Genomic DNA, 55,846 nt, shown 5'->3' on the forward strand with positions numbered 1-55,846 from the left:
ACGAGCCTGCCGTCGAGGAACGCGGGCCAGAACTTCCGGAAGTCCGGCGCGGAGCTGTAGATCCCGCCGTTGCCGAAGCCGACGACCGGCAGGCTGAACACGTTGGTGCGGCCGTCTTCCAGGTACCCGGTGGCCGTCCGGGCGGGCAGCGCGTCCGAGCGGAGGAACGCCGTGTCCGCCATCCCGGCGGGCTCGGTCACGCGGGTCCGGACGAGGTCGGCGAAAGGTACGCCCGCGACCCGTTCGGCGATCAGGGCCAGGACCGCGAAAGCGCAGTTGTGGTAGTGGAAGCGTTCGCCCGGCGGGAACTGCTGCGGGTAGCCGTCGAGAGCGGCGAGGTAGTCGGCCGACGTGACGAGTCCCGGCGGTGTCTCGGGCGGGTTTTCGTCATTGCAGTAGTCGCCGATGCCCGGAGTGTGCGTCAGGAGGTGCTCGACGGTGTTCTCGTCGCCGCGGTTGACCAGCACCACACCGGAAAAGGGCGCTTCCACGGACTCAGCGTCCACGGAAGCGCCCTTCGCGGCAACGCGATTACCGGCCCAGGAAGGCGTGCAGCGACTCGAGCGCGGTGTCCGGCTGGTCGGCGAAGAAGCCGTCGACACCGGCCTGGAGGAACGCCGCCTCCTCGGTGAAGACGTCACCGTAGGCGTCCGGCTCGGCCGAGGAGCGCAGGTTCGCCGGCAGGAACGGGTTCTCGTTCCGGAACGTGTACGGCTGCACCTTCAGGCCCGCCTTGTGCGCGTCGGCGACGAGCGCGGTCGGCTTGGTCAGGTTCCCGGCGGCGTCCAGCGGGATGATCTGCCCCTTCTCCGGCCCGAGGTACTTCGCGTACTTCGAGATGTCACGCAGACCCTGCGGCGTCACGAGGTCCGCGTACGTCCGCTTGTCGCCCTTCGCGACGAAGTCCGCCGGAGCGCCGGTGGCCGAGGTCAGCTGCAGCAGCGGCGTGCGGACCTGCTTGTGCAGCGCGATCAGGTTCGACACCTCGAACGACTGGATGATCGCCGGCGCGTCCGGCCGGTCGAGGCCGTTGCGCTTGAGGATCGACACCAGCTTCGGCTCGGTCGGGTTGCCGATGGACTGGAAGAACGTCGAGTGCTTGACCTCGGGGTAGGTGCCCAGCGTCCGGTGCAGTTCCCGGCCGAGCCGCTTGGTCAGGTCGAGCACCTCCTGGAAGGTGGCGATCTGGTAGCGGCCGTTGTACAGCGTGTTGTGCGGGCGGTTCGCCGGGATCCGCTCGACCGCGCGCAGCGTCTTCAGCTCGGCGAGGGTGAAGTCCTGGGTGAACCACCCGGTCGTGCTGACCCCGTCGAGCACGACGGTCTTCTTCCGGTTCGCGAACTCGGGGTGCTTCGCGACGTCGGTGGTCCCGCCGATCTCGGGCTCGTGCCGCGCGACGAGCTGGCCGTCCTTGGTGGGCACGAGGTCGACGTCGACCCAGTCGACGCCCATCCGGTAGGCGAGCTCGTACGAGGCGAGCGTGTGCTCCGGCCGGTACCCGGGCGCGCCGCGGTGTCCGATGATCACGGGGTCATCGTGGCCCCGCCCGTGCGCGGCCGCATCGGCGGACCCGGCTTCGGATGCGTTGGCCGACCCGACGGCCAGTCCGGTGACGCTCAGCAACGCCAGTCCGGCGAGCGTCAGCACACCGACACGTTTGCGCTTCATCTGGTGACCTCTTTTCACACAGGGTTGACCCTGACTACTCGCGCCACCCTCGATGCCGCAAGCGTCGCGCGGGGGTATCCGGGCAAAAGCGACGGTGAACTACGCGTGGACTCCTGCGCGCGAAGGTGTGGTCCGCGGCACGGCTGGGGACGCTCGACCCCGCGGCGGGTGGCCGGACCACTGCCGGGCTCCGGCCGGCGCGGGCCCACGTCAACCGGTCGTCGCGGCCTGCCCGCCACCTCCGGTTCCCGCGGCCGGAGCGCCTCCCGCCCGTGGTGCCCGGCGGCCGGAGCGCCGCCCCCGCTTCCTTTGCAGCGGTCACCTCGATTCAGCAGCACCCTCCGCACCTCCCGTCACCCAGGGCGGCACGGCCCTCACCCGCGGTGCCCGGGGGCGGCGAAATGTCCGGCGCGAACCCGGCCGGATACGCTGTGCCGCGTGCGCGTACTGGTAATCGGCTCCGGCGCTCGTGAGCACGCTCTCGTCCTCGCGGCTTCCGGCGACCCCACCGTCACGGCGCTGGCCTGCGCTCCCGGCAACGCCGGGACCGCCGCGGTCGCCGAGCAGCTCGGCGTCGAAGCGGCCGATCCCGAGGCGGTCGCGAGCCTCGCGAAGAGCTGGCAGGCCGACCTCGTCGTGGTCGGGCCCGAGGTCCCGCTCGTCGCCGGCGTCGCCGACGCCGTCCGGAAGGTGGGCATCGCCTGCTTCGGCCCGTCGGCCGCGGCGGCTCGCATCGAAGGCTCGAAGGCGTTCGCGAAGGACGTCATGGCCGCGGCGAACGTGCCGACCGCGCGCAGCGAGGTGGTCGACAACCCGGCCCGCCTCGACGCCGCGCTCGCCCGCTTCGGCCCGACCTGGGTGGTCAAGGACGACGGGCTCGCCGCCGGCAAGGGCGTCGTCGTCACGACCGACTACGACGTCGCGCGCAAGCACGCGATCATGCTCCTCGACGGCGGCCACCCGGTGCTCCTGGAGTCCTTTTTGGACGGTCCGGAAGCGTCGCTGTTCTGCTTCGTCGACGGCACCACCGTCGTGCCGCTGCTGCCCGCGCAGGACTTCAAGCGCGTCGGCGACGACGACGCGGGCCCGAACACCGGCGGTATGGGTGCGTACGCGCCGCTGCCCTGGGCCCCCGAGAACCTGGTCGACGACCTGGTCGAGAAGGTCGTCCAGCCGGTCGCGGACGAGCTGGTGAACCGCGGCGCGCCGTTCTCCGGCCTGCTCTACGCCGGGCTCGCGCTGACCTCCGACGGTCCGCAGGTCATCGAGTTCAACTGCCGCTTCGGCGACCCCGAAACGCAGGTCGTGCTGGCGCTGCTGCGCACCCCGATCGCCGGGCTGATGCACGCCACCGCCACCGGCAAGCTCGCCGAGCACCCGCCGCTGGAGTGGGCGGGCGGCACCGCGGTCACCGTCGTGGTCGCCGCCGACGGCTACCCCGGCAAGCCGCGCACCGGCGACGTCATCACCGGCGCCGAGCTGGAAGGCGTGCTGCACGCCGGCACGCGCCGCCGTGACGACGGCGCCGTCGTCTCCTCCGGTGGCCGGGTGCTGTCGGTCGTCGGCACCGGCAAGACGCTCAAGTCGGCCCGCAAGCACGCGTACGAAACCGTCGAAAAGGTGCACCTCGCCGGGTCGCACCACCGCACGGACATCGCGCTGAAGGCGGCGAACGGCGAGATCGGCGCTCCGGCCGCGAAGCAGCGCGCCTGATTTCACGGGACCGGGGAACCGGCCGGGCACGAACTTCGTCCAAACCCGGGCTGCTGCCACACTTGCGTTGGTAGCCTCGACGAGGAGCCGGCCGGTCACTGTCCGTATGACGTCAGGGGAGAGCATGTCAGGACCCTCGTACGACCTGAGCCCGGCCGTCCCGGTGGCGCCGGCCGTGGCGGACGTCCTGGTCCGCCCGGACAAGCTGCTCGACGTCGCCCGGATCGTCGAAGAGCAGGCCAACGCGCTCGAAGACCAGCTGATCACCCGCCTGGACCAGCTGCGGGTCGACGCGCCCTCGGCGGACGTCGTCAGCACCCAGTCGATCGAAGCGTGGAACCACCTGATCGCCGACGGCGACCGGTCCTACGCCGGCCAGGTCCGCGAGTACGTCGCGGGCCTCAAGCGCCTGGTGTCGCAGCTGCGCGCCGCCGCGAAGGACTACAAGGTCAGCGACGAGGAAAAGGCGGCGGTGTTCGGTGACCGCGGCAAGCACGGTGCGTAACAGCGCGGTGCTGATCACCGGCGGCGTGCTCGCGACAGCGGCGCTCGCCGGCTGCTCCGCGGACAAGGACGGCACCCCGTACCCGATCGAGACGGCCGCCACCGCGGCGTCGCAGAGCGCGAAGGCCGCCCAGCTGCCCCAGCGCCCGGCCGACCTGCCGATGCAGGGCGTCGACCTCTGCGACCTCTTCCCGCAGGTGCAGCTCGACGCGATGAAGATCAGCAGCACGCCCCGGCAGGCCGACAGCGCCGACGGGCCGGTCTGCGTGCTCGACGCCGACCGCGAGGAGCCGTTCCACGGCTACCAGGTGGGCTCGGTGACCGCGGACCTCGACGAGTGGATCACCGGGGCCCGCCGCAAGAACAGCATGACCACCGAACCGAAGGCCATCGCCGGCTACCCGGCGCTGACGAGCTACCGCGCGGCCGCCGACCCGGCCGACTGCAGCACCCTCGTCGGCGTCGCGAAGGGCCGGACGCTGACCATCCGGACGTTCCCCATCACCCGCGGCAAGCTCACCCAGCCGCAGCTGTGCGAGATGTCGGCGCACGCCGCCGACCTGGCGCTGCAGTCCTTGAAGTCACGCAACTAGGGAGGGCGCGTGGAATTCTCCGAGCTCGCGGCCGGGATCCGGAACCACCGGTTCGACGGCTGGACCAACACCGCGATCGCCGACCAGATCACGCGGATGGTCAACGGCGACGGCACCGGCAGCATCGGCACCGCCGTCGACGCGCTGAAAGCCGTCGCGACCGCGCTCGCCCACACCGACCAGACGTTGCGCGCGCAGCTGTTGAAGCTCGGCGTCGAGTGGCAGAGCCAGGCCGGGGGCGCGGCCGGCCAGGTGCTGACCGAGCAGGCCGGGTTCTCCCAGGACGCCACCACGAAGGTCGCGCACGCCGCGGAAATGGTCTTCGCGCAGGGCGAGTCCTTCAACCGCACCAAGTACAAGCTCCCGGACGCCGAGACGGTCCGGAAGGGCGCGGGCGGCTACACGCTGACCGACGGGCTGCTGCTGTCCCTCATCGGCTTCGAGACCGACCACGCCCGGCAGGTCGAGGCGGCGAACAACGCCAAGGAGCAGGCGCAGCAGGCGCTGAACGAGTACGCGCAGGAGAGCGGCACGAACCTGCTCTCGACGCAGTCGCTGTCCGACCCCGAGTCGCTGAAGCTGGCCGCGCCGGGGGTCACGCCCGGTGTGCTCGACGTCGCCGGCGCGGCGGTCGCGGTGACGCCGGACGGCGGCGTGCGGCCCGCGTCGGACAAGGTCCGGTCGGTGCACGTCGACCCGCCGGTGGTGCAGCCGGTGGCGCACCAGGTGCACGCCGACGCGCCGACCCCGGTCTACGGCGTCGCGGCGCAGCAGCAACAGCCGTCCCGGCCCGTCGGGTCGTCGCGGCAGACCGGCTCGGTGACCGCGCCCGCCGCGCAGCACACGACGCCGAGTTCGACGACGACGCCGTCGGGCGTGAAGCCCCCGACGTCGACGCCCGGGCCCGGCTGGGTCACCACCCCGGGCCGCGGCACGTCCGGCGGCGACTCCACCCACTTCTCGCCCGGCCTGGCCGTCGGCGGCGCGGGCGAGCAGTTCGTCCCGCCGGGCGCACCCGGCTCCCTGCCGCCCGGCTCGAACCCGGCGACGGCGCCGATCAAGTCCCTCGGGGGCGGCGGTGGCACGTCCACCGGCTCCGGCTCCGGCTCCGGCTCCGGCGCCGTCGACAGCTCGCTCAGCCGCGGCCCCGACGGCCTGCTGGCCAAGGGCCGCACGGTCGGCTCGATGCCGCAGGCCCCGCTGGCGCCGGGCCAGTACACGGCCGAACGCGGCTTCGTGGCGAAGCCGGGCGCGACCCCGGGCGAAATCGGCGCGGGCGCGGCGGCGGTCGGCGCGGGCGCCGCCGGTGGCGCGCTCAGCGGCGACAAGGAACGCCAGCGGCGCGAGAAGGGCCAGCCGAAGGGCCCGGTGCGGCCGCTGCCGGTCGGCGAACTGCCCGAGGAGGAAGCCGTCGCGCTGCGGAAGTCCGAGCAGATCAGCCCGAAGCAGCAGCGCGGCGAGGCGCGGTTCCTGTCGGAGGCGGCCCCGCAGGAGGAGGACGCCGAGCACGTCCGCCGCTTCGGCGTCGACGACCAGGACCTGTTCGCCGACCAGCGGATGGTTTCCCCCGACGTGATCGGCGACCACGGCTCGGACGGTCGCTGACCGTGTCCTTGGTGCTGTCCGCGTCGGAGTTCGACGTGCTCTGGGAGTCGTTCGAACTGCCTCGGCGGCACGTCGCGATCGACGTGCCGAGCGGGGGAACCACCCGCACCGAGCGGTCGGCGCTGGTGGAGTCGGCGTGGGCGTCGCTGAGCGAGCGGCGCCTGGCCCGCAACCGCCGGGCGTCCGGCGAGCTGGCCGACCTGCTCCACCTGCTGGCCCGACCCCAGTTCGGCGTCGACGTCTGGGTGTGGGCCGAACGCGAGATCCGCGGCCGCGCGGTCAGCCACCGCAGTCAGGCGGTGCTGGCGGTGGTGGACAACGCGGAGGTGTGGCTGATCCCGGCCACGGAGGACGCCCTCGCGGAGGCGGCGGTCTCGGTGGCGGGCGACCTGGCCCCGGGCATCGGCCAGACGGTGAGCATCCCGTACCCGACGCTGAAGGCCGCGGACGCGGCCGCCAAGGGCGACCCGAAGGCACTGGTGACGGCGCTGGAGGACCGCGGCGTGCCGCTGTTCCAGGCCCAGGAACTCTCGGGCATGCTGCTCGGCCAGGAGGCCAGGGGCCAGTTCGGCGCGGAGCGCGTGGGCCGTGACGGCGTGGTCCACCGCGCGAACCGGGTGGTGGCGTTCTTCGACACGGACTCCGGCCGCTACCTGTTCCAGGTGGAGACCGACCGCGAAGGCCGCGAGTGGGCGACGGTGACCCCGGCGGACAACGCGCTGCTCGCGACGAGGATCCGGGAACTGGTGGCGGAGGCCTGAGCTAGCTGCCCGGCGGGAGCTTCGCCAGTACTCGACGCGCGTACTGCTCGGCATTGGCGCACAGTTCTTCGTTGCTCAGCTTCTTGTCGAAGTCGTTGTAGGTGAGCTGTACATCCTCGGTGCTCGTGTCGTCGATCCGGTGGTGCGCCCAGGTGATCTCGCAGGCCGGCCCGTAGTCCTGGCTGGGCAAGATCGCTTCGGAGACCGTGACTCCGTCCAGGTCGCGCTGCTCGGCTTTGCCCGGCTCGCTCGGCGCGGACAGCAAGCTGACGGAATACACCCCGAGATCCTTCTGCCCGATCCACAAGCACCGGTGCAGGCCTTGGATGGTGAAGCTGAATTTGTTCGGGTTTCCCGGCGGAACCGGTGGTGAATCGGTCATGGCGCACAGGTCGGAGGAAAGCGCGGAGCCGGCGGACAGCGGATAGCGCGCGTCGGTGCCGTACTGGATCTGCGGGACCAGGAAGTTCATCGCTTCGGTCGGGGTGGCGCAGGGATCACCGGTCTCCCGACCCGACGAGGCGGTCATCGCGAAGCCCTGGCTGTACGGGTTCTCGATCGACACGACGCAGTAGATGCCGTCGACCTTCGCGAAACCGCTGAGCCCACCGATCGATATCGGCGTGCCTTTTGACTCCGAGAGCGTTTCGTACAGGTTGACGACCAGCGTGCTGCTGGCGGTTTTGTCCGGCCTGTCTTTGAACGAGAAATCGCATCGTTCGAAGTAGATGCGCTTGCCGTCCGATTGCTCCATCGGCCCGGTCGCGGGTAGGGAGTCGCGTTTGAAAAGCTTGCAGGGATCGATTTCGCGAAGATCTTCCACGGTGAACGCGGCGGGGTGCGGGCGACCGGTGTTGGGACCCGCGTCGCGGCCGGCGCGCTGATCCGCTGAGCTCAGCTTCACCGCGACCACGGCCGCCGTTCCCAGCACGAGCGCCAACGCCAGTGCCACCGCGGTCCGTGCCCGCGTTCGCCGTTTGCCGGGTGTCGCCGGAGCCTCGGCCACCGGCGGCTGAGGCAGCGCCAGGAGGCGGCCGACCTGCTCTTTCTGGACACAGATCAGCGCGTGTACCGCCGGTGGCCACGGAGTGCTGCCCGGTGGGACCGGACCCAGGTGGTCGAGGATCTGGGCCGGCGTTGGCCGCTGCGCCGGATCCTTCGCGAGGCACGGCTCCACCAGTCGTCGCAGCACCGGGGGGAGTGAACCGAGGTCCGGCCGCCCGTGAACGACGTTGTAGAGCACCTGCGGGGTCGACCAGCCGCCGAACGGGGCCCGGCCGGTGGCCGCCATGACCAAGAGGCCGCCCAATGAGAAAACGTCACTCGCCGGGGTGACAGTCCGCCCGTCGGCCTGCTCCGGGGACATGAAGCCGGGCGAGCCGATGATCGAGCCGGTGTGCGTCAGCTCGGAGTCGCCCTCGGCGGCGCGGGCGATGCCGAAGTCGATGACCCGGGCGCCGTCGTCGGTGAGCAGCACGTTGCTCGGTTTGAGGTCGCGGTGGACCAAGCCGGCCCGGTGGATTTCGGTGAGTGCCGACGCCAGCCCGACCGCGAGGATCCGGATGGCCCCCGGTGGGAGGGGCCCCGCCGCCTCGACGGCTTCCTTCAGCGATGGCCCGGCGACGAACACCGAGGCCAGCCACGGTGTCGACGCGTCCGGGTCCGCGTCCATGACCGCCGCCGTGTAAGCGCCTGAGACCATCCGTGACGCTTGGACCTCGTGGCGGAACCTGGACCGGAACCCGTCGTCGTGCGCGAAGCCCGGGTGCACCTGTTTGACCGCCACGAGCCTGCCGTCCGGTGACACCCCGAGCAGTACTCGTCCCATTCCGCCTTCGCCGAGCGCCGCGACCAGGCGGTACCGCCCGACATGTCGGGATTCGCCCGGGTTCAGTGGTTTCATGATCGCTTCCCTCCCCGCCGGACATGCTACAAAGCGTGTCCGGCGGCCCGCTGGGGTGGAAGTTGACGGAGATCCGTACGCGCGGCCCGAGTGAAGTCATAAAGTAAGCGGCGGGAACCGTCCTGGTCATGGTGACGTCTGATCGGGCGGAGACAAGTTTCCGAAGGGGATGACGAACCGTGCCTGTCTACGACCCGGACTCGATGGCCATCGCGGCCCGCAACGTGGAGAAGCTGAAGGACGAGTTCGAGAAGTCGAAGAAGCATCTCACCGGGGTCGACGACGAGAAGGAAAGCCCCTTCGGCACGATGGGTGGTTCCCAGGACGTGCACGGCGCGGTCGGCGAGTTCAAACACGGCGTGCACTCCGAATTCGACGCGGCCGGGAAGCTGATGGAGGCGACCAGTTTCGTCTTGAAGAAGGCCGCCGGGCTGATCGCCGAAGCCGATCAGGTCGGGGCGAGCGACCTCAAGCTGCACGAACACGGGAACCAGTGAGCGCGTGGACGGCCTTGTGGGGCCTGGATGACAAGGGGGCGGCACTGTGGCTGGGCTGATCGACTTTCCGCCGAACTGGCCGGACATCGAGGCCAAGAAGAAGCAGGTCGACGGCATCAAGCCGGAGTCGATCGAAAAGGCGGCCCAGCAGTTCAAGACCGCCGCCACGCAGGCCGGTGACCACGGCGCTGCCCTGAAGTCGGCTACGGACTCGCTGTCCGCCGGCGTCTGGAAAGGCCCGGCCGCGGACGCGTTCGTCGGCTACGTGAAGCAGATCACCACCGCGGGTGACAAGGTGCAGACGCACCTCACCGACGTCGGCAACGACCTCAGTGCGCTGTCGTCGCAGTTGAGCGACATCAAGGGCAAGGTCAACGACGCCTACGAAACCGCGAAGACGGCGATCCAGAACCGCATCAACGCGGAGACCCCCAAGGCGCAGGCCGCGATGAACGCCGAGGCCGAACACGCGAGGGACGAGCAAAAGCCCGCGCCGAGCCCGTCGTCGAAGGAAATCGTCGACAACGCCAACAAGGCGAACCTGAACGACGCCACCACCGCGCTCGGGAAGATCGACCCGCTGCTCTCGAGCGCGGACGACCTGGTCAAGAAGTCCCAGGCGCTGATGAAGACCCAGATCGAGGGCGGTTATTCGAAGGTTCCGCTGCCCAACAGCGACGGCACCGTTCCGCAGAGCACCGGCGGCATCCACAGCAACGGCTCCTCCCACCACGGCGGTGGTGGCGGAGGCGGCGGTGGTGGCGGCGGAGGCGGTGGCGGTGGTGGCCTCGGCCCCAGCGGTGGCCCGCCCTCCTCGCCGCCCCCGGGCAACGTCCAGCAGTGGATCCAGGAAGCCATCAAGGCCCTGCAGGCCGCCGGGGTGCCGGTCACCGACGCGGACATCCCCAACATCTGGGCGATCATCCAGCACGAGTCGGGCGGGAATCCCAATGCCATCAACAACTGGGACTGCGTACCGCTGGACACGCAGATCCTGACCAGGCGCGGTGTCCTGAAGCACAACGCGGTCGAAGTCGGCGACGAGACGATCGGCTTCAACCCGGCCACCGGGCGGAGCGAGTGGACGCGGATCACCCGGGTCGTCCACCACGAAGACGCCGCGCTGGTGCGGATGAGCAACTCCCGGTGGCAGGCGACCACCACGCCGAACCACCGCTGGCTCACCCTGCCGCGCGTCCACGTTCGGCGCACCGACCTGCCGGTGATCTGCCCGGAGTGCGGCTGGGCGCCGGGTGCGGCACAGCAGCCGGAGAACGGTGTGGCGGTACACCGGCGCAAGAAGCACGGTTTCGTCTCGCCGAAGCAGGAGAACCGGCACGCGGCCGAGGCGCGCTTCGTCACGACCGAAGACGTCGGGTCACGCGACCGGATCCTCCTGGCGGCGCCCGCGGCGACCGGATCGGCGCTCGAGATCAGCGTGGCGGAAGCCGCCATCCTCGGCTGGATCGCCGGTGACGGGCACGTCGAGACCAGGCGGCACCGCCCGACCATGTCCATCGCGCAGTCGAAGCCCGAAATGGTGGAGAAGCTCCGCGACCTCCTCGACGGTGTACCGCACGCGGTCTACGTCGATGACCGTGGTGGGTGCGGGCCCCGGCACCAGTTCCGGCTGGACCACGACTACGCCCAGGACCTGCTGGCCAGGGCGGGCCACCCCAAGTCCGATGCGGTCGCTCAGATCCTGTCGATGTCCGCCGAGCAGCGTGCGGCGTGGCTCGAAGCGATCGTCGACGCCGAGGGCACCCAGTACACGCGGCCCGGCTACTCGAAGCCGCAGGTGGTCGTCTACCAGGCGCCGGGCGCGGTCCTCGAGGCGATCGCACTGGCCGGTTACCTGTCCGGGACGCGGCCTCGGGTGCTCCCGGTCAACCGGACGAACCAGCCGGAGACCTGGCGCCAGGAAGCCGTCGTGCACTTCAACAACCCGATCGTCACGGGAGCTTTCCTGCGGAAGGAAGCCGCCGGGCGGGCAGACGTGTGGTGCGTGACGACCGAACTGGGCACGTGGACGGCTCAGGAGGGTGATCACCTCTTCCTGACCGGCAACTCCAATGCCGCCGCCGGGCACCCGTCCAAGGGGCTCATGCAGTGCATCGACTCGACGTTCAACGCGCACAAGCTGCCCGGGCACGACAACATCTACAACCCGGTCGACAACATCATCGCGGGTGTCCGGTACTCCTACGACCGCTACGGCGGCCTCGGGAACGTGCCCGGCATCAAGGCCATGGCCCACGGCGGTGCCTACCAGGGCTACTAGAACTAGCCTGGCCGCATGGTCGACCTCGGAGCCTTCGCCGGTCCCGCGCTGCGGGCCGGTGTGCCGCCCTTCCACGTCATGGACGTCCTCTCCGCGGCCGGTGCGCGGCAGCGGAGTCACGGTGATCTCGTGTCGCTCGCGGCCGGGCAGCCGTCCGCGCCCGCGCCGCGACCCGTGCTGGAGGCCGCGGCGAAAGCGCTGCAGGACAGCACCCTCGGCTACACCGAACAGCTCGGCATCCCCGAGCTGCGCGAGGCTGTGGCCGGGCACTACCGGCAGCGGTACGACGTCGACGTCCAGGCGCACGACGTCGTCCTGACCACCGGGTCCTCCGGGGGCTTCCTGCTCGCTTTCCTCAGCGCCTTCGACTCCGGCGCCAAGGTCGCGATGGCGCGGCCCGGCTACCCGGCCTACCGCAACCTGCTCTCCGTCCTGGGCTGCGAGGTCGTCGAGTTCGCCACCACCGCGGAGACGAACTTCCAGCCCACCGTCGGCCTGCTCGACGAGCTCGGTCCGATCGACGGCCTGATCGTCGCCAGCCCGAGCAACCCGACCGGGACCGTGCTGCCGCCCGGGGAGCTCGCCGCCATCACCGGGTGGTGCGCGTCGCACGGCGTGCAGCTGATCAGCGACGAGATCTACCACGGCATCTCCTACGGCGCCGAGCTCGACTGCGCGTGGCAGTACGGGCGCGAGCCGATCGTGCTCGGCAGCTTCTCCAAGTACTTCGCGATGACCGGCTGGCGGCTCGGGTGGCTGCTCGCGCCGCAGCGCCTCCACCGCGCGATCGACGTCCTGACCGGCAACTTCACCATCTGCCCGCCCGCCGTCTCGCAGTACGCGGCGCTGGCCGCCTTCACGCCCGAGGCGTACGCGGAGGCCGACGCGCACGTCGAGCGGTACCGCGCCAACCGCGACCGGCTCTTCGCCGGCCTGCGGCGCATCGGCCTGACCGAGCTCGCGCCCGCGGACGGCGCCTTCTACGCGTACGCCGACGTCAGCGCGTACACCGGGGACAGCCTGAGCTGGTGCCAGCGGTTGCTCGCCGACACCGGCCTCGCGATCACCCCCGGCGTCGACTTCGACCCGGTCGACGGCGGCAAGTACGTGCGGTTCTCCTTCGCCGGCAGCGCCGAGGACATCGACGAAGGCGTCCGGCGGCTCGGCGCGTGGCTCGGCCAGGGGGAACCCTGATTTAACCCCGAACGTTGGGCGATGAGAGGGAGTTTCCCCGCCGGGGATGGCACATTGGAGTGACCGGGCCGGTGGGGCCACGGGGACACAGCGGAGGAACCATGTTCTGGAAGATCGTCGGCGCCCTGATCGTCGCCTGGGTGGCGTTCATGGTGCTGGGTGCCGTGATCGGGTTCGTGTTCAAGGCCGTCCTGTGGATCGCCATCATCGGCGGCATCGCCTTCCTCGGCGCGGCCGGCTACAAGGCGATCACCGGCAACAAGGACAGCAAGCGCATCAACCGCTACTGAGAACTCAGGGGATCCGCGCCACGCCGCCCAGCGCCGTCCGGTTGACCGGCGTCAGCGGCGCCAGGCGCGGCCCGTCCGGCCACCACAGGTGTGGCTCGGTCAGGCCGGGTTCGAGCAGCTCGAGCCCGTCGAAGAAGGACGCGATCTCGGCACGCGAGCGGTAACGCGTGTCGAGCCCCTCGCGGGCGAGCCGGTCCTGCAGCGAGGCCGCGACGACGGCTGCTTCGGTGGCGTCGAGCGGGTTGTGGCGGTGCAGCAGGAGCAGGTACGAGCCCGGGGCCAGCGCGCCGGCGTAGGACTTGACCACCTGCTGCGCCTGCTGGAGGTCGGCGACGTGGTCGACGACCCCGCACAGCACGAGCCCGGCCGGCCGGTCGAGGTCGATGAACCGGGCCACCCCGGCGAGTGTCTCGCCGGGGTTCAGCGGGTCGGTGCCGCAGATGTGCGTGAAGTCGTTGTCGACGAGCAACGCCCGCCCGTGCGCCTCCACCACCGGGTCGTCGTCGACGTAGACGACGTGCGCTTCCGGGTCGTACTTCTGCGCCACCTGGTGGGTGTTCTCCACCGTCGGGAAGCCCGAGCCCAGGTCGACGAACTGGTCGACGCCGAGCCGTTCGGTCAGGTACCGGACGGCGCGGACCAGCCACTGCCGCGTCTCGCGCGCCATCGCCGGGGCGGCCGGCGCGATGTCCAGGAGCTCGCGCAGGAGGACGCGGTCGGCCTCGTAGTGGTTCTGCCCGCCGAGCAACGCGTCCCGGACACGAGCGAGGCTCGGCCGGTCGAAGTCGACGCGGGCCGACGGTCGTTCGCTCGTCGCCATGGGGTACCTACCGGAGAAGTCGGCGGTGGACGCGCCCAGCCTAGGACACGGGGATCACGGCGGGTAGGCGGCCGTGCGGGGTGGGTGAGTCCGTCAGTCCAGCCAGGCCTTGGCCGCGTCGGCGCCGTTCCACAGCTGAGCCTTCAGCCCGGCCGCCCGTGCGCCGTCCACATTGGACTCGCGGTCGTCGAAGAACAGGCAGTCCGCCGGCTCCGCGCCGAGTTCGTCGAGCAGCAGCCGGAAGATCTTCGCGTCCGGCTTGACGCACCGGACGTCGCCCGAGAACAGCGTCACGCGGAAGTGCCGGATCCAGTCCTGCGCGCGGGCCCATTCGCCGAACACCGAAGGCGCGTTCGAGAGCAGCGCCAGCGCCGCGCCGGCTTCGGAAAGCGCCTCGAGCAGGGCTTCCGACGACGGCTCGAGGTAGCCCCAGCCGTCGATGTCGATGCGGGTCAGCTCGGCCGACAGCGCTTCGTCGACCGGCACGCCGAGTGCCTCGCCGACGGACTGCCAGTACTCCAGCGGGGTGCTGCCGGCGTCGTACGGGAGCCGCAGGTCCCAGTACGCCTTTTCGAACTCCGGCAGCGGGGCGCCCAGCGCGGCGGCCAGGTCGGGGCGGGCGGCGCTCGGCTTGCTCAGCACGTCGCCGTAGTCGAACACGATCCAGTTCACGGGGTCCCCCAGTGCGTCAAGCGCCGGTCTTGATCCGGCGCAGGGCTTCTTCGACGTCGGTCGCGCTGAGGTCCCGGTGCGTGACGAACCGGACCTTGCCCGCCATCGGCACCGCGCGGATCCCGAGCGAGTCGAGCCAGTTCAGCGCGGTCGGGATGTCGGGCACCTCGGCCAGCACGATGTTGGTGTCCGGCGTGTTCGTCGGCCAGCCGTGCTCGCGCAGGCCGTCGGCGAGGCGCGCGGCGTTTTCGTGCGAGTCGGCCAGGTCCGGGACGCGGTCCAGCGCGACCAGGCAGGCCGCGGCCAGGATGCCGCCCTGCCGGACGCCGCCGCCGAGCATCTGGCGCATCCGGCGGGCGCGCTCCACGAACGCCGTGCTGCCGGCGACGACCGAGCCGACCGGCGCGCCGAGGCCCTTGCTGAAGCAGGCCGACACGGTGTCGACGCCGACGGTCAGCGCGGCGGGCGGCACCTCCAGCGCGACCGCGGCCTGCCAGAGCCGGGCGCCGTCGAGGTGCACGGCCAGGCCGGCTTCCTTCGCGACGGACAGCAGCTGCGCGTGCTCGTCCGGCGGGGTCACGGCGCCACCGGCCGCGTTGTGGGTGTTCTCGAGGCAGAGCAGCGACGTCCGTAATGTGAAATACGGCCCGGGTTGTCCGATCGCGGCCGCGAGGGCGTCAGGCGAAGGGCGGCCCGGGCCGCCGTCGTGCTCCAGGATGTCCGGCATGCCGCCGGCCAGCCAGGCGGCCGAGCCCAGCTCGTTGGACAGCACGTGCGCGCCCCGGGTGGCCAGGAACCGGTCGCCGCGCTGCAGGTGCAGGCTCAGCGCGATCAGGTTGGCCATCGTCCCGCTCGGCACCCAGAGCGCGGCCGCCATGCCCAGGACGTGCGCGGCCCGTTCTTCCAGGGCGGCGACCGTCGGGTCGTGCTCGAGGACGTTGTCGCCGACCTCGGCCGACGCCATCGCCGCGCGCATCGTTTCATCCGGACGGGTGACGGTGTCGGAGCGGAAGTCCAGCGGCGGCAGGGTGAAGGTCACGGAGCGATCACATCACACCCACCTCGCGGGGATCAATCAACCCTCGGGTGGTCGAACCCCCTCGGTCCGTGCAACCGTGGACGCCCCTGATTCCGTCCTCATGGGCGAACGACAACAGAGCGGAGCACGACTGCGCGTGGACCAGCGCGACGAGGAGGAGTTCGCGGAGTACTTCGCCGCCAGGCGGGACGCCGTGCGCCGGACCGCGTACATGCTCTGCGGCGACTGGCACCGGGCGGACGACCTCGCGCAGACGGCGTTCGTCGCACTGCACCGGAGGTGGACGAAGATCAGGGATCGCGCGGCGACCGACGCGTACGTCCGCAAGACGCTCGTGCGGGCGTCGATCGACGAATCGCGGCGTCCGTGGCGGCGCGAGTGGCAGACCGAGACGCTGCCGGAACCGGCCGACGACTCGCCGGGCCTCGACGACCTCGTCGCGACCAGGGAAGACCTGCTCGCGGCGCTGAAGGAGGTGCCGCCCAAGCAGCGGGCGGTGCTGGTCATGCGGTACTTCGAAGGGCTCGACGTCACCAGCGCGGCGAAGGCGCTGGGCTGCAGCGAAGGCAACGTGAAGAGCCAGACCGCACGCGGGCTGGCGAACCTCAAGCAGGTGCTGGAACGGGAGGTGGAGACCAATGGATGAGCAGGAGCTGCGCTCGTTGTTCTCCGCCGCGCCGCCGGAGGCACCCGCGGCCACGTTCTCCCAGGACGACGTCGTCCGCGAATCCCGCCGCCAGACCGTGCGCCGCCGCAACCGGATCACGACCGGGGTGAGCGCCGCGGCACTGGTCGTCGTCGGGTTCGGTGCGTACGGAGTGCTCTCCGGGGGTACTTCGAAGGAGATGACCGCGGCGAACGGCAACGCCGTGTCGGCGCAATCGGATGCCGGCTCCGCGCAACCCGGCGACGGCTCGATGCGTCCTCAAGTCGGTGGGGAGTCACCGAACTTCCCGGCTCAGCCGCCCCAGCAGGGGGGCGACGGGGACGGGAAGACCGGCCACTTGGCCGAAGGCGCCTCCGGGTGCGAACTGGTGGACGGGGAGCTCGCCATCGCCCTCGCTGGCGAGCTCCCCGTCCCCGTCGCCACTTCCCAGGCGTCCCCGGGCGGCGCCTGTTCGACGGCGGCGCGCTCCGCCGGGTTCCCGGTGCCGGGCGGCGAGGTGGCCGCGGCGGTGTACCCCAAGGGTCTCCCGGTGGTCTTCAAGTCCCAGCCCGCCGGCACGGTCACGGCGCAGGTCCCGACGGCGTCCGGCGGACAGCTCCTGCTGGTCAGCGTGCCTTCGGCCGGCGGAACAGCGCCGTACGCGGGCCAAGTGGACCAGTTCGCGCGCGCACTCGCGCCCCGCTTCTGAACCCGGGTTCGCCCGGTTGGCAGAATGACCGGCCATGACCGGAGCGACCACCCCGAAGGGGGAGCGACGCCGCGCCGCGCTCGTCGAGGCCGCCGCGAAGCTGCTCGTCGAGGGCGGGTTCGACGCCGTCCGGCACCGGGCGGTCGCCGAGCGGGCCGGCCTGCCGCTCGCATCGACGACGTACTACTTCGACTCGCTCGAGGAGCTGGTCACGGCGGCCGTCGAGCACCACTCGAACGCGGAGCTGGCGGCCGGCCGGCAGCGGCTGGAGGAGCTGGCGACCCGCAACCGCGGCGTGCAGGCGACGGTCGAGCTGGTGCTGGAGATGCTGCTGGGCCCGGAGAGCGGCGACCCGGAGGCGGACGCCGAAGCGGTGCTGCTGCGGTACGAGCGGCTGGTCGCGACCGGCCGCCGCCCGTACCTGCGGCCGCTGATGCGGACGCTGTCGGCTCAGCTCACCGAGCTGCTGACGGAGATCTTCGCCCGCTCGGGCACGCCGGTCTCCGACGCCGAACTCGAGCGGCTGATCGCCCTGGTCGACGGCGCGGTCGTGAACGCACTGATCGAGATCGACCCCGAACCCCGCGCGGCCGCGGCCCGCATGCTCCAAAACGCCCTCGCCTGAACACTCACGACTTGCGCTGTGCCTTCTCCAGGTCGTCGCGGGACTTGGTGACCAGTGCCAGCATCGCCTGCTCCGCCGCGGCCGGGTCGCCGGAGACGATCGCGTCCAACACCTTGCGGTGGCTCGGTACCGGGTCCTCCGCCGACGACGCGCCGTGCACCAGCTTGTCGCGCTCGGCCAGCCCGATCGCGATCACCCGCTCCATCCGCATCAGGAAGTTGTTGTGGGTGGCGGCCATCAGCCGCCGGTGGAAGGCTAGGTCGGCCTGGACGCTCGCCTCCGGGTCGGTGGCCGCGGCCATGTCGGCCAGCGCTTCCCGCAGTCCCTCGACGTCTTCCTCCGACGCGCGCCCGGCGGCGATCCGGGCCGCGGCCGGCTCCACGACCGCGCGGACCTCGGTGAGCTCGTCGAGCAGGCCCGGGTCGTCGGCGGCCGCGGTCTGCCAGCGCATGACGTCGGCGTCGAGCATGTTCCACTTCTCGCGCGGCTGGACGAACGTGCCGCGCTTCTGCCGGGCGTCGATCATGCCCTTCGCGGCCAGCACTTTGAGCGCTTCGCGCAGCGCGGTCAGGCTGATGTCGAGCTCTTCGCGCAGGCCGGGCAGGTCGAGGACGGTGCCCTCGCCCCACTCGTCGGCGAGAATCCGGCTGGCCAGTGCCTCCACGGTCTGGCCGTGCAACCCGCGTGGCCGGTGTTCGGTCAATGGAGGGCCCTCTCAGCTGGCGGACTGGCGGAAGGTCATCCTACGCTGCCTCCGAAGTCGTCATAAATTATGAATACATCTTGACAGCGACGGCGGCCGGTTGCACTCTTTGGCAGCAGTCACGCGCCAAGACAAAGGGGGTCACGACATGACGAGTGCCGGCCTGTCCCGCCGTCGTTTCCTGCGCAACGCGAGCCTCGCCGGGCTGGGGGCCGTCGGCTCGGGCAGCTTCCTCGCCGCCTGCGCCACTTCCGCCTCCAGCGGCCCGGTCAAGCAGGCCGCCGGCGCGGTCACCGTCCAGTCGAACCTGTCCTCGCCCGAGGCGAAGAAGGCGATCGAGGCGCTGGCCAAGGCGTTCGGCGACAAGGGCGGCGCGACGGCGACCGTGAACACGGTGGCGTCGGAAACCTTCCGCACCCAGCTGCCCAGCTACCTCACCGCGGCCACCCCGCCCGACACGTTCACGTGGTACCCGGGCTCGCTGCGCTGATCGACGGCGCCGGCGTCGTCCAGATCTTCTGGCGGATCATCCTGCCGATGACCCGCCCGGCGCTGGCCGCACTCGGCGCGCTGGCGTTCACCTGGACGTTCAACGACCTGCTGTGGTCGATCACCGTGCTGCGCACCGGGACCGTGATGCCGGTGACGCCGGCGCTGCTCGGCCTGCAGGGGCAGTACGTGTCCGACTGGAACGTGATCGCGGCGGGTTCGGTCATCGCGGCCGTCCCGACCGTGGCGGTGTTCCTGCGGTTCCAGAAGCACTTCATCTCGGGGCTGGCGATCGGGGCGATCAAGTGACGTGGACGGTTCGGCTCGCGACCACCTCGTACACCGTGGCGCTGGATCCGTCCCGGCGCTGGGCGGAACTCGTCGCGTGGGGGCCTTCGGGTGTCGAGGACGGGCCGTCGGTGTTCGCCAACCGCGGCGAGGTGCACTTCATCACCGAGGCCGACGCGGCGCCGGTGGAGTACGCTCCGCTGGGCCTGCGCCCGTTCTCCGGTGCGGACGTCTCGGTGCGCGGCGGTTCCTGGTGGCGGTTCGATTCGGCGTCTTCGGGCGCTGACCTGAGACTGACCTTTGTGGACGACGTCTCCGGGTTGCGCGCGGTGCTGTGCTACCGCGCGGTCCCGGAGACCGACGTGCTCACCCGCTGGGCCGAGTTCGAGAACACCGGTTCGTCCACTTTGGAGTTCGACCGGCTCGGCTCGGCGGGCGTCTGCGTGCCGACGACCTCCGGTGCCCGCTTGACGTATTTGACCGGCCAGTGGTCGCAGGAGTTCACCCGCCGGTCGGTCCCGCTGCCCGCGGGCGGCTTCCGGATGGAGAGCCGCTTCGGCGTCCCCGGCCACGCGCACGTGCCGTGGCTGGCGGTGCAGGACACTTCCGGCGGCGCGGCTTACGGCGTCTCCCTGGAGTGGCCGGGTTCGTGGTCCATCGAGGCGGACGTCGAGCCTTCGGGGCTGACGCGCGTCCGGGCCGGCCGGCTGCCCTCGCCCGGCCCCGTGCTGCTCGAGCCGGGTGCTTCGCTGGTCACACCGTCGGTGGCGCTTGCGTCCAGTGTGGATGGTCTCGCGGGGCTGGCGTCGGTGTGGCACGAATACGATCGCGTCCTGGCGGGTCCGCGGTGGCAGCGGCCGCGTCCGGTGTTGTACAACTCGTGGGAGGCGACCGGCTTCGACGTCCGTGCCGCGCACCAGCTGGAGCTGGCGAAGCGGGCAGCGGACCTGGGTGTCGAGCTGTTCGTGGTGGACGACGGCTGGTTCGTGGGCCGCGACGACGACACGGGTGGTCTGGGCGACTGGACCCCGGCGGAACCGACGTTCGGCGCGTTCGTCGACTCGGTGCGGGAGCTAGGCCTGGAGTTCGGGCTGTGGGTCGAGCCGGAGGCGGTCAGCCCCAAGTCGCAGCTGTACGCGTCGCACCCGGATTGGGTGTACCGCATCGACGGCCGCCCGCTGACGTTGATCCGGAACCAGCTGCTGCTGGACCTGGGCCTGCCTTCCGTCGTTTCGTATGTGAAGTCCACTTTGGACTCGTTGCTGACGACGTACCCGATTTCGTACCTGAAGTGGGACATGAACCGCCCCCCGACGGAACGCGGCCGCCCGGGCTCGCCTGCCGCGGACCTGGACGCCGAGCACGTGGCGGGCTACTTGTCGGTGCTGGACCACCTGCGTTCCCACCACCCGCACGTGACGATCGAGGCGTGCGCGGGCGGCGGCGCCCGCACCGACCTGGCGACGGTCGCCCGCGCGGACGTGGTGTGGCCGAGCGACAACACGGGCCCGCTGGACCGCCTCGCGATCCAGGACGGGTTCCTGCTGGTGCACGCGCCGCACCTGATGAGTTCGTGGGTGACGGACGCCCCGGGCGTCTTCGACCCGCGCCCTCGTTCACTGCGCTTCCGCTTCGTGACGGCGATGGCGGGCGTCCTGGGCATCGGCGCGGACCTGTCCCGGTGGGCACCGGAGCAGCACGCGGAAGCGGCTTCGCTGGTGGCGCTGTACAAGTCGATCCGCGACGTGATCCACCACGGCCGCGCCCGAGCGCTCCACGGCCCGGCCGACCCGACCGCGGCCACGCAGTACACGTCGGAGGACGGCGACACGGTGGTGGTCCTGGCGTGGAGCACGGGCCGGCTGACGGGAGCCCCACTGACCCCGGGCCGCTCCTCCCGGGTCCGGCTGGCGGTGGGTGCGGATGCGTCCTATGTGGATGGTAAGGGAACCCGGTACTCGGGTGCGCACCTGAAGTACGCGGGCCTCCCGTTCGACTGGACGGCGGACCACGACGCCGACGTCGTGGTCCTGCACCGTCAGGGCAGGGAAACCGGCAGCACGAACGTCGGCGACCCCGTCGGGTAGTACCTCAGCTCCGACTCCCCGGACGCGGTCAGCGTGAACGCCGTGATCGCGTCCTCCGACTGCGCCGCCACGTAACAAGTCCCGTCCACCAGCGCGAAGTGCCGCGGGTTCGCGCCGCACGGCTGGTCCGCCACCGCGGCTGCCTCGTCGAGGGCGAACTCCGTCACGCAGTCCGGGCCGCGGTTCGACAGGTACAAGCGCGTTCCCGTCAGCTCCACGTGCGCCACCAGGTTCGGCACCGACGGCGGCGTCACCGTGGATGCCGTCGAAGCGACCACCGAAAACGCGCCCGGGGACGTCTCCCGGACCGTCACGAGTGTTCCGGCCAGCTCCCCGACGACGTACGCGAGGTCCGTCCCCGGCCGGCGGACCAGCTGGCGTGGGCCCGTGCCCGGCGGTAGCGAAGACACCGCCAACGGCTCCAGGCTGCCCGACGGCGTGAGTGTGTAGCTGCGGATTTCGTCCGTTCCCAGGTCGACCGCGCTCACGGTGCCCGGGCCGGGGACCGCCATGTGGACGTGTGCCGCCTCTTGGCGGTCAGTGCGCGGCCCGCTGCCGGAGTGCTGTGCCAGCGCGGTCCGGGATTCCAGCGCACCGGACGACGACAGCGAGAACACCGCGAAGCTGCCGCCGGTGTAGTTGGCGCACAGCAGGAACCGGCCGTCCGGGGTCACCGCCAGGTGGCACGGGTGCGCGCCGCCCGTCTCCAGGGTGCCCAGCACGGACAACGAGCCGGCAGCGTCGAAGGACAACGCCGTCACGGACCCGGTCGCGGTCTCGTTCACCGCGTACAGCACCGGCAGGGACGGGTGCCGCACCAGCCACGAAGGACACTCCAGCGGCAGCGAAGCCACTTCCGTCAGCGAACCGGAGGCGGACCGGGAGAACGTCGTGATCCCCGTGCCGTTCCCCGCTTCCCCGGTGTAGCACCCGACGAAGACCAGTTCAGCCATGCGCGCTCCTCAACAGCGTCTCGACCCGGACGGCGATCTCCGCCGCGGTGCCGCGGGTCAGCGCCGAACCGACCCCGCACGCCACCGCACCCGCCGACAGCCAGCCTGGCACGTCTTCCGGCGCGATGCCGCCGGTGGGTACCAGCGGAGCCTGCGGCAGCGCGGCCCGCACGTCGGAGATCCACGACGGCGTCAGCGCGGAAGCCGGGAACACTTTCACTGCGTCGGCGCCTTCCTCCAGCGCGCGCACGATTTCGGTCACCGAACCGGCGCCGGGGAAGGCCGCCGCGCCGTACCGGTGAGCGGTGCGGATCACCGCCGCGTCCGCCGACGGCGACACCAGGAACCGCGCCCCCGCGCGGATCGCGAGCACCGCCGAAGCCTCGTCGAGGACGGTGCCGGCGCCGATCGTCGCGTCCGGGTAGGCCGCCGAGAGACCCGAGATCGCGTCCAGCGCGCCCGGGTTGGTGAGCGGCAGTTCGACCGACCGCAGCCCGGCCTCCAGCACCGCGCGGGCCGCGGCGACCGCCGACTCCGCGTCACGCGTGCGCACGATCCCGACGACGCCCTGGCGCAGTGCGTTGGCGGTGATCTCCCATCGATAGCTCATCACCCGAGCCTACCTCGTGAAATCTTAATTTAGGATTTATTCTTGACGTGTCCCGACGCGTCCCGGCATGCTGCTCCCCGGCTCGCAGTTCACCGGAGAAAGGCGTCCGGCACATGCTCCTGAAGAGAACCCTCGCGGTGGCCGCCGCGGTCGCCGCCACCCTCACGGCGGTACCCGCTCACGCGACCCCGGCAGCGGATCAAGGCGCTCCCGACTACTACGACAGCGGCGTCGCGAAGACCCCGTACATGGGCTGGAACACCTACTACGGCCTCGGCGCGCCCAGCGAGGCGTCGGTCAAGTCCGTCGCGGACTTCCTCGTCTCCAGCGGCCTGCGCGAAGCCGGCTACCGCTACGTCTGGATCGACGGCGGCTGGACCGCGCCCGATCCCCGTGACCAGGCCGGCAACCTCCACGAGGACCCCGCCAAGTTCCCCAGTGGACTGTCCACTTTGGTCGGCTACCTGCACGGCAAGGGCCTCGAGGCCGGCATCTACACCGACGCGGGCGCCTCCGACGGCAAGAACTGCGCGGCCGGCTCCGGCGGGTACTACGAGCAGGACACCAAGCGCTTCGCGAGCTGGAAGTTCGACGCCGTCAAGGGCGACTTCCTCTGCGGCATCGCCCAGAACCTCAAGCCCGCCGACGCGTTCACGCAGTTCAGCAAGGCCCTCGCCATGGCGGGCCGCCCGATGGTGCTGAACATCTGCAACCCGGTCACCGACGAGTGGGGCGTGCCGCACGGCCCGGACCAGGTCGCCGGCATCGCCTACAGCTACGGCCCGCTCGTCGCCGACTCCTGGCGCACCAGCACCGACATCGCGTTCGGCACGCCGTACGAGGGCATCTGGAAAGACGTCCTGCGCAACATGGACGCCAACGCCGCGCACCCCGAGGCGAACGGGCCGGGCCACTACAACGACCCCGACTACCTCATCCCGATGCGCAAGACCGAGCAGGGCACCTACGAGCTGAACGAGGAGGAGTCGACCACCCAGTTCGTCATGTGGGCGGAGATGGCCTCCCCGCTGATCCTCGGCTCCGACCCGCGCACGCTGCCCGCGTCGATGCTGAAGACGCTGAAGAACCCGGAGATCGTCGGGGTCAACCAGGACAGCCTCGGCACCCAGGGCGTCCGCGTCGCGACGACCGGCACCACCGACACCTACAGCAAGGTCCTCTCCCGCACCGGCGACCGTGCGGTCGTGCTGCTCAACCGCGGTGAGACGCCGACGCAGATGACGCTGGACTTCGCCGACGCAGGCCTGAAGGGGCGGGTGTCCGTTCGCGACCTCCGGGCGCGGGCCGACCGCGGCAGCGCCACCGGCGGGTACTCGGTCACCGTGCCCGCGCACGGGACGGCGTTCCTGCGCCTGCACGGCACCGACCTCGTCCCGGGCGACGACGTCGCCGGGCCCGCGTCGGCCAGTCCCGCGGTGGTCCGCGCCGGCGGGAAGACCGTCACGTTCTTCCGCGACCGCGCCGGGAACCTCCAGCAGACCGGCCTCGACGGGCCGCGCCAGGTCGGCGGGAAGTTCCTCGGCCAGCCGGCCGCGGTCGCGACCACCAAGGGCATCGACGTCTACGCCCGCGGCGTCGACAACGCCCTCTACCAGCGCAGTTTCACGACGAAGTGGGGCGACTGGAAACGGCTCGGCGGGACGCTCACCGATTCGCCGTCCGTCACCGGCGACGGAACGGTCTTCGTGCGCGGTGCCGACGGCCAGGTCTGGCAGCGGACCGGTGCCGGTCAGTGGTCCGGTCTCGGCGCACCCGGTGGCAAGCCGATCTACGGCCGGCCCGGCGCCGCGACGGCCACCAGCGGCACGGTCGTCGCCGTCCGGACCGCCGACGACAGCGTCTGGGCCCGCACCAGGACCGGCGACACCTGGTCGGACTGGACGTCCCTCGGCGGCACGGTCAGCAGCAGCCCGACGCTGGTCGCGGTCGGTGCGAAGGTCGCGCTCACCGCGTCCGCGAGCGACTACTCGCTGTGGGCCGACACGTGGTCCGGCTCCTGGGCCGGCTGGTTCAACCGGCCGGAGTACCCGAGCGGGAGCATCGTGGGCACCCTGGGCGCGGCATCCGACGGCGCGTCGCTGTGGTTCGCGGCGCGCGGTCCGGACGACCATGTCCACGTAGCGAAGTTCTGACGAAGGGGTAGGCGATGTTCACGCGCACGGCGGTGGTGACGGGAGCGGCGTCCGGGATCGGGAAAGCGACCGCCCGGAAGCTCCTCGACGACGGCTACCGCGTGCTGGGCGTGGACATCGCCGAACTCCCCGACGGCGTCGTCCCGATCCGGGGCAGCGTCACCGACGAAACGACCTGGGCCGCCATCGGTGAGGTGGACGCCCTGGTCAGCAACGCCTACGTCCCCAGCACCGGGCCGCTGCACGAGATCGACCGCGCCGAGTGGCAGCGGCAGCTCGACGTCAACCTGACCGGGACCTACCTCGGCCTGAAGGCCTGCTTGCCGTCGCTGCGGGAACGGCGTGGCGCGGTCGTGCTGGTCTCCTCGGTGCACGCGCACTTCGGGCTGCCGGGTCACCCCGCGTACGCCGCGAGCAAGGGCGCGCTCGTCGCGCTGGCCCGCCAGCTGGCCGTGGAATACGCCCCCGACGTGCGCGTCAACTCCGTGCTGCCCGGACCGGTCCGCACCGAAGCCTGGGACCGCATCTCGCCGGAAGACCGCGAACGCAGCGCACAGGCGACGCCGGCGGGCCGCCTCGGCGACCCGGCCGAAGTGGCGAACGTGATCGCCTTCCTGCTCTCGGCCGCCGCGTCGTTCGTCACCGGCGCCGAGCTGACCGTCGACGGCGGCTGGTCCGCCGCCAAGGATTCCGCGTAGATGGGGGACACGGGTGAAGATCACCGGGGTTGAAACGTTTCTGGTCGCGCCGCGCTGGCTGTTCCTCAAGCTCAGCACGGACGAGGGCGTCTGCGGCTGGGGCGAGCCCGTGGTCGAGGGCCGCGCGGAGACCGTGCGCGCGGCCGTGCACGAGCTGTCCGAGCTGCTGATCGGCCAGGACCCGCTGCGCATCGAGGACCACTGGCAGGTGCTGCGCCGCGGCGGCTTCTACCGCGGCGGGCCGGTGCTCTCCAGCGCGCTGGCCGGCTACGACCACGCGCTGTGGGACATCGCGGGCAAGGTCCGCGACGCGCCGGTGCACGAGCTGCTCGGCGGCCCGGTCCGCGACCGCGTCCGCGTCTACAGCTGGGTCGGCGGCGACCGGCCGTCCGGCATCCGCGAAGCCGTGTCCGCGCAGGTCGAGGCCGGGTTCACCGCGGTGAAGATGAACGTCGCCGGCCCGCTGGCGGCGATCGCGTCCCCCGCCGAAGCCGACGCCGCCGTGGCGCGCGCGTGGGAGGCGCGGGAGGTGCTCGGCCCGCACCGCGACCTCGCGATCGACTTCCACGGCCGCGTCTCGCCCGCGATGGCCCGGCGGCTGGTCAAGCTGCTCGAAGACGTCCAGCCGATGTTCGTCGAGGAGCCGATCCTGCCGGAGACCCAGGGCGACGCGCTGCGCTCGGTCGTCGAGGCGTCCACCGTGCCCATCGCGGTCGGCGAACGGCTCTACTCGCGCTGGGAGTTCAAGCCGGTGCTCGACGCCGGCGTCGCCGTGGTCCAGCCGGACCCCTCGCACGCGGGCGGCATCTCCGAGCTGCGGCGGATCGGCGCGCTCGCGGAGGTGTACGGCGCTTCGCTCGCGCCGCACTGCCCGCTCGGCCCGATCTCGCTGGCGGCGTCGCTGCAGGTGGCGTTCGCGACGCCGAACTTCCTGATCCAGGAACAAAGCGTGGGCATGCACTACCACGAAGGCCGCGAACACCAGTACCTCGTGGACGCGTCGCTCTTCGCCTTCCAGGACGGCTACGCGAGCCGGCCGCCGAAGCCCGGTCTCGGCATCGAGGTCGACGAAGAAGCCGTCCGCCGCGCCGACGAAACCGGGCACGCGTGGCGCTCGCCGGTGTGGCGCCACGACGACGGGAGCCTCGCCGAATGGTGACCTGGCTCGAGCGCGGCGACCTGCGGCTCGGCCTGGTCCCGGAGCTGGGCGGCCGGCTCCTGTCGGTGCGCCACCGCGGCGCCGAACTGCTCTGGCGCAACCCGGCGCTGCTCGACGACGACCTGCGCGGCGAGTACGCCCCGAACGCCGGCCGGATGGGCGACTGGGTCAACTACGGCGGCGACAAGACGTGGCCCGCACCGCAGGGCTGGGCTGGTCCGGACCAGTGGCCCGGGCCGCCCGACCCGGTCCTCGACTCCGGCCCGTACGCCCTGGTCCTCGACGGCGACACGGCCACCATGACCAGCGCGCCGGACCCGCGCACCGGCCTGCGGTTCACGCGCGCGATCACGGTCCTCGACGACGGCTACCGGCTGGACCTGCGCGCGGAGAACGTGTCCGGGCGGCCGGTGCGCTGGGCGCTGTGGAACGTGACCCAGCTCCCGGGCGGCGGCGCGGTCACCGCGGGGCTCCGGACGCCCGAGGTCGTCGCGCTGGTGGCGGGCACGGGCCGCCCGGAGTACACAGTGGACGGTGACCGGCTGGTCGTCCCGCCCCAGGACGTCGTCGGCAAGCTGGGCGTGCCGGGCTCGGCGGGGTGGGTGACGTACGGGGCGTTGACGCTCTCCTTCGCCGTGGATCCGGCCGGGGAGTACCCGGACGAGGGCTCGCCGCTGGAGATCTGGCTGGAGCACCCGCTGCCTTCGCCGCTCGCGGAGCTGGGTGACCTGGACCCGCCGGCGCGGATCGTCGAGCTGGAGGTGCTCGGCCCGCTGACCACGCTGGACCCGGGCGCGTCGATGTCCCTGACCTGCGCGGGTATCGTGAGGGCGTGACGGACAAGCCCCGCATTCCGAACGTGCTCGCCGCCCGCTACGCCTCGGCGGAGCTGGTCTCGCTCTGGTCGCCGGAGCAGAAGGTCGTGCTGGAGCGGCAGCTCTGGCTCGCCGTGCTCAAGGCGCAGAAGGACCTCGGCGTCGAGGTGCCGGACGGCGTGGTCGAGGCGTACGAGCGGGTCGTCGACACCGTTGACCTGGACTCGATCGCCGAGCGGGAGCGTGTCACCCGCCACGACGTCAAGGCGCGGATCGAGGAGTTCAGCGACCTCGCCGGCCAGGAGCACGTCCACAAGGGCATGACCTCGCGCGACCTCACCGAGAACGTCGAGCAGCTGCAGCTGCTCCGTTCGCTCGAGCTGGTCCGCACGCGCGTCGCCGCGGTGCTGGCGCGGCTGGCCGCGCTGGCCGTCGAGCACGCGGACACCGTCATGGCCGGGCGCTCGCACAACGTCGCCGCGCAGGCCACCACGCTGGGCAAGCGGTTCGCGACCGCGGCCGACGAGCTGCTGGTCGCCTTCGAGCGGCTCGACAACCTCATCGAGCGGTACCCGCTGCGTGGCATCAAGGGCCCGGTCGGCACCGCGCAGGACATGCTCGACCTGCTCGGCGACGAGTCCACTTTGGACCAGCTCGAAGACCGCGTGATGCAGCACCTCGGCTTCAACCGCCGGTTCACCAGCGTCGGCCAGGTCTACCCGCGCTCGCTCGACTTCGACGTGCTGTCCACTGTGGTCCAGCTCGCCGCGGCGCCGTCCAGCCTGGCCAAGACGATCCGGCTGATGGCGGGCCACGAGCTGGTCACCGAGGGCTTCAAGCCCGGCCAGGTCGGCTCGTCGGCCATGCCGCACAAGATGAACACCCGCTCGTGCGAGCGCGTGAACGGCCTCGCCGTCGTGCTGCGCGGCTACCTGTCGATGATCGGCGAGCTGGCCGGCGACCAGTGGAACGAGGGCGACGTCTCCGACTCGGTCGTCCGCCGCGTGGCGCTGCCGGACGCGTTCTTCGCGCTCGACGGCCTGCTCGAGACGTTCCTCACGGTGCTCACCGAGTTCGGCGCTTTCCCGGCGGTGATCGAGCGTGAGCTGGATCGCTACCTGCCGTTCCTGACCACGACGAAGGTGCTGATGGCGGCGGTTCGCGGCGGCGTCGGACGTGAGACGGCCCACGAAGCGATCAAGGAGCACGCCGTCGCCGTCGCGCTCGAGATGCGCGAAGGCCGCGCCGACAACGACCTCCTCGACCGCTTCGCCGCCGACGAGCGCATCCCGCTCGACCGCGGTGAGCTGGACAAACTCCTCGCCGACCGGATCTCGTTCACCGGCACGGCCGGGCGCCAGGTGGCGCAGGTGGCCGAGCGCGTGAAGCAGCTGCTCGAGCGGTTCCCCGAAGCGGCCGGCTACGCGCCGCAGCCGATCTTGTGAGCTGACGCACCCGTCCACAGAATGGAACGAATCCACTCGAACGGGCGAAATCCCTAATCTCGATCGCTGACCCACGCCGGCGCTGCGAAGCGCCGGTCCTCACCATGGAAGAAGCGATGAGATCCACGCTGTCCAAGATCGCCGCCGCCCTGACCGCGGGCGCGCTGACGTTGACCCTCGCCGCCTGCGGTGGTTCCGACGCGGGGACGACCACCCTGCGCGTCGGGACGCTCAGCGACGCCCCGCCGTCCATCTACCTGGAGAACGGCCGGTTCACCGGCTACGACAACGAACTGCTGCGCGACATCGCCAAGCGTGAGGGCTTCGAGGTCGAGTTCGTCGGCACCGAGTTCTCCAGCCTGCTGGCCGGCGTCGCGACCGGCAAGTTCGACATCGGCAGCTCGACGATCTCGAGCACCGAGGCGCGCAAGAAGACGGTCGCCTTCTCCAACGGCTACAACACCGGCTTCACCACCGTCGTCACGGCGAAGGGCGCCAACCTCAAGGACGTCGCCGCGCTGTCGGGCAAGCGCCTCGGCGTGGTCCAGGGTTCGGTGCAGGACGAGCTCGCCGGCAAGACCGCCGGTGCGCAGGTCGTCCGCTTCCCCGACTACAACGCGGGCTTCGCGCAGCTGAAGAACGGCACCCTCGACGGCTGGGTCGTGCCGCAGGACATCGGGCAGAAGTACCTGGACCAGAACCCGGGCGTGCCGCTGGAGCTCGGCTACACGGTCGAGGACAAGGACACCCCGTCGGCGTTCGCCGTCGCCAAGACGAACACCGATCTGCTGAACAAGCTCAACGACGGGCTGCGGAAGGCCGTCGCCGACGGTACGGTCGCCCGGATCTACGGGCAGTTCTACAAGAACACGCCGCTGTCGAAGGAACTCCAGCAGGGCGGCCCCGGGCTGCCGGTCAAGAACGTGGGTGCGTGACATGAAGAAGCTGATCGTCACCGTGCTGGCCGCGGCCCTCACGCTCACCGCGTGCGGCGGGGGTTCCGAGAGCGCTTCCTCGACGTTGCGCGTCGGGACGCTGAGCGACGCGCCGCCCAACATCTACCTGAAGGACGGCAACTACACCGGCTTCGACAACGAGCTGCTCAAGGCCATCGCGGCCAAGCAGAACCTGAAGCTGGAGTTCGCCGCGACCGACTTCTCGGCGCTGCTCGGGCAGGTCGCGTCCGGCCGCTTCGACATCGCCAGCTCGGCGATCGCGCAGACCGACGAGCGCAAGAAGACGGTCGACTTCTCCGCGGCCTACGACTTCGAAACCATGAGCATCCAGGCCAAGCAGGGCACCCCGGTGACCGACGAGAAGGGCTTGGCCGGCAAGCGGGTCGCCGTCATCCAGGCGACCGTCGGCGACCACTGGCTGACCAGCACCGTTCCGACCGCGCAGGCCGTGCGCTTCCCCGACTACGCCGCCGCGCTGACCGCGTTGAAGACCGGCTCGGTCGACGCGTACATCCTCGACCAGAGCATCGCGGAGAAGAACGTCACCGACAACGCCGACGCCAAGCTCGTCGTCGTGAAGAGCTTCGTCACCGACGTGCCGCACGGGTTCGCCGTCAAGAAGGGCAACGCCGATCTGCTCAAGAAGGTCGACGACGGGCTCAAGCAGGTGATCTCCGACGGGACCTGGCTTAAGCTGCACCAGCAGTTCCTGCCGACCGCTCCGGTGCCGGCCGGGTTCCAGGGTTAGGAGAAGCATGAAGAAGACACTGGTCACGGCGCTCACCGCGACCTTGCTGGCGGCGCTCACGGCGTGCGGCGGCGGCTCGGACAGCGGCGACGGCAAGACCCTGCGGGTCGGCACGCTGAGCGACTCGAAGCCGAACGCCTACCAGGAGAACGGCAACTACACCGGCTTCGACAACGAGCTGCTCAAGGCCATCGCGGCCAAGGAAGGCCTGAAGCTGGAGTTCGCCGCGACGGAGTTCTCGGCGCTGCTCGGCCAGGTCGCGAACGGCACCTTCGACATCGGCAGCTCGGCGATCTCCCAGACCGACGCCCGCAAGAAGACCGTCGACTTCTCCGCGCCGTACAACTACCAGTCCCTCGGCATCGAGGCCAAGGAGACCGCCGGCATCACCGACGAGAACTCGTTGGCGGGCAAGCGGATCGGTGTCGTCCAGGGCACGGTCTCCGACACCTGGCTCGGCTCGAACGCACCGACCGCGCAGGCCGTCCGCTTCCCGAACGACGCGGCCGCCCTCAACGCGCTCAAGACCGGCGCGATCGACGGCGCGGTGTTCGACCAGGCCACGGCCGAGGACTACGCGAAGAACAACGCCGACGCGAAGCTCAAGGTGACCAAGGCGATCACCACGACCATCCCGCACGGGTTCGCCTTCAAGAAGGGCAACACCGACCTGATCGGCAAGATCAACGACGGCCTCAAGAAGGTCATCGCGGACGGCACGTGGGTCAAGGTGCACGACCAGTTCGAGCCGACCGCGCCGGTGCCGGCGGAATTCAAGGCGGGGCAGTAGTCCACAATGGACGACTTCGTCAACACTTTTCTGGACTGGGACTACATCACCCAGGTCCTGCCCGACCTGCTGAAGACCGGCCTGCTGAACACGCTCGTCCTGTCGGTGTCCTCGGCGCTGATCGGCACCGTGCTCGGCATGCTGCTCGCCGTCATGGGCCTGTCCACCAAGTGGTGGCTGCGCTGGCCGGCCCGGGTCTACACCGACGTCTTCCGCGGGCTGCCGGCCATCCTGACGATCCTCCTGATCGGCCAGGGGCTCGGCACGCTCGCGCGGGACGTCGTCGGGACGAACCCGTACCCGATGGGAATCCTGGCGCTGTCGCTGATCGCGGCCGCGTACATCGGCGAGATCTTCCGGTCCGGCATCCAGAGCGTCGACAAGGGGCAGATGGAGGCCAGCCGGGCGCTCGGGATGAGCTACACCAGGTCGATGCTGCTGGTGATCATTCCGCAGGGCGTCCGGCGGGTGCTGCCCGCGCTGGTGAACCAGTTCATCGCGCTGGTCAAGGACTCCAGCCTCGTCTACGTCCTCGGGCTGCTGTCCGGCCAGCGCGAGCTGTTCCGGATCGGCCAGGACCTCGCGGCCAACACCGGGAACCTCTCGCCGCTGGTCGCCGCGGGCGTGTTCTTCCTGGTGATCACCGTGCCGCTGACGCACCTGGTCAACTACATCGACAAGAAGCTCCGGACCGGGCGCAAGGTGCGCGCGGACGAGCCGGGTGACGACGAGCTGGACTTGGTCGCCAGCGGGAAGGTGACGTCGTGACCGCGACCCGGGTGCGTTCGTCCAGTGTGGAGCTGCGCGACATCCACGTCAGCTTCGGCACGCTCGAAGTCCTCCGCGGCGTCGACCTCAAGGTCGAAAGCGGCAGGACGACGTGCGTGATCGGGCCGTCCGGTTCGGGCAAGTCGACGCTCCTGCGCTGCGTGAACCGTTTGCAGGAGCCCGATTCCGGCGACCTCCTGCTCGACGGCGAGTCGGTGATCAGGTCCGACCCGGACGCGCTGCGCCAGCGGGTCGGCATGGTGTTCCAGCACTTCAACCTCTTCGGTCACCGGAGCGTGCTGGACAACATCGTGCTGCCCTTGCGCAGCGTGAAGAAGATCGGCAAGGAGGAAGCGGCGGAGATCGCCCGCGCCCGGCTCGCCGAGGTCGGCCTGGCGGACAAGGCGCCGTACCGGCCGAGCGCGCTTTCGGGCGGTCAGCAGCAGCGCGTCGCGATCGCACGGGCGCTGGCCATGGACCCCGAGGTGATGCTCTTCGACGAGGCCACCAGCGCGCTCGACCCCGAGCTGGTCAAGGGCGTGCTGGACCTGATGGCCGGGCTGGCTTCGCGAGGACTCACGCTGATCGTGGTGACGCACGAGATGGGGTTCGCCCGCAGCGTCGCCGACGAGGTCGCGTTCATGGACGCGGGGAAGATCGTGGAGCAGGGCCCACCGGCCCGGGTCTTCGACGAGCCGCAGAGCCCACGCCTGCAGCGATTCCTGTCACAGGTGCTCTGAAAACGGCACGCGTGCTCGCCGTGCCCGCGGGTAACCTGCGGGCATGGCGAGGATCGCGCGGCTGACGTACTACCCGGTCAAGGGGTGTGCCGGCACTTCGGTGCCGGCCACCGAGGTCGGGCCCGCCGGGCTGGCGCACGACCGGGTCTTCCAGGTCGTCGCGCCGGACGGTGACTTCCGCAGCCAGCGCCGTTACCCGGCGCTGGCCGCCGTCCGGCCGCGCGTGCTGGACGGAACGCTCACGCTGTCCGCGCCCGGCCGGGACGACCTCACGATCGACGTCCGCCGCGACGGCCCCCGCCACCCCGGCTCGACGTTCTCCTGGCACGGCGAAGGCGTCCACCAAGGAGAAGCCGCCGCCGAGTGGTTCTCGGACCTGCTCGGCCTGCCGTCGGTGCTGATCCGGGTCGCGCCGGACCACGAACGCGTCACCGGCGGCGAGCACCCGGGCACGGCCGCCTTCGCCGACGGGCACGCGCTGCTCGTCGCCTCGGAGTCCTCTTTGGACGGCCTGAACGCGCGCATCCTCGAACGCGGTGGCGAGCCCGTGCCGATGGATCGCTTCCGCCCCAACGTCGTCATCTCCGGCTGGCCGGAAGCGCACACCGAAGACGAGGTCCGCGAGATGCGGGCAGGCACCGCGGAATTCGGCTACGCCAAGCAGTGCGTGCGCTGCACCGTGCCGATGGTCGACCAGGAGACCGGCGAAAAGGCCGGCCCCGAGCCGATCCGCACGCTGGCGTCCTACCGGCGGCACCCCGACGGCGGCGTGGTCTTCGGGATGAAGGCCGCCGTGCTGCGCCCGGGTCAGGTAGCGGTCGGCGACGAGGTGATCGTGCACTCCTGGGCGGGCCCGAGCCCCAGCACCGCCGACGCCGAACCGCCGTTGACGGCGACCGCGAGCCGCCCGGCCGAGTCCGTGTAGAGGACGCTGGCCCCGGCCGGGACGTCCGCGAACGTCCGGCCGACCACCGTCGTCACCGCGACCCGCTCGCTGTGCACGGAAACCGCGCCGGTCAGCCCGGACAGCTCGAGGTCGGCCGGGGTCGCGGCGAGCTGGACGTTGCCGAAGTGGTCGACCGTCAGCACCTCCGACACCAGCTTCCCGGGGAAGGCCGCGACGAACGGCTCCGGCATCGACACCAGGTCGGTGACCGGGTCGCCGAACGCCGAGGGCGCGACCCCCAGCGCCAGGTGCGCGGCCGCGGGCGCGAAGACGTCCCGGCCGTGGAACGTCGCCGACGTGACCGGCAGCCGCAGCGACGGCTCGGCCAGCTCGTACGCCGCCCGGACCCCGCCCAGCGCCTGCGCGGCCGGCAGCAGGAGGCCGTTGTCCGGCCCGACCAGTAACCCGTCCCCGGCGACGACGACCACGCCGAGCCGGGTCGTGCCCACGCCGGGGTCGACGACGGCGACGTGCACCGACTCCGGGAGGAACGGTGCCGTCTGGGCCAGCGCCATGGCCCCGTGCCGGATGTCCTGGGGCAGCACGTCGTGCGTCACGTCGAGCACGCGCACCGCGGGCGCGAGCCGCGCGATCACGCCGTGGCAGGCCGCCACGAAGCCGTCGCGCAGGCCGTAGTCGGTGGTCACCGAGATCCAGTCGTACGCCATGCCAGCATCATCCATGGTGGCGGAGGGTGCCGGTTAGGGTTCAGTGCGTGACACCCCTCCCCACCCCCGAGCGGCTCGCCTCCGGCAAGGTCCGCGACCTCTACGCCGTGGGCGACGACCACTTGCTGATCGTCGCGTCCGACCGCATTTCCGCCTTCGAGCGCGTGTTCCCCACCCCCGTCCCGGACAAGGGCCGGGTGCTCACCGCGATGAGCGCGTTCTGGTTCCGCGAGCTCGCCGACGTCCTCCCGAACCACCTGGTGGCCTGCGAAGGGCCGCTGATCCCCGCGTCCTTCCGCGGCCGCGGGCTGCTGGTCGAGCGGCTCGACATGCTGCCGGTGGAGGCGGTCGTCCGCGGGTACCTGTCCGGGCGCGGGTACGCCGACTACCGCCGCTCCGGCGCGGTCTGCGGGCTCGCGCTGCCGGCCGGGCTGCCCGAGTCGGCCCGGCTGCCCGAGCCGATCTTCACGCCGTCCACCAAGGCACGGCCCGGCGAACCGGACGAGAACATCGACTTCGACACCTTCGCGGCGGTCCTCGGGCGCGCGCTCGCCGAAGAGGTCCGCGAGGCGTCGCTGGAGCTGTACCGGCGGGGTGCCGCGCGGGCCGCGGAGCAGGGCCTGCTGCTCGCGGACACGAAGTTCGAGTTCGGCATCGGGGCGAACGGCGGGCTGGTCCTCGCGGACGAGCTGCTGACCCCGGATTCGGCGCGCTACTGGCTCGACGGCGACCACCGGCCCGGCCGCCCGCGGCCGTCGTTCGACAAGCAGCACGTGCGCGACTGGCTGGTCGGCCCGTCGTCGGGCTGGAACTGCGTGGCCCCGCTGCCGGCACTGCCCCCGGCGGTGGTGACCGCGACGCGTGACCGGTACATCGAGGCGTACCACCGCGTGACCGGGCTTTCCCTGGCAGACTGGCCGCGTGATCCTGCTGATCTGCGGCAGCCTGCGAGCAGGCTCGGGCAATGCGGCGGTGCTGGGGACCGTCGCGACGCTCACCACGAGCACGACGTACACCGGTCTCGGCGAACTGCCGCACTTCAACCCCGATGACGACCGCGACCCGCTGCACCCCGCGGTCGCGTCGCTCCGGGAAGCGATCAAGGCGGCCGACGCGATCCTGATCTGCACCCCGGAGTACGCGGGCGGCCTGCCGGGCTCGTTCAAGAACCTCCTGGACTGGACGGTCGGCGGCGGCGAGATCTACGGCAAGCCGGTGGCGTGGATCAACGCGTCCTCGATCGCCGCGCCGACCGGCGGCCGCGACGCGCACGACTCGCTGCGCAAGGTGCTGACGTACGCGGGCGCGAAGATCGTCGACGAGGCGTGCGCCCGGATCCCGGTCTCGCGCGCGGACGTCGCCGACGGCCAGGTCGCCGACCCCGACTTGCGTGGCCGGATCGCGATGGCCGTGCAGCTCCTGCGTGAAGGCGTCTGACCCTTCCGGCAACGGTCGTCCGCCCGTTCTGCGCAGTTCACGGCGACGTCAGACGCGTGCGTCCCAATGGGTGGTGTGGACGCTCGCTTGCTGGTTTCGCTGTCGGGAATCACCCCGCGCACGCTGCACCGGTGCGCCGACCTCGCGGCCGAACTCGACCGCCGCAAGGTGCCGTTGTCGCTGCTGTACGCGGCCCGCACCGGCGACGGGCCGGTGACGGAGTGGGTCCGCACCCGCGCCCGCCGCGGTGATTCGGTGCTGCTGCACGGATACGACCACACGGTCACACCCACCCACCGCACGGTGTACCTGGGCAAGAAGGCGGAGTTCGCGACCCTGCCGGCACACGAGGCCCGCCTCCGGCTGATCGCGGCGAAGGCGTTGCTGGACACCGCCGGCCTCGCCGTCGACGGCTTCGCCCCGCCGCGCTGGGTCGCGTCCCAGGGCACACTGCAGGCCCTGGCCGAGCACGGCTTCCGCCTGTGCGCGGACCTCGGCGCGGTGCGCGACCTCGTGACCGGCGAGGTGCGCCGCGCCCGCGTGAGTGAGTTCACGAGCCAGTCACACCGCACGGAAACGGTGCGCTGCTTCGCCTTGGTGCTGGCAGCGGCCCGCACGGCCCGCCGGGGCGGGTTGGTCCGGCTGGGGGTGGAAGCCACGGACCTCACCCGCCCCGGCCTCCGCCAGGCCCTCCTGGACGCGGTCGACGTGTCGTTGGAGAACCGCGCGTTCGGCGCGACTTACGGCTCGCTGCGCACGGTCGCGGCCTAGAACTTCGCGGGTTCGGCCCGTTCGAGCACCTTGACCTCGGTCTCTTCGGGCGCGAGGTTCCCGAACAGCCCGTAGTGCATGGCGGGGTTGGCGAGCACGGCTTCGTGGATCGGCACGGCCACCCGCGGCGCGACGGCCCGCAGGTAGTCGACGGCTTCGCCGGCCTTCAGCCACGGCGCCCCGGTCGGCAGCCCCAGCACGTCGATCTTCTGCTCCGGCACGAAGAACGAGTCGCCGGGGTGGAAGAACGCGCCGTCGTCGAAGACGTACCCGATGTTCGGGATGACCGGGATGTCGGAGTGGATGACCGCGTGCTCCCCACCGACCGCCTTGACGGAGGTGTCCCCGACGGCGAAGGCGTCCCCGACGTTGGCGACGTCGAACTGCACGCCGAGCTTCTGGACGGCTTCGGCGGACCCGGGATCGACGATCAGCTTCGCCTCCGGGTTGGCCTCGAGGATCTTCGGCAGCCGCTCGACGTCGAGGTGGTCGAAGTGCTGGTGCGTGACCAGCACGGCGGACAGCTCCCGCTCCCCTTCGAAGCCGGTGGAGAACGCGCCGGGATCGATCAGGATCCGCTCGGAGCCGGTCTCCAGCAGCAGGCAGGCGTGTCCGAAATGGACGATACGCATCGATGGTTCTCCTTTGCGGGGTGGACGATTCCAGCCTAGTCCCGGATGCCGTGACCTCGCCAACACTCTCGGTAGTCCGACTCGACTCTGCTCCACGGCTCGAAGTGAACTGCGATCGAGAGCCTCGGAAATGTCACAATTGTGCGTGATGACCGAAACGACCTGGATGCAATATGTCGAGAGGTTGTTAGCGTTGTCCCTTGGTGCCCGCTGCTGAAGGGGGTCGGTCTGCGTGTTCGACGAATTTCTTGGCTGGCTCCAAGGTCAGCTTGTGCGACTCGGGCTCGCCGGTCTTGCGCGAGGGATCCTGGGAATCCTTGGATTCGGCGTGCTGTTGAGTGGGCTGCTCGGCAATTTGGCGATCAAGGCGGGGTTTCTTGTCGCGGGTGTCCTGGCGGTGTTGGGCTTGCTGGGAGTTCTCCTCCTGGATCGATCCGACTCGCGACGGGGTCGGGAATTGGATCGGCGCCTTCTGGGAAGGTACTGCACTTATTTGAAAGTTCGCGGTGAGCAGGGTTGGACAATTTCGCGATGGGAGGAGTCTGCGGTTTTGAAGCCGAACGGTGACGCTGACGAGCGAATCGTCGTGACGGCAGTTGTGGATTCCGATTTGCTTGACTTCTTCGCTATTCGAACAGGACCTGGTCGTGGGCAGTCTCAGTTAAGTCGTCGGCACGTGAAGATCGGGGTCGGTTCGTTCGAAGGCGAGGGGCTGGGATCATCGCAGTGGGACGTCACCTCGCACTGGCTCAATGATGGAAGGCTCGAAGTGATCGTGCACTTTGCCCATCCGTTGCGACGAGGCGCAATCATGCGCTTGGTGGTCGACAAGAAATGGCCGGGTAAATGGGCGCCATTGATGAAGGATGGAAATCCTGACACTTGCGGTGTGACATTCGCTCATCCGATAGACTACATCGAATACTCGGTCTTGCTTCCGGTCGGCTATCTCGTTCATTGTGATCCCGTGGGGCTACAGGAAGGTGTCGACGACTACGTTGTCGGCGTCAAGACATCGGGCGTCGAACAAGTCGAGGCCCGGCTGGTCGCTCGCTCGATCACAGAACAGCAACGAGTGGGCATGGTCTTGAGGCTCAAGAGTGAAACAAACCACCTCGTGCGAGTGGTTTGATTTCTAGATCCGCTCAAAGCTTCCCGGCGAGCAAGGCGTCCCCGAGTTCCGTCCGCCGGTACAGCACCCGGTGCCCGCGCCGCTCCGAAGCCAGCAACCCCGCCCCGCGCAACGCCGTCAAGTGCGCCGACACCGTCGCCGGCGCCAAGCCACACCGCCGGGCCAGCTCAGTGGTCGCGGCCGGCCGGTCCAACGTAGCCAGCAACAACGCCCGCGTCCGGCCGAGCACCTCCGCCAAAGCCTCCGGCATCGCCACCTCGGACGTCCACAGCGAAGCGACCCCTCGCGCCGGGTACAGCACCGAAATCTGCCACGGCGGCACCGTGACCACCCCGACCCCCGGCCACGCGAACACCGCCGGGATCAGGAGCAACCCGCGGGAGTCGATCGACAGCCGCTCCCGGGCGTGGACGTCGATCAGCACCGACGTCCCGGCGAGCCGGACCCGCGGGTGCAGCTCCGCGAACATCGCCGCGATGCCGCCCGAACCCAGCCGGCGCGTGCGGAACGCGATGTCCGCCGCCAGCAGTTCGCGCAGGCGGGGCCACTCCGGGGCGAGCAGCGTGTGCCAGACCGTCTCCAGCTGGTCGGCCAGCAGGTCGCGGGCGGTCGCCGGGTCGGCCGGCAGCTGCGACAGGTCCGCGTCGACCATCCTCAGCTCCAGCGCCACCTGCGACGGAGGCGTCGCGCGCACGGCCCGCAGCTGGGCCGCCGCCGTCGTCTCCGGGCCGTCGGGCGGCGGGCTCAGGAACTCGGTGATGTAGTGCCGCGCGCTCAGCACCGCGGCCAGCTCCGGCACGTCGACGGCGGGCGCGCCGGACAGCCACGGCAGGTGCGCCGGGTGCGTGCGGACGCCGAGCAGCGTCCGGACGGCGCCGAGGACCTCCTCCAACGGCGAAATCGCGAACCGGACGCGCTGGCTCCCGGCCGCGGTCAGGACCAGCTCGATCATCGGTGATTCGCTCTCACCCGAATGAGTGTGCCTCAAGAACCGGCCAGGAGAGCGTGGAGGCATGTCGTTGTTCACCCATCGCGCCTACTGGCGCTGGTCGGCGGGCGTCCAGTTCGCCCGGCTCCCCGCGACCATGGCGCCGCTCGCGTTCACCCTGCTCACGACGGCCACGACCGGGTCGTACCGGCTGGGTGGCGTGCTCATGTCGGTCTTCGTCGTGGCCGAGATGGCCGGGGCCGTGCCGGTCGGGCGGCTGCTCGACCGCGTCGGGCCGGCCAGGGGGCTCCCCGCGCTGCTGCTCCTGACCGCCGCCGGATTCGCGGCCCTGGCGACGGCGGCCGCGAGCGGGGCGCCGAACGCCGTGCTGCTCGCCCTCGTCCTGCTGCCCGGGATCTCGGCCGGCGCGCTGTCCGGCGGCTTCCGGACGCTCCTGGCCGAAGCGGTGGACGACGAACTGCTGCCGCGCGCCATCTCCGTCGACGCGATGATCCTCGAAGGCGTGCTGATCGGCGGTCCGGCGCTGGTCGCCCTGCTCGACCTGGCCGGCACGTTCGTCCCGATCGCGGCGATGGCCGTGGCCTGCGTGGCCGCCGCCGCGCTCGTCCCGCGCCGCGCGGGTGAGCTCGATCGGGTGGAATCCGCTGACGACGTCCCGCCCGCGACGCTCTTCACCTACCTGCCGTGGCTGTGCTGCGCGTTCACCGTCGGGCTGCTGCTCTCGACGATCGAGGTCGCGCCGCTGCCGCTCGTGCAGCGCCTCGGCGCGCCGGAAACGGCCGCGCCGGTGGTCATCGCCGTGCTGAGCGGGGCGAGCATCCTGGGCAGCGCGCTCTACGCGTGGCGCGGCAAGACCGGCGACCCGCGGCTGTTCCTCGGCGGGTTCGTCGCAGGCGGGCTCGCGCTCGCCGCCGACCTCGGCTGGCCGGGGTTGATCGCGTCGATCGCGCTCATCGGCGGCTGCACCGGGCCACTGGTCGCCGCGACGTCGGTCAACCTCCAGCTGCTCCTGCCGAAGAACCGGAGGTCAGCGGGGTTCTCGCTGAGCTTCACCGTGCAGGCGTGCGGCTTCGGGCTGGGCTCGCTGGCGGTCGGCGTGCTGCCGTTGTGGCTCGCCCCGCTGTTCGGTGTCTTTGCCGCGGCGATCGCCGGTGGAATGCTGGTGGTGAAGCCCGCGCGAGCTATTGGCACAGTGTCAGTAACGTCGTAACCTGGGCTGAACCTCGACCCACGGGAGACGCCGATGACTGCCGTCCAGCCGAAGCCGACGTCGGTCGGCGAAACCTTCGACTCGCTCAGCCCGGCGACCGACGAGGTGGTCGGAACCTACCCGATCCACACGGCGGACGACGTGCAGGCGGCCGTCGAGCGGGCGCGCGTCGCGGCGCTGTGGTGGGAAGGACTCGGCTTCGCCGGGCGCGCGGAGCGGCTGAAGAGCTGGAAGGGCGTGCTGACGCGGCGGCTGCCGCAGCTGTGCCAGGTGGTCCGCGACGAGACGGGCAAGCCGATCGCCGACGCGCAGCTCGAGAGCGTCCTGGCCATCGAGCACATCGCGTGGGCGGGCAAGAACGCGAAGAAGATCCTCGGCAAGCAGAAGCGCTCGGCCGGGCTGCTGATGTCGAACCAGGCCGCCACCGTCGAGTACCAGCCGCTGGGCGTGGTCGGCGTGATCGGCCCGTGGAACTACCCGGTCTTCACGCCGCTCGGCTCGATCGCGTACGCGCTCGCCGCGGGCAACGCCGTCGTCTTCAAGCCCAGCGAGTACACCCCCGGCGTCGGGAAGTGGCTGGTCGACGCGTTCGCCGAGATCGTCCCGGAGCAGCCGGTGCTGCAGCTGATCACCGGCTTCGGCGAGACCGGCGCGGCGCTGGTCGGCGCAGGCGTCGACAAGATCGCGTTCACCGGCTCGACCGCGACGGGCAAGCGCATCATGGCCGCGGCCGCCGAGACGCTCACCCCGGTGGTCATCGAGGCCGGCGGCAAGGACCCGGTGCTCGTCGACGCGGACGCCGACCTCGACGCCGCGGCCGACGCCACGGTGTGGGGCGCGTTCTCCAACTCCGGCCAGACCTGCATCGGCGTCGAGCGCGTGTACGTCCACGAGAAGGTGCACGACGCGTTCGTCGCGAAGGTCGTCGAGAAGTCGAAGGACGTCCGCGCGGGCTCGGACGAGGCCGCGCAGTACGGCCCGGTGACGATGCCCTCGCAGCTCGGCGTCATCAAGCGCCACATCCAGGACGCGCTGGCCCGCGGCGGCAAGGCGGTCCTCGGTGGCGAGGACGCGGTCGGCGACCGCTACGCGCAGCCGACGGTGCTGATCGACGTCCCGGAGGACTCCGAAGCGGTCACGGAGGAGACCTTCGGCCCGACGGTGACGATCGCGAGGGTCCGCGACATGGACGAAGCCGTCGAGCTGGCCAACAGCACGAAGTACGGCCTGGGCTCGACGGTCTTCTCGAAGTCCCGCGGTGTCGAGCTGGCCGAGAAGCTCCGCACGGGCATGACGGCGATCAACGCGCCGCTGTCGTTCGCGGGCATCGCGTCCCTGCCGTTCGGCGGCGTCGGCGACTCGGGCTTCGGCCGCATCCACGGCCCGGAAGGGCTGCGCGAGTTCGCGCGCACGAAGGCGATCGCGCGTCAGCGCTTCACGGCCCCGCTGACGCTGACGTCGTTCACCCGCAAGGACTCGACCGACGCGCTGGTCGCCAAGCTGGTGACCATCCTGCACGGCAAGCGCTAGCGGCCCCGGATCAGGTCCGCCGCCTTTTCCGCGACCATGATGGTCGGCGCGTTCGTGTTGCCCCGCGGCACCACGGGCATCACGGACGCGTCGACCACGCGCAGGCCTTCGACGCCGTTGACCCGCAACTGGGGGTCGACGACCGACCCGATCGAGCAAGTCCCGACCGGGTGGTAGAGCGTCTGCGTGTTCTCGCGGACGTGCTCGGCCAGCTCGGAGTCGCTCAGGTCGTGCCGCGCGGGCAGGAAGGGCTGGTCGAGGAACCGCTTGAGCGGCCCCGACTTCCCGATGTCGATCAGCGCGCGCAGCCCGGCGATCATCGTCTCCATGTCCCGCGACTCCGAGTAGTACGCCGGGTCGATTTCCGGCTTCCACAGGGGATTCGCCGACTTGAGCCGCAGCCGGCCGCGGCTCGCGACGTCCACCAGCGTCGCCGCCGAGGTGAAGCCGGGGACCGTCGGTTCGCGCATGCCGTTGTCGTAGAACAACGTCGGCGCCACGTGGATCTGCATGTCCGGCGCGGGCAGGCCGGCCGTGGTCGGGAAGAACGCGCCCGCCTCGCCGATGTTCGACGCCAGCGGGCCGCGCTTGGTCAGCTGGTAGCGGACGAGACCGCGTGGGGTCGCCGCGTCGATGAGGTCGGTCGTGCCGCGGGTGGACCAGATGATCCCGCAGGCCGGGTGGTCGTGCAGGTTCTCGCCGACGCCGGGCAGTGCGGCGACGACGTCGATGCCGTGCTCGCGCAGGTGCTCGGCCGGGCCGACGCCGGAGACCATCAGCAGCTGCGGCGAATTGACCGCGCCGCCGCTCAGGATCACCTCGGTGGACGCGTGCGCGGTGCGCTCGACGCCGTTGTCCAAATAGGACACCCCGGCCGCGCGGGTGCCTTCGAAGACGATCCGGGTCGCGGGTGAGGACGTCTTCACGGTGAGGTTCGGCCGCTCGAGCGCCGGGCGCAGGTAGGCGTCCGCGGTGGACCAGCGGCGGCCCTTCTTGCAGGTCACCTGGTAGACGCCGGCGCCTTCCTGGCTTTCGCCGTTGAAGTCGTCGGTGCGCTTGAGGCCCCACGAGACGGCGGAGTCGACCCAGGCGTGCGACAGCTCGTGGGTGAACCGCCGGTCCTCGACGTGCAGCGGGCCGTCGGTGCCGTGCAGCGGGTCACCGAGCCGCTGGTTGCCCTCGGCGCGCTTGAAGTAGGGCAGGACGTCGTCCCAGCCCCAGCCTTCGGCGCCGTGGGAATCGCGCCAGCCGTCGTAGTCGGCGCGGTTGCCGCGGATGTAGATCATCGCGTTGATCGACGAGCAGCCGCCGAGCACCTTCCCGCGCGGCCAGTAGGACGTCTTGCCGGTGTGCTTCTGCTCGACGGTCTCGTAGTTCCAGTCCCACTTGGTCTTGAACAGCGAGGGGAACGCGGCGGGGATGTGGATCTCGTCCGCGGTGTCCTCGCCGCCCGCTTCGAGCAGCAGGACCTGGGCCGACGGGTCTTCGGTCAGGCGGTTGGCGAGCACGCAGCCCGCGCTGCCGGCGCCGACGATGACGTAGTCGAAGGACTCCTGGACGGCCACGGTGCCTCCTGTTGGCGAGATGTCAACGACTCATCATGGCGCAGCGCCGCGCCCTCGGCCAGTCTAGGTTTTCCGGTGGCCCTCGCCACCTGGGCGCGAGGGCGGCGAACAGGGTCAACTATGCTGGCCCGGTACCCACGACCTGCGTGAATAAGGAGCAGCCTGCCGTGGCCCGAGTCGTCGTCGACGTCATGCCCAAGCCCGAAATCCTCGACCCGCAGGGGCAGGCCGCGCTCGGCGCCGCCGGCCGCCTCGGCTTCACCGGGATCAAGGAGATCCGCCAGGGCAAGCACTTCGAGATCGAGGTCGACGACACGGTCGACGACGCGACGCTCGAGAAGATCGCCGAGGGCTTCCTCGCGAACCCGGTGATCGAGCAGTGGACCATCAAGCGGGTGGAGGCGTGAGCGCCCGCATCGGCGTCATCACCTTCCCGGGCACCCTGGACGACGGCGACGCGGCCCGCGCGGTCCGCTACGCCGGCGGTGAGGCGGTCCCGCTCTGGCACGCGGACGAGAACCTCCACGACGTCGACGCGGTCGTCGTCCCGGGCGGCTTCTCGTACGGCGACTACCTGCGCGCGGGCGTGATCGCCCGCTTCGCCCCGGTGATGACCCCGGTGATCGAGGCGGCCCGCGGCGGCATGCCGGTCCTCGGCATCTGCAACGGCTTCCAGATCCTGTGCGAGGCCGGGCTCCTACCGGGCGCGATGATCCGCAACCAGGGCCTCCACTTCATCTGCCGCGACCAGTGGCTCCGGGTGGAGAACACCTCGACGGCGTGGACCACGCGCTACGAAGAGGGCGCCGAGATCCTCATCCCGATGAAGAACATCGACGGCTGCTACATGGCTGAGCAGTCCACTTTGGACGAGCTGGAGGGCGAGGGCCGCGTGGTGTTCCGCTACGTCGGCGGCAACCCGAACGGCTCCCGCAACGACATCGCGGGCATCCGCAGCGAAAACGGCCGCGTGGTCGGCCTGATGCCGCACCCGGAGCACGCGATCGACGCGCTGACCGGCCCGTCGGACGACGGGCTCGGGATGTTCTTCAGCGCGGTGGACGCGCTGGTCAAGGCCTGACGCGAAGCAGCCGGGGCACCTCCTGAGGTGTCCCGGCTGGTCGCGTTCAGAGGCTGGACAGCGCCTCGGCCACCCCGTCGCGGTCCGCGTTGACCGGCCTGCTGCACCAGCTGGGCCCGCCCTGGCACACCTGGATCTTGAGGCGGTCGAAGCCGCCGACGCGGTCCGGGTCCCCGATCGTGAAGTGGAACGGCTCGGTCTTGTCGGCGGGCGTGCTCCGGGTCGTGCTGTCGATCTTCACCGAGCCCGCGTAGGCCTCGAAGTAGACGGTCGTGCCGGAACCCTCGATGTCGGTCATGGTGCCCTGCACGGTCGCGGTCCGGTTGCCCCACGCGACACCACCCAGGGTGCCGCCGACGGCGCAAGTGGTGGGACACAGGTCGAAGCTGTCGTTCGGCCAGGTCGCCGCCGCGGCCGGCGTGGCCGCCATCGCAGCGGCGGTGATCGCGATCCCGGCGGCGGCCGCCCCGGCTCGCGGGGCTCGGCGTGTCGACGTCATCGGGCTTCTCCTCAGGGTCGGGCCGGGTGTGCCCCGGCATCGTGAACACGCCCGACCCGGCCCCGCGGTTGAGGCGGCTTCCGGGACTACGAAGCCGCCGCCACCAGCCGGGCGTACGAGCCGCCCGCCGCCAGCAGGGCCGAGTGCGGCCCCAGTTCCGTGATGCGGCCGTCCTCCACCACCGCCACCCGGTCGGCCGCCGCCGCTGTGTGCAGGCGGTGGGCGATCGCGATCACCGTGCGCCCGGACAGCACGCTGTTCAACGACCGCTCCAGGTCCCGCGCCGAGCCCGTGTCCAGCAGCGACGTCGCCTCGTCCAGCACCAGCGTGTGCGGGTCGGCCAGCACCACCCGGGCTAGCGCCAGCTGCTGCGCGATCGCCGCCGGCACCGGGTGCTCGCCGGAGCCCAGCTTCGTGTCCAGCCCGGACGGCAGCGTCGCGACCCAGTCCGACGCGCCCGCCGACGTCAGCGCCGCCAGCAGCTCCTCGTCGGTCCAGTCGCCACCCGCGCGACGGGCCGGCAGCGCCAGGTTCTGCCGCAGCGTCCCCGAGAAGACGTGGTGCTCCTGGGTCAGCAGCAGCACCTCGCCGCGCAGGACGTCGTCGGCCAGTGCCGAGACGTCCTGGCCGCCGATGCGCACCGAACCCGACGACGGCGCCGCGATGCCCGCCAGCAGCCGGCCGAGCGTCGACTTGCCCGCGCCGGACGGGCCGACGATCGCCAGCCGCTCGCCCCGCGGGACGCGCAGGTCGATGCCGTGCAGCACCTCGCGGTCCGCGGTGTAGGCGAACCGGACGTCGTGCACGTCGATGTCACGCCCGCGCGGCACCTCCTGCACCTTCGGCGCCTCCTCGGAGGCCACCGCGTGGACGCCGAGGATCCGGCGCGCCGCGGCCGCCGCGACCTGCAGGTCCTCCAGCCAGAACAGCGCCTCGTTCAGCGGCGCCGCCATCGCCTGCATGTACAGCAGCATCGTGGTGATCTCGCCGAGCCCGGCCCAGCCCCGCGTGTACGCGAGCAGCCCGAGCGGCAGCATGACCGCCAGCGGGACGACGTAGCTGATCTCCAGCGACGGCAGCCAGCGCAGCTGCAGCGCGCGCATCCGGCGCTCGCCGTGGATGCTGCGGTCCAGCGCGTCGTACGCCGCGCCGACCCGCCGCTCGGTCAGCCCGAGCGCCTCGACCGTGCGCGCGCCCTCCGCCGTCTCGTGGACGCTGGTGGTCAGGTCCGCCCAGCGGTCCAGCATCCACTGCATGACCGCCGGGATCCGCCGCTGGTACCAGACGTTGACCGGCACCAGCAGCGGCACCGCGACCAGCAGGCCGAGCGAGAGCAGCGGCGACGTGAGCACCATCGCGATCACCGTGAACACCACGGTCACCGCCGCGACCAGGATCTCCGGCGCCGCGAACCGCGCCGCGTGGTCGATCCGGCCGAGGTCGGTGGTGGCGCGGCTGAGCAGGTCGCCGGTGCCCGCCGCCTCGACGGTGCCGAGCGGCAGCCGCAGTGCCGTCCCGACGAACTCCTCGCGGGTGTTGGCCAGCACCTGCTCGCCGAACACCGCGCCGCGCATCCGCGCGATCTTCCTGGCCAGCGCCTGCAGCGCCATGATCGCGACGAACGCCACCGCGAGCAGGTCGACGTGGCCGGTGGTGGTGCCGGCCGCGACGTCGTCGACGAGCGAGCCGAGCAGCTGCGGCCCGGCCAGCCCGATCACCGTGGCCACCGCCAGCGCGCCCAGCAGCAGGCCGAACTCGCGTTTGTTGACCACCACCGTGCGCCGCGCCCAGCGGCGGACGTCCCGCCGGGACGCCGTGGGAAGCCGTTTCATACCGTCACTACTTTCGCCGTGAAGACTTCGTCCGCCACATGTGTCCACAAAGGACTCTGGCTGAACACCACCGTCGTCCGGCCGCGGCGCAGTGCCGCGACGCGCTCGGTGATGCGGGCCTCCGTGTGCGCGTCGACCGCCGACGTCGGCTCGTCCAGCACCAGGACGTCGGCGTCGGTCGCCAGCGCGCGGGCCAGGTTGAGCCGCTGCCGCTGGCCGCCGGACACCTCGCGGCCGCGCTCGCCGATCACCTCGTCGACGCCTTCGGGCAGCGCCTCCACGATGTCGTCGGCGTCGGCCGCGTACAGCGCTTCGGTGAGGTCGACGCCGGACGTCCGCGCCGGCGCCAGCTGCTCGCGCAGCACGCCGGAGAACCAGATGTCCTGGTTGTGCGCGTAGACGATCCGCCGCCGCAGCTCCGCGAGCGCGACCCGCTCCGCCCGGACGCCGCCGACCAGCACCGCTTCGCCCTCGGCCGGGTCGGCGAACCGGGCCAGCCGGTCGGCCACCGCTTCGCCGTCGGCGCCGAAGTCGACGACCGTCAGCCTGCCGGGCGCGACCCGCACCCCGGACTCGGTGTCCACCAGCTCCAGCGGCCCGTCGGGCAGCGGCTCCGGCGTCTCCGGGTCCGCCAGCTTCGGGTGGATCGCCAGCAGCGCCACGACCTTCCGCGACGCGACCAGCCCGGACGTGATCGAGCCGACCGCCTCCGTCGCGGCGGTGACCGGCCAGATCAGGAACGCCGAAACGCCGTAGAACGCCACCAGCTGCCCGACTCCGATCGAGCCGGCCACGGCCAGCCGCGCGCCGAGCCAGGTGATCACCACGGTGACCAGGCCGGGCAGCGCGATCTCCGCCGCGGCCAGCCACGCCTCGGCCTTGCCGACCTCGATGCCGGCCCGCCGCACCCGCTGGCTCGTCTCCCGGAAGCGGGTGAAGAACCGCCGCTCGCCGCCGATGCCCCGCAGGATCCGCAGGCCGGACACGATATCCGCGCCCAGCGCGTTGACGTCCCCGCGCTGCTCACGCTGCTTCGCCTTGCGCTTCTGCAGCGGGGCGAGCAGCGGGCCGATGCCGAGCACCGCGACCGGCACGCCGACCAGCGCGACCACGCCCAGCAGCGGCGACGTCGAGACCAGCCAGACCGCGACCACGACGAACGCCAGCAGCGAGCCGAACGCCCGCCCGGTCATCTCGACCGTGTTCCCGATGTGGTTGATGTCGGTGGTGCTGACGGCGACCAGGTTGCCGGTCGTCGTCTGCTCGCGCAGCCCGGCGCCGACGCGGGTGGTGTGCGCCGACACGGTCCGCTGGGTGGTGCCCGCGCCGTGCAGCCACAGGCCGTAGTTGAGGAAGTGCAGCCAGGTCCCGAAGACCGTCTGCACCAGGCCGAGCACGGCCGCGACGAGCGCCCAGCGCCCGACCGCGGCACCGTCGTGCGCGGTGATCGCGCCGATGCCCTGGCCGACGACCAGCGGCAGCAGCGCGCCGGGAAGCGCCCAGACGACACCGATCGCGGCGGCGCCCAGCACCGTCCCGAGCCGGGCCCGGAAGACGGCGAGCAGGAAGCGGCTCGCGCTCGGCCGTGCGGGCAGCCGCAGCGGCGGAAGGGGGTATGTGGCGGAAAGCACGATTGTCGACGGTAAGCCGACACCCGGGCGAAGGCGACCGATTTTCGCGCCGCGCGGCTCGGGGGACCCCCGGTTTCAACGTTACTCGCGGGGTCCGACAATTCCGGGCCCGCGCACTCGGGGGCGCCCCGGGTCGTCCCCATGCCGGGCCGCGGTGTCGCGCCGCTCACACCCGCCGGGGGCCGTCCGATTTCGGTGGCCCACCGTCCGGGGCGCCACCGGCCTGCCCGTATCCTGGCGGCCGTGGCGAACCCTGACACGGACACCGTGACCAGCACCGTTGACACCACCGAGCGCGCCGGGGCGACCCCGGAGCACACCCAGCCGTATCGTGAATTGGGCCTCGCCGACGACGAGTACGCCCGCATCCGGGAGATCCTCGGCCGCCGGCCCACCGATGCCGAGCTGGCGATGTACTCGGTGATGTGGAGCGAGCACTGCTCCTACAAGTCGTCGAAGAAGCACCTGCGGTACTTCGGGGAGACCGCCACCGACGAGATGAAGGCCAAGATGCTGGCCGGCATCGGCGAAAACGCGGGCGTCGTCGACATCGGCGAGGGCTGGGCGGTCACCTTCAAGGTGGAGAGCCACAACCACCCGTCCTATGTGGAGCCGTACCAGGGCGCCGCGACCGGCGTCGGCGGCATCGTCCGCGACATCATGGCGATGGGCGCGCGGCCGCTCGCGGTCGCCGACGCGCTGCGCTTCGGCCCGGCCGACGCCCCCGACACCAAGCGCGTGCTGCCCGGGGTCGTCGCCGGCGTCGGCGGCTACGGCAACTGCCTCGGCCTGCCCAACATCGGCGGCGAGCTCGTCTTCGACCCGTCCTACGCCGGCAACCCGCTGGTGAACGCCCTGTGCGTCGGCGCGATGCGCGTCGAAGACCTGCACCTGGCGTTCGCGTCCGGCACCGGCAACAAGATCATCCTGTTCGGCGCGCGCACCGGCCTCGACGGCATCGGCGGCGTTTCCGTCCTGGCGAGTGACACCTTTTCGGGTGACGAGTCCTCGGGCGGCCGCAAGAAGCTGCCGAGCGTCCAGGTCGGCGACCCGTTCACCGAGAAGGTGCTCATCGAGTGCTGCCTCGAGCTGTTCGCGCAGAAGCTCGTCGTCGGCATCCAGGACCTCGGCGGCGCCGGCCTGTCCTGCGCGACGTCCGAGCTGGCCGCGGCCGGCGACGGCGGCATGCACATCTACCTCGACCGCGTTCCGTTGCGCGCCACCGGGATGACCCCCGCCGAGGTGCTCTCGAGCGAGTCGCAGGAGCGCATGTGCGCGGTCGTCTCGCCGGAGAACGTCGAGGCGTTCATGGCGGTCTGCCGCAAGTGGGACGTCATCGCCACCGACATCGGCGAGGTCACCGACGGCGAGCACCTGGTGATCACCTGGAACGACGAGGTCGTCGTCGACGTCCCGGCGCACACGGTCGCCCACCAGGGCCCGGTGTACGACCGGCCGATCGAGCGTCCGTCCACTCAGGACGCGCTGATCGCGGACACGTCGGCGAAGCTGCCGCGTCCGTCCACTCCGGACGAACTGCGCGCGGACGTGCTGCGGCTGATCTCGTCGCCGAACCAGGCGTCGAAGGAATGGGTCACCTCGCAGTACGACCGGTACGTGCGCGGCAACTCCGTGCTTTCGCAGCCGTCGGACTCCGGCATGATCCGGATCGACGAGTCGAGTGGCCGTGGCGTCTCGGTCGCGACGGACTGCAACAGCAAGTTCGTCTACCTCGACCCGTACCGCGGCGCGCAGCTGGCGCTGGCGGAGGCGTACCGCAACGTGGCCACGGGCGGCGCGACCCCGGTCGCGGTGTCGGACTGCCTGAACTTCGGCGCTCCCACCGACCCGGGCGTGATGTGGCAGTTCGAGCAGGCGGTCCACGGCCTCGCGGACGGCTGCGTCGAGCTCGGCATCCCGGTGACGGGCGGCAACGTGAGCTTCTTCAACCAGACCGGTTCGACGGCGATCCTGCCGACCCCGGTGATCGGCGTCCTCGGCGTGATCGACGACGTCACCCGCCGCATCCCGACCGGCATCGGCGCGGAAGCGGGCGAAACCCTGCTGCTGCTGGGCGAAACGCACGACGAACTGGACGGTTCGGCCTGGGCCCGCGAGCTCCACGGCCACCTCGGCGGCGTGCCCCCGAAGGTCGACCTGGCCCGCGAGAAGCTGCTGGGCGAGATCCTGGTGGCGGGCTCCCGCGACGGCATGATCTCGGCGGCGCACGACCTTTCGGACGGCGGCCTGATCCAGACCCTGGTCGAGACCATCCTCATCGGACAGTGCGGCGCCCGGATCTTCCTGGACAGCGACCAGGACCCGTTCGTCCAGCTCTTCTCCGAGTCGGCCGGCCGCGTCCTGGTGGCGGTCCCGCGCACGGAAGAGCTGCGCTTCACGGAGATGCTGACCGCGCGCGGCCTCCCGTGGCGCAAGACCGGCGTGGTGGACCCGGAATCGGGCACGCTCGAACTGCAGGGCATCACGGAGTTCTCGCTGGACGAGCTGCGCGGAGCCTGGGAAGGCGCCCTGCCGGCGCTGTTCGACTGAGCCCCGGAGGGCGCCGGCTCCGGCCGGTGCCCTCCGCTCAGCCGTGCTTCGCGACGATCCGCAGGTCCCCGTCGCGGAGTTGCTCGACGTCCCAAACGTCCGGCAGCTGCACGTCCTTCTCCGCCTGGACCCGCGTGTTGTACAGCGAAACCGACTCCGGCAGCGACGCGAACCGCAGGTCGGTCTGCCCGGCGAAAGTAGCCCGCCGAAGGTCGAGGGAGCCTGAACTGACGGCCCCGGCGAACACCGCGTCCTTGGCGAACTCCGCCTCCTTGAACGTGGTCGGTCCGGCGAACGTCGTGTCCGTGAAGTCCGCGTCCTCGGCGAAAGCCGTTCCGCTGAACCACGCGTGACTTTCGAAAACGGCGCCGCGGCACCGGAAGTACCCCACCAGGCGGCCGGTTTCGGTACCGGCGGCGGTCAAGTACACCCGGCCTTTGAAGCGGCAGCCGCTCAGGTTCGTGCTGCTGTGCAGCGACGCGTACCGGAGCAGCAGGCCGCCGATCAGCTTGCCCGAGAGGTCGAGGTACTCCAGCCGGGCGCCGGTCAGGTCCAGGTCGTAGGCCGGGGCTTCGTCGTCGCGCGCCGGGAGCAGGTCGGTGACCAGCCGTTGCGCGGTGAGCCGGACCGTGAGTTCGCGTTCCTGCTCCGGGTCGGGATCGGCGCCCGTGGGCCGGGTGTGGGAAAACGGCCGCCGCAGGTACGAGCACAGGACGTCCAGCACCGTCTGCGTGTACTCCGGGCGGCTTCGCGCCAGCCCCGCCAACGCGTGCAGCGCGCCTACCCTGACCTGGTCCGCCGCGTGGCCGAGCAGCTCGACCGCCTTCGCGAACCGCTCGTCCGCCACCCGCTCGCGGTCCTGTTCGGCGCGCTGCGCCTCGAGTTCGTGCCGCCGTCGCTCGATGTCCTGGCGGCGTTCCTCGACCCGGCGGCGCCGGTCGTTGAGCCACAGCGCGTACAGCGCCACGATCGCGCCGCCGGCGAGGCCGCCCGTCTTCAGCGCGTCACTGCGGCTGGTGGCGGGGTCGGTCAGCAGCCAGCCGCCGACCCCCGCCAGCAGCACCAGCGACGCGAAGAACGTCCACGCCAGCGGTGATCGCCACAGCTTCACCCGCTCAGGAAACCAGCATGGTGCTGACGCAGAAACCCTTGTCGTCGAAGTTCGTCGCGCTCAACGTGCCCTTGACGTTCTTGCCGGCGGACGTCCCGGTGACCTGGCCCTCGACCAGGTACTCGTCGTCCGGCACCTCGCCGAGCTCCAGCTTCAGCGGCGGCTTGAGGAACGTGTCGAGCCAGGAGCCGAGCAGGTCCTTCGAGTCGGCGCAGCCCAGCGCGATCGCGCCGGTCTTGTCGCCGGAGTTCAGCTTGTCGATGAAGCCCTGCAGGACCGCCTTGGCGTCCGACGCACCGGAACCCGTCGGGGCCTTGGAGGTCGGCGTCGTCGACTTCTTGGGCGTGGTCGTCTTCGGCGAAGTCGGCTTCGCGGACGTGCTCGACGACGGTGGGGCCGCGACGTTCGTGTTGTCGTCCTTGGAAAGGAAGAACCCGGGCGCGACGAAGCCGGTGACGCCCAGCGCCGCCAGCACGACGACCACGGTGGCGCCGACGGCGATCCACATCCCGGTCTTGCTCTTCTTCGGCGGCGCCGGCGGCCCGCCGAAGCCCTGCGCGTAGCCGGCCTGGTTCGGGTCCCAGCCGGACATCTGGCCGCCCTGGTTCGGGTCCCAGGCCTGCTGGCCGTACTGCTGCGCGTTCGGGTCCGCCCACGCCGACTGCTGCTGGGCGTTCGGGTCGCCCCACTGCGGCTGCGGGCTCGCCGGGAAGCCGCCCGACGGGTAACCCTGCTGTTGCTGCTGGCTCGGGTCCCAGCCCTGCGGGTACTGCTGCGTCGGGTACGGCTGTTGCTGCTGGTTGGGGTCCCACCCGCCCTGCTGCGGGTACGGCTGCTGCGGGAAGCCGCCGGACTGCGGCTGCTGGCCGTACGGGTCGGGCTGGCCGGGCTGGCCCGGCTGAGGCGGGTACGTCATCTTTCATGCCTTCCGGGCGCTGGGTGTTCGTGCGCTTCCGACGTCCGCAAGGCCCGTGCGGTTCCCCCAGGACGTGGTGAGCAGCATTCTGCAAGCTCGGACGGTACGGCATGAAACCGGCTCCCGGCCGGGCCGACGCGAAGTCGTCACGATCCGGGAGCCGGGTGATGCGGGTCAGCCGGTGGCGAGCGCCTGGAGCCGGTCGTAGGCACCGTTGAAGGTGTCCTGGTCGAGCGGGCTCGAGGTGTACTGCCAGACGGTGTAGTAGCTCCAGTTGTAGGGCAGAGTGCCCACCGACGACGCGTACCGCGCGACCCACAGCGGGGCCGTGCTGGAGAAGTCACCGCTCACGCAGCTGCTCCACCAGCTCGTCGACGTGTAGATCACCGGGTACCGGCCGGTCAGGGCGTGGTAGGTGTCGTGGAAGTCGAGGATCCACGACGTCATCCCGGCCTTGCTCAGCCCGTAGCAGGTCGCGCCGTACGGGTTGTACTCCATGTCGAGCGCCCCGGGCAGGGTCTTGCCGTCCTTCGACCAGCCGCCGCCGTGGGCGACGAAGTACCGGGCCTGCGCCGCGCCGCTCGCCGTGTTCGGAGTGGCGAAGTGGTAGGCGCCGCGGATGAAGCCCTGGTTGAACGACCCGTTGTACTGCTGCGCGAAGTACGGGTTGGTGTAGCTGGTGCTCTCGGTGGCCTTGGTCCAGACGAACCGCTTGCCCTGGTTCCACCAGCTCGCCCAGTCGACGTTGCCCTGGTAGCTGGCGACGTCGATGCCGGCGACGGTGGCCAGCACCTGGTTGGGGATCGCCTGGGCGGGCTGCGGTTGCTGCGCCGCCTTCTGCGTGTCCGGTGTCGACTTGTCGCCTTCGGCGCGCCGGATCTGCGACCCCAGTTCGTGGTTGTGCTGGGCGATGTCCGCGTTGATCGCGGCGACCGGGTCGGCCTCGGGGGAGAACGTCGCCGCCTGCGCCGTGCTGCCGAGCAGGAGCAGCGTGGCCGGGACGACCAGGGCAGCGAAAAGCCGCCTTCTTCGGGAAGTGGACATGATCGAATCCCTTCACAGAACCCTCGCTGAGGGCGGCTATGTGCAGGTAGCCGCCCGGGCACGATTGTTGAGGACGAGATGGCGGTTTGTCACTCAGTTCCGTGAAATTGGGTATACGCGTGGGTGATTTTCTCGGGAAGTCGATCTTCAATTGGTGACTGGTTAACACCTATTACCGTGGGTGTTGCGCCGTTCAGCCCAGTGCGAGCGCGCGCAGCCGGTCGGCCGAGCCGTTGAACCAGTTCTGGTCGCCGGGTAGCGTGCCGCGGTCGGCGAACTGCCAGATCGTGTGGACGCCCCAGCCGGCGGGCAGCTCGCCGATGTAGGTGTTGTAGCGGGCGATCCAGAGCGGGTTGTCCCCGAACCCGCCGTTGTTCGCGGTGCAGCGCTTCCACCAGCTCGTCGACGTGTAGATCGTCGGGTAGCGGCCGGTCGCCGCGCGGTAGGTCTCGGAGAAGTCGCTGATCCAGCGGACCATCCCGGCGGCGTCCTTGCCGTAGCAGGTTTCGCCGTACGGGTTGTACTCCGCGTCGAGCGCACCGGGCAGCGTCCGGCCGTCGGCCGACCAGCCGCCGCCGTGGGCGAGGAAGTACCGCGCTTGCGACGCGCCGTCGGAGATGTCCGGCCGCGCGAAGTGGTAGGCGCCGCGGATCAGGCCGGCGTCGTACGAGCCGGTGTACTGCTGGGCGAACTGCGGGTTGACGAAGCCGGTGCCCTCGGTCGCCTTGACGTAGACGAACTTGGCGCCGGAGCTCGCCGCGCCCCGCCAGTCGACCGGGCCCTGGTGCCCGCTGACGTCGTGGCCGAGCTGCTGGTCGTCGGACCCGTAGAGCACGCCGGGTACCGCGCCGACGCCTTCGACCTTGGCGATCTGCGAACCCGCGTAGTGCTCCTCGGCTCCGGCGTAGCCGTCCTGGGCCGTCGCCGGCGTCTGGCCCGCGAGGAGCAGGATCGCGACGGCGAGGGGTAGCAGGGAGCGAACTTCCGGTGAACGACGCAGCACCCTCATGCTCCCCACCGATCTCGTGAGTCTCATCCGGCCTCACGATGCACCCGAGTCGCCGATCCGGCGACTCGGGTGGTCACTCGATGGGGTTAAACCCGCAGGTCAGCGCTGTTCGTCGGCGATCGCCTTCAGGAGGTGTTCGGCCGGCACGACGGCGGTGATCAGGTCGTGCGGGTTGATCGCGACCGGGTGACCGCCGAGCAGGCTGACGATGTCGCGGCCCAGCACGGCGCGGGCGTGCGGCCACTCGCCCGGCACCAGCGCCTTGCGCGTGTACGCCGGCACCATCACGCGGCCGTCGGTGTTGTGGAACCCGATGACCGTGCGCTGCACCGGCGACATCGCGTAGACGAACAGCGTCGAGTCGAGGACGACCTTCGGCAGGTCCGACGGCGGCCGGTGCTCGGTGCGGAC

Annotated in this window: 55 protein-coding genes and 2 pseudogenes (2 of these 57 cut by a window edge); 36 read left to right on the top strand and 21 right to left on the bottom strand. The window is 71.0% G+C overall.

Annotation, left to right across the window (positions count from 1 at the left end; all coding sequences use genetic code 11):
• Both MUY14_RS38150 and MUY14_RS38155 read right to left on the bottom strand, forming a co-directional pair.
• On the bottom strand, positions 1–506 hold the 5' portion of the coding sequence (locus tag MUY14_RS38150) for a serine hydrolase (RefSeq protein WP_247016788.1). It extends 223 nt beyond the left edge of the window; 506 of the gene's 729 nt are visible here — the first part of the coding sequence; it begins with the start codon at positions 504–506; its stop codon lies off the left edge, out of view.
• Between the two features lie 25 nt (positions 507–531).
• Positions 532–1,668 (bottom strand): glycerophosphodiester phosphodiesterase, encoded by a 1,137-nt coding sequence (locus MUY14_RS38155; protein ID WP_247016790.1) that lies wholly within the window; start codon positions 1,666–1,668, stop codon positions 532–534.
• 438 nt (positions 1,669–2,106) lie between these two features.
• Here MUY14_RS38155 and purD point away from each other — a divergent pair, with 438 nt between their 5' ends.
• The 5 genes from purD to MUY14_RS38180 all read left to right on the top strand — a co-directional run bounded on the left by purD (position 2,107) and on the right by MUY14_RS38180 (position 6,844).
• The gene (gene purD, locus MUY14_RS38160; protein ID WP_247016792.1) at positions 2,107–3,381 is read left to right on the top strand and encodes a phosphoribosylamine--glycine ligase; all 1,275 of its coding nucleotides are present in this window, start codon (positions 2,107–2,109) and stop codon (positions 3,379–3,381) included.
• 124 nt (positions 3,382–3,505) lie between these two features.
• Positions 3,506–3,886: a hypothetical protein gene (locus tag MUY14_RS38165; RefSeq protein WP_247016793.1), complete on the top strand. Its 381-nt coding sequence runs from the start codon at positions 3,506–3,508 to the stop codon at positions 3,884–3,886.
• The gene (locus MUY14_RS38170; RefSeq protein ID WP_247016795.1) at positions 3,861–4,478 is read left to right on the top strand and encodes a DUF3558 domain-containing protein; all 618 of its coding nucleotides are present in this window, start codon (positions 3,861–3,863) and stop codon (positions 4,476–4,478) included. Before MUY14_RS38165 ends, MUY14_RS38170 begins: the two co-directional genes overlap by 26 nt.
• 9 nt (positions 4,479–4,487) lie before the next feature.
• The gene (locus MUY14_RS38175) at positions 4,488–6,083 is read left to right on the top strand and encodes a hypothetical protein (protein WP_247016798.1); all 1,596 of its coding nucleotides are present in this window, start codon (positions 4,488–4,490) and stop codon (positions 6,081–6,083) included.
• A gap of 2 nt (positions 6,084–6,085) precedes the next feature.
• Positions 6,086–6,844 carry an ESX secretion-associated protein EspG gene (locus tag MUY14_RS38180; protein ID WP_247016800.1) on the top strand — a complete coding sequence of 253 codons (759 nt, stop codon included), beginning with the start codon at positions 6,086–6,088 and terminating at the stop codon, positions 6,842–6,844.
• 1 nt (position 6,845) lies between these two features.
• Here MUY14_RS38180 and MUY14_RS38185 read toward each other — a convergent pair whose 3' ends face one another.
• Positions 6,846–8,747 carry a serine/threonine-protein kinase gene (locus MUY14_RS38185; protein ID WP_247016802.1) on the bottom strand — a complete coding sequence of 634 codons (1,902 nt, stop codon included), beginning with the start codon at positions 8,745–8,747 and terminating at the stop codon, positions 6,846–6,848.
• 179 nt (positions 8,748–8,926) lie between these two features.
• Between MUY14_RS38185 and MUY14_RS38190 the strand changes: the two genes are divergently transcribed.
• From MUY14_RS38190 to MUY14_RS38210, 5 genes and pseudogenes are all read left to right on the top strand, one after another.
• The gene (locus MUY14_RS38190; protein ID WP_247016805.1) at positions 8,927–9,244 is read left to right on the top strand and encodes a hypothetical protein; all 318 of its coding nucleotides are present in this window, start codon (positions 8,927–8,929) and stop codon (positions 9,242–9,244) included.
• A gap of 46 nt (positions 9,245–9,290) precedes the next feature.
• A pseudogene (locus MUY14_RS47160) lies at positions 9,291–9,590 on the top strand (WXG100 family type VII secretion target); the annotation flags it as partial.
• 1,719 nt (positions 9,591–11,309) lie between these two features.
• Positions 11,310–11,525: pseudogene (locus MUY14_RS38200) on the top strand (transglycosylase SLT domain-containing protein); the annotation flags it as partial.
• Positions 11,526–11,540: 15 nt separating this feature from the next.
• Positions 11,541–12,719 carry a pyridoxal phosphate-dependent aminotransferase gene (locus MUY14_RS38205; protein WP_247016807.1) on the top strand — a complete coding sequence of 393 codons (1,179 nt, stop codon included), beginning with the start codon at positions 11,541–11,543 and terminating at the stop codon, positions 12,717–12,719.
• 101 nt (positions 12,720–12,820) lie between these two features.
• Positions 12,821–13,009, top strand: coding sequence for a hypothetical protein (locus MUY14_RS38210; RefSeq protein ID WP_247016808.1), 189 nt, complete (start codon positions 12,821–12,823; stop codon positions 13,007–13,009).
• 4 nt (positions 13,010–13,013) lie between these two features.
• Here MUY14_RS38210 and MUY14_RS38215 read toward each other — a convergent pair whose 3' ends face one another.
• From MUY14_RS38215 to MUY14_RS38225, 3 genes are all read right to left on the bottom strand, one after another.
• Positions 13,014–13,829 carry an SAM-dependent methyltransferase gene (locus tag MUY14_RS38215; protein WP_247016810.1) on the bottom strand — a complete coding sequence of 272 codons (816 nt, stop codon included), beginning with the start codon at positions 13,827–13,829 and terminating at the stop codon, positions 13,014–13,016.
• A gap of 93 nt (positions 13,830–13,922) precedes the next feature.
• Positions 13,923–14,501 carry an HAD family phosphatase gene (locus MUY14_RS38220; RefSeq protein WP_247016812.1) on the bottom strand — a complete coding sequence of 193 codons (579 nt, stop codon included), beginning with the start codon at positions 14,499–14,501 and terminating at the stop codon, positions 13,923–13,925.
• A 16-nt stretch (positions 14,502–14,517) separates the two neighbouring features.
• Entirely contained in the window at positions 14,518–15,540 is a 1,023-nt protein-coding gene (locus MUY14_RS38225; RefSeq protein ID WP_247016814.1) for a low specificity L-threonine aldolase, read from the bottom strand.
• Between the two features lie 136 nt (positions 15,541–15,676).
• Here MUY14_RS38225 and MUY14_RS38230 point away from each other — a divergent pair, with 136 nt between their 5' ends.
• The 3 genes from MUY14_RS38230 to MUY14_RS38240 are packed head-to-tail and all read left to right on the top strand — an operon-like array spanning position 15,677 to position 17,520.
• Positions 15,677–16,186: a SigE family RNA polymerase sigma factor gene (locus MUY14_RS38230; RefSeq protein WP_247016816.1), complete on the top strand. Its 510-nt coding sequence runs from the start codon at positions 15,677–15,679 to the stop codon at positions 16,184–16,186.
• A complete protein-coding gene (locus tag MUY14_RS38235) occupies positions 16,179–16,895 on the top strand; it encodes a hypothetical protein (RefSeq protein WP_247016818.1) in 717 nt (238 codons plus the stop codon). Before MUY14_RS38230 ends, MUY14_RS38235 begins: the two co-directional genes overlap by 8 nt.
• A 34-nt stretch (positions 16,896–16,929) precedes the next feature.
• A complete protein-coding gene (locus MUY14_RS38240) occupies positions 16,930–17,520 on the top strand; it encodes a TetR/AcrR family transcriptional regulator (protein WP_247016820.1) in 591 nt (196 codons plus the stop codon).
• A 4-nt stretch (positions 17,521–17,524) separates the two neighbouring features.
• On the opposite strand, the gene MUY14_RS38245 is transcribed toward MUY14_RS38240, so the two are convergent.
• Entirely contained in the window at positions 17,525–18,223 is a 699-nt protein-coding gene (locus MUY14_RS38245; RefSeq protein ID WP_247016822.1) for a FadR/GntR family transcriptional regulator, read from the bottom strand.
• A 148-nt stretch (positions 18,224–18,371) separates the two neighbouring features.
• Between MUY14_RS38245 and MUY14_RS38250 the strand changes: the two genes are divergently transcribed.
• The 3 genes from MUY14_RS38250 to MUY14_RS38260 are packed head-to-tail and all read left to right on the top strand — an operon-like array spanning position 18,372 to position 21,087.
• The gene (locus MUY14_RS38250) at positions 18,372–18,713 is read left to right on the top strand and encodes a hypothetical protein (RefSeq protein ID WP_247016824.1); all 342 of its coding nucleotides are present in this window, start codon (positions 18,372–18,374) and stop codon (positions 18,711–18,713) included.
• Positions 18,689–19,021, top strand: coding sequence for an ABC transporter permease subunit (locus tag MUY14_RS38255; protein ID WP_247016826.1), 333 nt, complete (start codon positions 18,689–18,691; stop codon positions 19,019–19,021). The genes MUY14_RS38250 and MUY14_RS38255 overlap by 25 nt, the downstream gene beginning before the upstream one ends.
• Positions 19,018–21,087 (top strand): alpha-galactosidase, encoded by a 2,070-nt coding sequence (locus tag MUY14_RS38260; protein WP_247016828.1) that lies wholly within the window; start codon positions 19,018–19,020, stop codon positions 21,085–21,087. Before MUY14_RS38255 ends, MUY14_RS38260 begins: the two co-directional genes overlap by 4 nt.
• Here the strand turns inward: MUY14_RS38260 and MUY14_RS38265 are convergent.
• Positions 21,039–22,040 carry a beta-propeller fold lactonase family protein gene (locus MUY14_RS38265; protein WP_247016830.1) on the bottom strand — a complete coding sequence of 334 codons (1,002 nt, stop codon included), beginning with the start codon at positions 22,038–22,040 and terminating at the stop codon, positions 21,039–21,041. The two genes, MUY14_RS38260 and MUY14_RS38265, sit on opposite strands and share 49 nt — an antisense overlap.
• Entirely contained in the window at positions 22,033–22,650 is a 618-nt protein-coding gene (locus MUY14_RS38270) for a bifunctional 4-hydroxy-2-oxoglutarate aldolase/2-dehydro-3-deoxy-phosphogluconate aldolase (protein ID WP_247016832.1), read from the bottom strand. Before MUY14_RS38270 ends, MUY14_RS38265 begins: the two co-directional genes overlap by 8 nt.
• Positions 22,651–22,763: 113 nt before the next feature.
• Here MUY14_RS38270 and MUY14_RS38275 point away from each other — a divergent pair, with 113 nt between their 5' ends.
• From MUY14_RS38275 to MUY14_RS38325, 11 genes are all read left to right on the top strand, one after another.
• Positions 22,764–24,803: a glycoside hydrolase family 27 protein gene (locus MUY14_RS38275; RefSeq protein ID WP_247016834.1), complete on the top strand. Its 2,040-nt coding sequence runs from the start codon at positions 22,764–22,766 to the stop codon at positions 24,801–24,803.
• Positions 24,804–24,817: 14 nt separating this feature from the next.
• Entirely contained in the window at positions 24,818–25,501 is a 684-nt protein-coding gene (locus MUY14_RS38280) for an SDR family NAD(P)-dependent oxidoreductase (RefSeq protein ID WP_247016836.1), read from the top strand.
• Positions 25,502–25,514: 13 nt separating this feature from the next.
• Positions 25,515–26,660, top strand: coding sequence for a galactonate dehydratase (gene dgoD, locus MUY14_RS38285; protein ID WP_247016838.1), 1,146 nt, complete (start codon positions 25,515–25,517; stop codon positions 26,658–26,660).
• On the top strand, positions 26,654–27,496 hold the full coding sequence (locus MUY14_RS38290) for a DUF4380 domain-containing protein (protein ID WP_247016841.1): 843 nt from the start codon (positions 26,654–26,656) through the stop codon (positions 27,494–27,496). Before dgoD ends, MUY14_RS38290 begins: the two co-directional genes overlap by 7 nt.
• The gene (gene purB, locus MUY14_RS38295) at positions 27,493–28,920 is read left to right on the top strand and encodes an adenylosuccinate lyase (RefSeq protein WP_247016843.1); all 1,428 of its coding nucleotides are present in this window, start codon (positions 27,493–27,495) and stop codon (positions 28,918–28,920) included. The genes MUY14_RS38290 and purB overlap by 4 nt, the downstream gene beginning before the upstream one ends.
• Before the next feature lie 116 nt (positions 28,921–29,036).
• The gene (locus MUY14_RS38300; RefSeq protein ID WP_247016844.1) at positions 29,037–29,855 is read left to right on the top strand and encodes an ABC transporter substrate-binding protein; all 819 of its coding nucleotides are present in this window, start codon (positions 29,037–29,039) and stop codon (positions 29,853–29,855) included.
• A 1-nt stretch (position 29,856) separates the two neighbouring features.
• Entirely contained in the window at positions 29,857–30,624 is a 768-nt protein-coding gene (locus MUY14_RS38305) for an ABC transporter substrate-binding protein (protein WP_247016846.1), read from the top strand.
• Positions 30,625–30,631: 7 nt separating this feature from the next.
• Positions 30,632–31,414, top strand: coding sequence for an ABC transporter substrate-binding protein (locus MUY14_RS38310; RefSeq protein WP_247016848.1), 783 nt, complete (start codon positions 30,632–30,634; stop codon positions 31,412–31,414).
• Positions 31,415–31,420: 6 nt separating this feature from the next.
• Complete coding sequence (locus MUY14_RS38315) at positions 31,421–32,182, top strand: amino acid ABC transporter permease (RefSeq protein WP_247016850.1); 762 nt, start codon at positions 31,421–31,423, stop codon at positions 32,180–32,182.
• Positions 32,179–32,922 (top strand): amino acid ABC transporter ATP-binding protein, encoded by a 744-nt coding sequence (locus tag MUY14_RS38320; RefSeq protein ID WP_281506206.1) that lies wholly within the window; start codon positions 32,179–32,181, stop codon positions 32,920–32,922. The genes MUY14_RS38315 and MUY14_RS38320 overlap by 4 nt, the downstream gene beginning before the upstream one ends.
• A gap of 43 nt (positions 32,923–32,965) precedes the next feature.
• Entirely contained in the window at positions 32,966–33,847 is an 882-nt protein-coding gene (locus MUY14_RS38325; RefSeq protein WP_247016852.1) for an MOSC domain-containing protein, read from the top strand.
• Here MUY14_RS38325 and MUY14_RS38330 read toward each other — a convergent pair.
• Positions 33,730–34,536, bottom strand: a complete 807-nt coding sequence (locus MUY14_RS38330) for an S-adenosyl-l-methionine hydroxide adenosyltransferase family protein (protein ID WP_247025455.1) — start codon at positions 34,534–34,536, stop codon at positions 33,730–33,732. The genes MUY14_RS38325 and MUY14_RS38330 overlap by 118 nt on opposite strands.
• Before the next feature lie 47 nt (positions 34,537–34,583).
• Here MUY14_RS38330 and MUY14_RS38335 point away from each other — a divergent pair, with 47 nt between their 5' ends.
• The 3 genes from MUY14_RS38335 (at position 34,584) to MUY14_RS38345 (ending at position 36,744) form a co-directional block, all read left to right on the top strand.
• Entirely contained in the window at positions 34,584–35,588 is a 1,005-nt protein-coding gene (locus tag MUY14_RS38335) for a phosphoribosylaminoimidazolesuccinocarboxamide synthase (protein ID WP_247016854.1), read from the top strand.
• Positions 35,509–35,973 carry an NADPH-dependent FMN reductase gene (locus MUY14_RS38340; RefSeq protein WP_247016856.1) on the top strand — a complete coding sequence of 155 codons (465 nt, stop codon included), beginning with the start codon at positions 35,509–35,511 and terminating at the stop codon, positions 35,971–35,973. The genes MUY14_RS38335 and MUY14_RS38340 overlap by 80 nt, the downstream gene beginning before the upstream one ends.
• Before the next feature lie 66 nt (positions 35,974–36,039).
• A complete protein-coding gene (locus MUY14_RS38345; RefSeq protein ID WP_247016858.1) occupies positions 36,040–36,744 on the top strand; it encodes a DUF2334 domain-containing protein in 705 nt (234 codons plus the stop codon).
• Here MUY14_RS38345 and MUY14_RS38350 read toward each other — a convergent pair.
• Complete coding sequence (locus tag MUY14_RS38350; RefSeq protein WP_247016860.1) at positions 36,741–37,376, bottom strand: MBL fold metallo-hydrolase; 636 nt, start codon at positions 37,374–37,376, stop codon at positions 36,741–36,743. The genes MUY14_RS38345 and MUY14_RS38350 overlap by 4 nt on opposite strands.
• A gap of 232 nt (positions 37,377–37,608) precedes the next feature.
• Here MUY14_RS38350 and MUY14_RS38355 point away from each other — a divergent pair, with 232 nt between their 5' ends.
• Complete coding sequence (locus tag MUY14_RS38355) at positions 37,609–38,508, top strand: hypothetical protein (RefSeq protein WP_247016861.1); 900 nt, start codon at positions 37,609–37,611, stop codon at positions 38,506–38,508.
• A 13-nt stretch (positions 38,509–38,521) separates the two neighbouring features.
• On the opposite strand, the gene MUY14_RS38360 is transcribed toward MUY14_RS38355, so the two are convergent.
• Positions 38,522–39,460: a DUF5937 family protein gene (locus tag MUY14_RS38360; RefSeq protein ID WP_247016863.1), complete on the bottom strand. Its 939-nt coding sequence runs from the start codon at positions 39,458–39,460 to the stop codon at positions 38,522–38,524.
• A 61-nt stretch (positions 39,461–39,521) separates the two neighbouring features.
• Between MUY14_RS38360 and MUY14_RS38365 the strand changes: the two genes are divergently transcribed.
• Together MUY14_RS38365 and MUY14_RS38370 are read left to right on the top strand one after the other, a co-directional pair.
• Positions 39,522–40,667, top strand: a complete 1,146-nt coding sequence (locus tag MUY14_RS38365; protein ID WP_247016865.1) for an MFS transporter — start codon at positions 39,522–39,524, stop codon at positions 40,665–40,667.
• 33 nt (positions 40,668–40,700) lie between these two features.
• A complete protein-coding gene (locus MUY14_RS38370) occupies positions 40,701–42,197 on the top strand; it encodes an aldehyde dehydrogenase family protein (RefSeq protein ID WP_247016867.1) in 1,497 nt (498 codons plus the stop codon).
• Here the strand turns inward: MUY14_RS38370 and MUY14_RS38375 are convergent.
• Positions 42,194–43,762, bottom strand: coding sequence for a GMC family oxidoreductase (locus MUY14_RS38375; protein WP_247016869.1), 1,569 nt, complete (start codon positions 43,760–43,762; stop codon positions 42,194–42,196). The two genes, MUY14_RS38370 and MUY14_RS38375, sit on opposite strands and share 4 nt — an antisense overlap.
• Before the next feature lie 167 nt (positions 43,763–43,929).
• On the opposite strand from MUY14_RS38375, the gene purS reads away from it, so the two are divergent.
• Entirely contained in the window at positions 43,930–44,169 is a 240-nt protein-coding gene (gene purS / locus MUY14_RS38380) for a phosphoribosylformylglycinamidine synthase subunit PurS (protein WP_086861396.1), read from the top strand.
• On the top strand, positions 44,166–44,843 hold the full coding sequence (gene purQ, locus MUY14_RS38385) for a phosphoribosylformylglycinamidine synthase subunit PurQ (protein WP_247016871.1): 678 nt from the start codon (positions 44,166–44,168) through the stop codon (positions 44,841–44,843). Before purS ends, purQ begins: the two co-directional genes overlap by 4 nt.
• Before the next feature lie 46 nt (positions 44,844–44,889).
• On the opposite strand, the gene MUY14_RS38390 is transcribed toward purQ, so the two are convergent.
• The 3 genes from MUY14_RS38390 to MUY14_RS38400 all read right to left on the bottom strand — a co-directional run bounded on the left by MUY14_RS38390 (position 44,890) and on the right by MUY14_RS38400 (position 48,805).
• Entirely contained in the window at positions 44,890–45,342 is a 453-nt protein-coding gene (locus MUY14_RS38390) for a hypothetical protein (RefSeq protein ID WP_247016873.1), read from the bottom strand.
• 86 nt (positions 45,343–45,428) lie between these two features.
• Positions 45,429–47,174, bottom strand: a complete 1,746-nt coding sequence (locus MUY14_RS38395) for an ABC transporter ATP-binding protein (protein WP_247016875.1) — start codon at positions 47,172–47,174, stop codon at positions 45,429–45,431.
• A complete protein-coding gene (locus tag MUY14_RS38400; RefSeq protein ID WP_247016877.1) occupies positions 47,171–48,805 on the bottom strand; it encodes an ABC transporter ATP-binding protein in 1,635 nt (544 codons plus the stop codon). The genes MUY14_RS38395 and MUY14_RS38400 overlap by 4 nt, the downstream gene beginning before the upstream one ends.
• A gap of 243 nt (positions 48,806–49,048) precedes the next feature.
• Here MUY14_RS38400 and purL point away from each other — a divergent pair, with 243 nt between their 5' ends.
• Positions 49,049–51,355 carry a phosphoribosylformylglycinamidine synthase subunit PurL gene (gene purL / locus MUY14_RS38405; protein WP_396126617.1) on the top strand — a complete coding sequence of 769 codons (2,307 nt, stop codon included), beginning with the start codon at positions 49,049–49,051 and terminating at the stop codon, positions 51,353–51,355.
• A 37-nt stretch (positions 51,356–51,392) separates the two neighbouring features.
• Here the strand turns inward: purL and MUY14_RS38410 are convergent, their stop codons facing one another.
• The 5 genes from MUY14_RS38410 to MUY14_RS38430 form a co-directional block, all read right to left on the bottom strand.
• Positions 51,393–52,466 carry a pentapeptide repeat-containing protein gene (locus tag MUY14_RS38410; RefSeq protein ID WP_247016879.1) on the bottom strand — a complete coding sequence of 358 codons (1,074 nt, stop codon included), beginning with the start codon at positions 52,464–52,466 and terminating at the stop codon, positions 51,393–51,395.
• A gap of 4 nt (positions 52,467–52,470) precedes the next feature.
• Positions 52,471–53,382 carry a hypothetical protein gene (locus tag MUY14_RS38415; protein ID WP_247016881.1) on the bottom strand — a complete coding sequence of 304 codons (912 nt, stop codon included), beginning with the start codon at positions 53,380–53,382 and terminating at the stop codon, positions 52,471–52,473.
• 174 nt (positions 53,383–53,556) lie between these two features.
• Positions 53,557–54,426 carry a lysozyme gene (locus MUY14_RS38420; RefSeq protein ID WP_247016883.1) on the bottom strand — a complete coding sequence of 290 codons (870 nt, stop codon included), beginning with the start codon at positions 54,424–54,426 and terminating at the stop codon, positions 53,557–53,559.
• A gap of 193 nt (positions 54,427–54,619) precedes the next feature.
• Positions 54,620–55,435, bottom strand: coding sequence for a lysozyme (locus MUY14_RS38425; protein WP_247016885.1), 816 nt, complete (start codon positions 55,433–55,435; stop codon positions 54,620–54,622).
• Positions 55,436–55,534: 99 nt separating this feature from the next.
• Positions 55,535–55,846, bottom strand: the final stretch of a protein-coding gene (locus MUY14_RS38430; RefSeq protein WP_247016887.1) for a type VII secretion system-associated protein. Its footprint extends 378 nt past the window's final position; 312 of the gene's 690 nt are visible here — the last part of the coding sequence; the start codon falls outside the window, past its right edge — the gene reads right to left on this strand; its stop codon occupies positions 55,535–55,537.

The sequence above is a fragment of the Amycolatopsis sp. FBCC-B4732 genome (assembly GCF_023008405.1).
GTDB lineage: Bacteria > Actinomycetota > Actinomycetes > Mycobacteriales > Pseudonocardiaceae > Amycolatopsis > Amycolatopsis pretoriensis_A.

Coding starts and splice junctions, on each gene's coding strand:
- MUY14_RS38330 (WP_247025455.1), bottom strand. CDS start 34,536: ATGGCGTACGACTGGATCTCGGTGACCACCGACTACGGCCTGCGCGAC.
- MUY14_RS38250 (WP_247016824.1), top strand. CDS start 18,372: ATGACGAGTGCCGGCCTGTCCCGCCGTCGTTTCCTGCGCAACGCGAGC.
- MUY14_RS38240 (WP_247016820.1), top strand. CDS start 16,930: ATGACCGGAGCGACCACCCCGAAGGGGGAGCGACGCCGCGCCGCGCTC.
- MUY14_RS38205 (WP_247016807.1), top strand. CDS start 11,541: ATGGTCGACCTCGGAGCCTTCGCCGGTCCCGCGCTGCGGGCCGGTGTG.
- MUY14_RS38235 (WP_247016818.1), top strand. CDS start 16,179: ATGGATGAGCAGGAGCTGCGCTCGTTGTTCTCCGCCGCGCCGCCGGAG.
- MUY14_RS38390 (WP_247016873.1), bottom strand. CDS start 45,342: ATGACGTCGACACGCCGAGCCCCGCGAGCCGGGGCGGCCGCCGCCGGG.
- MUY14_RS38360 (WP_247016863.1), bottom strand. CDS start 39,460: ATGATCGAGCTGGTCCTGACCGCGGCCGGGAGCCAGCGCGTCCGGTTC.
- MUY14_RS38315 (WP_247016850.1), top strand. CDS start 31,421: ATGGACGACTTCGTCAACACTTTTCTGGACTGGGACTACATCACCCAG.
- MUY14_RS38365 (WP_247016865.1), top strand. CDS start 39,522: ATGTCGTTGTTCACCCATCGCGCCTACTGGCGCTGGTCGGCGGGCGTC.
- MUY14_RS38345 (WP_247016858.1), top strand. CDS start 36,040: ATGGGTGGTGTGGACGCTCGCTTGCTGGTTTCGCTGTCGGGAATCACC.
- MUY14_RS38185 (WP_247016802.1), bottom strand. CDS start 8,747: ATGAAACCACTGAACCCGGGCGAATCCCGACATGTCGGGCGGTACCGC.
- MUY14_RS38310 (WP_247016848.1), top strand. CDS start 30,632: ATGAAGAAGACACTGGTCACGGCGCTCACCGCGACCTTGCTGGCGGCG.
- MUY14_RS38265 (WP_247016830.1), bottom strand. CDS start 22,040: ATGGCTGAACTGGTCTTCGTCGGGTGCTACACCGGGGAAGCGGGGAAC.
- MUY14_RS38325 (WP_247016852.1), top strand. CDS start 32,966: ATGGCGAGGATCGCGCGGCTGACGTACTACCCGGTCAAGGGGTGTGCC.
- MUY14_RS38165 (WP_247016793.1), top strand. CDS start 3,506: ATGTCAGGACCCTCGTACGACCTGAGCCCGGCCGTCCCGGTGGCGCCG.
- MUY14_RS38350 (WP_247016860.1), bottom strand. CDS start 37,376: ATGCGTATCGTCCATTTCGGACACGCCTGCCTGCTGCTGGAGACCGGC.
- MUY14_RS38395 (WP_247016875.1), bottom strand. CDS start 47,174: ATGAAACGGCTTCCCACGGCGTCCCGGCGGGACGTCCGCCGCTGGGCG.
- MUY14_RS38420 (WP_247016883.1), bottom strand. CDS start 54,426: ATGTCCACTTCCCGAAGAAGGCGGCTTTTCGCTGCCCTGGTCGTCCCG.
- MUY14_RS38300 (WP_247016844.1), top strand. CDS start 29,037: ATGAGATCCACGCTGTCCAAGATCGCCGCCGCCCTGACCGCGGGCGCG.
- MUY14_RS38280 (WP_247016836.1), top strand. CDS start 24,818: ATGTTCACGCGCACGGCGGTGGTGACGGGAGCGGCGTCCGGGATCGGG.
- MUY14_RS38215 (WP_247016810.1), bottom strand. CDS start 13,829: ATGGCGACGAGCGAACGACCGTCGGCCCGCGTCGACTTCGACCGGCCG.
- MUY14_RS38290 (WP_247016841.1), top strand. CDS start 26,654: ATGGTGACCTGGCTCGAGCGCGGCGACCTGCGGCTCGGCCTGGTCCCG.
- MUY14_RS38305 (WP_247016846.1), top strand. CDS start 29,857: ATGAAGAAGCTGATCGTCACCGTGCTGGCCGCGGCCCTCACGCTCACC.
- MUY14_RS38155 (WP_247016790.1), bottom strand. CDS start 1,668: ATGAAGCGCAAACGTGTCGGTGTGCTGACGCTCGCCGGACTGGCGTTG.
- MUY14_RS38425 (WP_247016885.1), bottom strand. CDS start 55,435: ATGAGGGTGCTGCGTCGTTCACCGGAAGTTCGCTCCCTGCTACCCCTC.
- MUY14_RS38415 (WP_247016881.1), bottom strand. CDS start 53,382: ATGACGTACCCGCCTCAGCCGGGCCAGCCCGGCCAGCCCGACCCGTAC.
- MUY14_RS38370 (WP_247016867.1), top strand. CDS start 40,701: ATGACTGCCGTCCAGCCGAAGCCGACGTCGGTCGGCGAAACCTTCGAC.
- MUY14_RS38275 (WP_247016834.1), top strand. CDS start 22,764: ATGCTCCTGAAGAGAACCCTCGCGGTGGCCGCCGCGGTCGCCGCCACC.
- MUY14_RS38270 (WP_247016832.1), bottom strand. CDS start 22,650: ATGAGCTATCGATGGGAGATCACCGCCAACGCACTGCGCCAGGGCGTC.
- MUY14_RS38210 (WP_247016808.1), top strand. CDS start 12,821: ATGTTCTGGAAGATCGTCGGCGCCCTGATCGTCGCCTGGGTGGCGTTC.